At 65.5% G+C, this 55,549-nt stretch carries 52 protein-coding genes and 1 tRNA gene; 24 read left to right on the top strand and 29 right to left on the bottom strand.

Annotated features, from left to right (window positions below):
- Positions 1-100 precede the first annotated feature (100 nt).
- Positions 101-370: a hypothetical protein gene (locus ACQR1B_RS32965; RefSeq protein WP_434836997.1), complete on the bottom strand. Its 270-nt coding sequence runs from the start codon at positions 368-370 to the stop codon at positions 101-103.
- A gap of 214 nt (positions 371-584) precedes the next feature.
- On the opposite strand from ACQR1B_RS32965, the gene ACQR1B_RS32960 reads away from it, so the two are divergent.
- On the top strand, positions 585-1,028 hold the full coding sequence (locus tag ACQR1B_RS32960) for a hypothetical protein (protein WP_434836998.1): 444 nt from the start codon (positions 585-587) through the stop codon (positions 1,026-1,028).
- A gap of 198 nt (positions 1,029-1,226) precedes the next feature.
- Here the strand turns inward: ACQR1B_RS32960 and ACQR1B_RS32955 are convergent, their stop codons facing one another.
- Positions 1,227-1,523, bottom strand: coding sequence for a histone (locus ACQR1B_RS32955; RefSeq protein ID WP_434836999.1), 297 nt, complete (start codon positions 1,521-1,523; stop codon positions 1,227-1,229).
- Between the two features lie 70 nt (positions 1,524-1,593).
- Positions 1,594-3,039 (bottom strand): cryptochrome/photolyase family protein, encoded by a 1,446-nt coding sequence (locus ACQR1B_RS32950; protein WP_434837000.1) that lies wholly within the window; start codon positions 3,037-3,039, stop codon positions 1,594-1,596.
- A gap of 124 nt (positions 3,040-3,163) precedes the next feature.
- On the opposite strand from ACQR1B_RS32950, the gene ACQR1B_RS32945 reads away from it, so the two are divergent.
- Positions 3,164-4,867 (top strand): Cache 3/Cache 2 fusion domain-containing protein, encoded by a 1,704-nt coding sequence (locus tag ACQR1B_RS32945; protein WP_434837001.1) that lies wholly within the window; start codon positions 3,164-3,166, stop codon positions 4,865-4,867.
- 10 nt (positions 4,868-4,877) lie between these two features.
- Here the strand turns inward: ACQR1B_RS32945 and ACQR1B_RS32940 are convergent, their stop codons facing one another.
- From ACQR1B_RS32940 to ACQR1B_RS32900, 9 genes are all read right to left on the bottom strand, one after another.
- The gene (locus ACQR1B_RS32940; protein WP_434837002.1) at positions 4,878-6,182 is read right to left on the bottom strand and encodes a TRAP transporter large permease; all 1,305 of its coding nucleotides are present in this window, start codon (positions 6,180-6,182) and stop codon (positions 4,878-4,880) included.
- A 439-nt stretch (positions 6,183-6,621) separates the two neighbouring features.
- Positions 6,622-7,221, bottom strand: coding sequence for a TRAP transporter small permease subunit (locus ACQR1B_RS32935; RefSeq protein WP_434837050.1), 600 nt, complete (start codon positions 7,219-7,221; stop codon positions 6,622-6,624).
- 4 nt (positions 7,222-7,225) lie between these two features.
- On the bottom strand, positions 7,226-8,227 hold the full coding sequence (locus tag ACQR1B_RS32930) for a TRAP transporter substrate-binding protein (protein ID WP_434837003.1): 1,002 nt from the start codon (positions 8,225-8,227) through the stop codon (positions 7,226-7,228).
- A 296-nt stretch (positions 8,228-8,523) separates the two neighbouring features.
- Positions 8,524-10,182 (bottom strand): hydantoinase B/oxoprolinase family protein, encoded by a 1,659-nt coding sequence (locus ACQR1B_RS32925; RefSeq protein WP_434837004.1) that lies wholly within the window; start codon positions 10,180-10,182, stop codon positions 8,524-8,526.
- A 1-nt stretch (position 10,183) separates the two neighbouring features.
- Positions 10,184-12,268 (bottom strand): hydantoinase/oxoprolinase family protein, encoded by a 2,085-nt coding sequence (locus ACQR1B_RS32920; protein WP_434837005.1) that lies wholly within the window; start codon positions 12,266-12,268, stop codon positions 10,184-10,186.
- A gap of 661 nt (positions 12,269-12,929) precedes the next feature.
- Complete coding sequence (locus ACQR1B_RS32915) at positions 12,930-13,103, bottom strand: hypothetical protein (RefSeq protein WP_434837006.1); 174 nt, start codon at positions 13,101-13,103, stop codon at positions 12,930-12,932.
- Between the two features lie 132 nt (positions 13,104-13,235).
- Positions 13,236-13,688, bottom strand: a complete 453-nt coding sequence (locus tag ACQR1B_RS32910; RefSeq protein ID WP_434837007.1) for a hypothetical protein — start codon at positions 13,686-13,688, stop codon at positions 13,236-13,238.
- 13 nt (positions 13,689-13,701) lie between these two features.
- Positions 13,702-14,004: a hypothetical protein gene (locus ACQR1B_RS32905; RefSeq protein ID WP_434837008.1), complete on the bottom strand. Its 303-nt coding sequence runs from the start codon at positions 14,002-14,004 to the stop codon at positions 13,702-13,704.
- A gap of 95 nt (positions 14,005-14,099) precedes the next feature.
- Positions 14,100-14,456, bottom strand: a complete 357-nt coding sequence (locus ACQR1B_RS32900; RefSeq protein ID WP_434837009.1) for a DUF1428 domain-containing protein — start codon at positions 14,454-14,456, stop codon at positions 14,100-14,102.
- Positions 14,457-14,627: 171 nt separating this feature from the next.
- On the opposite strand from ACQR1B_RS32900, the gene ACQR1B_RS32895 reads away from it, so the two are divergent.
- The 4 genes from ACQR1B_RS32895 (at position 14,628) to ACQR1B_RS32880 (ending at position 17,771) form a co-directional block, all read left to right on the top strand.
- A complete protein-coding gene (locus ACQR1B_RS32895; RefSeq protein WP_434837010.1) occupies positions 14,628-16,586 on the top strand; it encodes a DEAD/DEAH box helicase in 1,959 nt (652 codons plus the stop codon).
- Between the two features lie 57 nt (positions 16,587-16,643).
- Positions 16,644-17,045: a DUF2177 family protein gene (locus ACQR1B_RS32890; protein WP_434837011.1), complete on the top strand. Its 402-nt coding sequence runs from the start codon at positions 16,644-16,646 to the stop codon at positions 17,043-17,045.
- A gap of 69 nt (positions 17,046-17,114) precedes the next feature.
- Positions 17,115-17,384: a type II toxin-antitoxin system ParD family antitoxin gene (locus tag ACQR1B_RS32885; RefSeq protein ID WP_434837012.1), complete on the top strand. Its 270-nt coding sequence runs from the start codon at positions 17,115-17,117 to the stop codon at positions 17,382-17,384.
- Positions 17,385-17,606: 222 nt separating this feature from the next.
- Positions 17,607-17,771 (top strand): hypothetical protein, encoded by a 165-nt coding sequence (locus ACQR1B_RS32880; RefSeq protein WP_434837013.1) that lies wholly within the window; start codon positions 17,607-17,609, stop codon positions 17,769-17,771.
- Positions 17,772-17,789: 18 nt separating this feature from the next.
- On the opposite strand, the gene ACQR1B_RS32875 is transcribed toward ACQR1B_RS32880, so the two are convergent.
- Positions 17,790-18,449, bottom strand: a complete 660-nt coding sequence (locus ACQR1B_RS32875; RefSeq protein ID WP_434837014.1) for a peroxiredoxin — start codon at positions 18,447-18,449, stop codon at positions 17,790-17,792.
- On the opposite strand from ACQR1B_RS32875, the gene ACQR1B_RS32870 reads away from it, so the two are divergent.
- The 3 genes from ACQR1B_RS32870 to ACQR1B_RS32860 all read left to right on the top strand — a co-directional run bounded on the left by ACQR1B_RS32870 (position 18,448) and on the right by ACQR1B_RS32860 (position 20,670).
- The gene (locus tag ACQR1B_RS32870) at positions 18,448-18,756 is read left to right on the top strand and encodes a hypothetical protein (RefSeq protein WP_434837015.1); all 309 of its coding nucleotides are present in this window, start codon (positions 18,448-18,450) and stop codon (positions 18,754-18,756) included. The two genes, ACQR1B_RS32875 and ACQR1B_RS32870, sit on opposite strands and share 2 nt — an antisense overlap.
- Positions 18,757-18,813: 57 nt before the next feature.
- A complete protein-coding gene (locus ACQR1B_RS32865) occupies positions 18,814-19,386 on the top strand; it encodes a hypothetical protein (protein WP_434837016.1) in 573 nt (190 codons plus the stop codon).
- Between the two features lie 159 nt (positions 19,387-19,545).
- A complete protein-coding gene (locus tag ACQR1B_RS32860) occupies positions 19,546-20,670 on the top strand; it encodes a S1C family serine protease (RefSeq protein ID WP_434837017.1) in 1,125 nt (374 codons plus the stop codon).
- Between the two features lie 306 nt (positions 20,671-20,976).
- Here ACQR1B_RS32860 and ACQR1B_RS32855 read toward each other — a convergent pair whose 3' ends face one another.
- Complete coding sequence (locus ACQR1B_RS32855; RefSeq protein ID WP_434837018.1) at positions 20,977-22,830, bottom strand: alkaline phosphatase family protein; 1,854 nt, start codon at positions 22,828-22,830, stop codon at positions 20,977-20,979.
- 202 nt (positions 22,831-23,032) lie between these two features.
- Here ACQR1B_RS32855 and ACQR1B_RS32850 point away from each other — a divergent pair, with 202 nt between their 5' ends.
- Positions 23,033-23,527, top strand: a complete 495-nt coding sequence (locus ACQR1B_RS32850; protein WP_434837019.1) for a ferritin-like domain-containing protein — start codon at positions 23,033-23,035, stop codon at positions 23,525-23,527.
- 15 nt (positions 23,528-23,542) lie between these two features.
- On the opposite strand, the gene ACQR1B_RS32845 is transcribed toward ACQR1B_RS32850, so the two are convergent.
- From ACQR1B_RS32845 to ACQR1B_RS32815, 7 genes are all read right to left on the bottom strand, one after another.
- The gene (locus ACQR1B_RS32845; RefSeq protein WP_434837020.1) at positions 23,543-24,796 is read right to left on the bottom strand and encodes an arsenic transporter; all 1,254 of its coding nucleotides are present in this window, start codon (positions 24,794-24,796) and stop codon (positions 23,543-23,545) included.
- Positions 24,797-24,818: 22 nt separating this feature from the next.
- Positions 24,819-26,093, bottom strand: a complete 1,275-nt coding sequence (locus ACQR1B_RS32840) for an MFS transporter (RefSeq protein WP_434837021.1) — start codon at positions 26,091-26,093, stop codon at positions 24,819-24,821.
- Between the two features lie 41 nt (positions 26,094-26,134).
- Positions 26,135-26,785, bottom strand: coding sequence for a hypothetical protein (locus ACQR1B_RS32835; RefSeq protein ID WP_434837022.1), 651 nt, complete (start codon positions 26,783-26,785; stop codon positions 26,135-26,137).
- A 40-nt stretch (positions 26,786-26,825) separates the two neighbouring features.
- The gene (locus ACQR1B_RS32830; protein ID WP_434837023.1) at positions 26,826-27,563 is read right to left on the bottom strand and encodes an OB-fold nucleic acid binding domain-containing protein; all 738 of its coding nucleotides are present in this window, start codon (positions 27,561-27,563) and stop codon (positions 26,826-26,828) included.
- Positions 27,564-27,677: 114 nt separating this feature from the next.
- A complete protein-coding gene (locus tag ACQR1B_RS32825) occupies positions 27,678-29,033 on the bottom strand; it encodes a sigma-54-dependent transcriptional regulator (RefSeq protein WP_434837024.1) in 1,356 nt (451 codons plus the stop codon).
- On the bottom strand, positions 29,018-30,466 hold the full coding sequence (locus ACQR1B_RS32820; RefSeq protein WP_434837025.1) for a sensor histidine kinase: 1,449 nt from the start codon (positions 30,464-30,466) through the stop codon (positions 29,018-29,020). Before ACQR1B_RS32820 ends, ACQR1B_RS32825 begins: the two co-directional genes overlap by 16 nt.
- A gap of 121 nt (positions 30,467-30,587) precedes the next feature.
- The gene (locus ACQR1B_RS32815) at positions 30,588-33,056 is read right to left on the bottom strand and encodes a PAS domain S-box protein (protein ID WP_434837026.1); all 2,469 of its coding nucleotides are present in this window, start codon (positions 33,054-33,056) and stop codon (positions 30,588-30,590) included.
- Between the two features lie 227 nt (positions 33,057-33,283).
- Between ACQR1B_RS32815 and ACQR1B_RS32810 the strand changes: the two genes are divergently transcribed.
- From ACQR1B_RS32810 to ACQR1B_RS32790, 5 genes are all read left to right on the top strand, one after another.
- A complete protein-coding gene (locus ACQR1B_RS32810) occupies positions 33,284-34,420 on the top strand; it encodes a zinc-binding metallopeptidase family protein (RefSeq protein ID WP_434837027.1) in 1,137 nt (378 codons plus the stop codon).
- Between the two features lie 71 nt (positions 34,421-34,491).
- Positions 34,492-34,707 (top strand): hypothetical protein, encoded by a 216-nt coding sequence (locus ACQR1B_RS32805; RefSeq protein WP_434837028.1) that lies wholly within the window; start codon positions 34,492-34,494, stop codon positions 34,705-34,707.
- A gap of 156 nt (positions 34,708-34,863) precedes the next feature.
- Positions 34,864-36,879, top strand: coding sequence for an acetyl-CoA carboxylase biotin carboxylase subunit (locus ACQR1B_RS32800; RefSeq protein ID WP_434837029.1), 2,016 nt, complete (start codon positions 34,864-34,866; stop codon positions 36,877-36,879).
- 109 nt (positions 36,880-36,988) lie between these two features.
- On the top strand, positions 36,989-37,855 hold the full coding sequence (locus tag ACQR1B_RS32795; protein WP_434837030.1) for an isocitrate lyase/PEP mutase family protein: 867 nt from the start codon (positions 36,989-36,991) through the stop codon (positions 37,853-37,855).
- Positions 37,852-38,154 (top strand): acylphosphatase, encoded by a 303-nt coding sequence (locus tag ACQR1B_RS32790; protein WP_434837031.1) that lies wholly within the window; start codon positions 37,852-37,854, stop codon positions 38,152-38,154. Before ACQR1B_RS32795 ends, ACQR1B_RS32790 begins: the two co-directional genes overlap by 4 nt.
- A gap of 21 nt (positions 38,155-38,175) precedes the next feature.
- On the opposite strand, the gene ACQR1B_RS32785 is transcribed toward ACQR1B_RS32790, so the two are convergent.
- Positions 38,176-38,985, bottom strand: coding sequence for a methyltransferase domain-containing protein (locus ACQR1B_RS32785; protein WP_434837032.1), 810 nt, complete (start codon positions 38,983-38,985; stop codon positions 38,176-38,178).
- 139 nt (positions 38,986-39,124) lie between these two features.
- On the opposite strand from ACQR1B_RS32785, the gene ACQR1B_RS32780 reads away from it, so the two are divergent.
- Genes ACQR1B_RS32780 through ACQR1B_RS32770 form a run of 3 tightly spaced genes read left to right on the top strand, consistent with a single transcriptional unit; the run spans position 39,125 to position 41,803 of the window.
- On the top strand, positions 39,125-39,694 hold the full coding sequence (locus ACQR1B_RS32780) for a GbsR/MarR family transcriptional regulator (RefSeq protein ID WP_434837033.1): 570 nt from the start codon (positions 39,125-39,127) through the stop codon (positions 39,692-39,694).
- Positions 39,695-39,710: 16 nt separating this feature from the next.
- The gene (locus tag ACQR1B_RS32775) at positions 39,711-40,370 is read left to right on the top strand and encodes a DUF4166 domain-containing protein (RefSeq protein WP_434837034.1); all 660 of its coding nucleotides are present in this window, start codon (positions 39,711-39,713) and stop codon (positions 40,368-40,370) included.
- Positions 40,367-41,803: a TIGR01777 family oxidoreductase gene (locus ACQR1B_RS32770; RefSeq protein WP_434837035.1), complete on the top strand. Its 1,437-nt coding sequence runs from the start codon at positions 40,367-40,369 to the stop codon at positions 41,801-41,803. Before ACQR1B_RS32775 ends, ACQR1B_RS32770 begins: the two co-directional genes overlap by 4 nt.
- Before the next feature lie 34 nt (positions 41,804-41,837).
- Here the strand turns inward: ACQR1B_RS32770 and ACQR1B_RS32765 are convergent, their stop codons facing one another.
- Positions 41,838-42,824 carry an AraC family transcriptional regulator gene (locus ACQR1B_RS32765; protein ID WP_434837036.1) on the bottom strand — a complete coding sequence of 329 codons (987 nt, stop codon included), beginning with the start codon at positions 42,822-42,824 and terminating at the stop codon, positions 41,838-41,840.
- Positions 42,825-42,943: 119 nt separating this feature from the next.
- Positions 42,944-43,801, bottom strand: a complete 858-nt coding sequence (locus tag ACQR1B_RS32760) for a LysR family transcriptional regulator (protein ID WP_434837037.1) — start codon at positions 43,799-43,801, stop codon at positions 42,944-42,946.
- A 112-nt stretch (positions 43,802-43,913) separates the two neighbouring features.
- Here ACQR1B_RS32760 and ACQR1B_RS32755 point away from each other — a divergent pair, with 112 nt between their 5' ends.
- On the top strand, positions 43,914-44,342 hold the full coding sequence (locus tag ACQR1B_RS32755) for a tautomerase family protein (protein ID WP_434837038.1): 429 nt from the start codon (positions 43,914-43,916) through the stop codon (positions 44,340-44,342).
- Between the two features lie 2 nt (positions 44,343-44,344).
- Here the strand turns inward: ACQR1B_RS32755 and lipB are convergent, their stop codons facing one another.
- Entirely contained in the window at positions 44,345-45,067 is a 723-nt protein-coding gene (gene lipB / locus ACQR1B_RS32750; RefSeq protein ID WP_434837039.1) for a lipoyl(octanoyl) transferase LipB, read from the bottom strand.
- Between the two features lie 20 nt (positions 45,068-45,087).
- On the opposite strand from lipB, the gene ACQR1B_RS32745 reads away from it, so the two are divergent.
- Positions 45,088-45,378 (top strand): FliM/FliN family flagellar motor switch protein, encoded by a 291-nt coding sequence (locus tag ACQR1B_RS32745; RefSeq protein ID WP_434837051.1) that lies wholly within the window; start codon positions 45,088-45,090, stop codon positions 45,376-45,378.
- 134 nt (positions 45,379-45,512) lie between these two features.
- Positions 45,513-45,597 (top strand) — tRNA-Leu (locus tag ACQR1B_RS32740).
- A 26-nt stretch (positions 45,598-45,623) separates the two neighbouring features.
- Here the strand turns inward: ACQR1B_RS32740 and ACQR1B_RS32735 are convergent.
- The 3 genes from ACQR1B_RS32735 to ACQR1B_RS32725 all read right to left on the bottom strand — a co-directional run bounded on the left by ACQR1B_RS32735 (position 45,624) and on the right by ACQR1B_RS32725 (position 49,685).
- On the bottom strand, positions 45,624-47,129 hold the full coding sequence (locus ACQR1B_RS32735; protein WP_434837040.1) for a tyrosine-type recombinase/integrase: 1,506 nt from the start codon (positions 47,127-47,129) through the stop codon (positions 45,624-45,626).
- Between the two features lie 71 nt (positions 47,130-47,200).
- Positions 47,201-47,422 (bottom strand): hypothetical protein, encoded by a 222-nt coding sequence (locus ACQR1B_RS32730; RefSeq protein ID WP_434837041.1) that lies wholly within the window; start codon positions 47,420-47,422, stop codon positions 47,201-47,203.
- 1,006 nt (positions 47,423-48,428) lie between these two features.
- The gene (locus tag ACQR1B_RS32725; RefSeq protein WP_434837042.1) at positions 48,429-49,685 is read right to left on the bottom strand and encodes an endonuclease/exonuclease/phosphatase family protein; all 1,257 of its coding nucleotides are present in this window, start codon (positions 49,683-49,685) and stop codon (positions 48,429-48,431) included.
- Positions 49,686-51,290: 1,605 nt separating this feature from the next.
- Between ACQR1B_RS32725 and ACQR1B_RS32720 the strand changes: the two genes are divergently transcribed.
- Positions 51,291-52,970 (top strand): recombinase family protein, encoded by a 1,680-nt coding sequence (locus tag ACQR1B_RS32720; RefSeq protein WP_434837043.1) that lies wholly within the window; start codon positions 51,291-51,293, stop codon positions 52,968-52,970.
- A gap of 632 nt (positions 52,971-53,602) precedes the next feature.
- Here the strand turns inward: ACQR1B_RS32720 and ACQR1B_RS32715 are convergent.
- On the bottom strand, positions 53,603-53,764 hold the full coding sequence (locus tag ACQR1B_RS32715) for a hypothetical protein (RefSeq protein ID WP_434837044.1): 162 nt from the start codon (positions 53,762-53,764) through the stop codon (positions 53,603-53,605).
- 165 nt (positions 53,765-53,929) lie between these two features.
- On the opposite strand from ACQR1B_RS32715, the gene ACQR1B_RS32710 reads away from it, so the two are divergent.
- Both ACQR1B_RS32710 and ACQR1B_RS32705 read left to right on the top strand, forming a co-directional pair.
- Positions 53,930-54,445: a hypothetical protein gene (locus tag ACQR1B_RS32710; protein ID WP_434837045.1), complete on the top strand. Its 516-nt coding sequence runs from the start codon at positions 53,930-53,932 to the stop codon at positions 54,443-54,445.
- Positions 54,446-54,758: 313 nt separating this feature from the next.
- Positions 54,759-55,549: thiamine pyrophosphate-binding protein (locus ACQR1B_RS32705; protein WP_434874966.1), on the top strand; the 791-nt coding region annotated here is incomplete at its 3' end.

The raw sequence follows: 55,549 nt of genomic DNA, 5'->3' as shown, positions 1-55,549 counted from the left end.
TCCGTACGAATCCGGATACCAGACTTGGACCGGCAAGGCCAGCCTCCGCAGGCGCGTCACCCGTCCACTCCATGCGAATCCCGGATGGACGGCGGCGGCGTCAGAAGCAGGGATGCCGGCGCCGGTCCTGGCCGATATAGGCGGCCGAGCTCTGGTAACAGTGGTTGGTCGCGGGGCCGTCATAGAACGCAAAGGTGCCGGGAAGCGGGCCGGGGCCGTAATTGTGCAGGAAGCTGATCGCGTACGGCAGGCCGTGGTGGTGGCGGTGATGCCGATGGTGGCTGCGCGCCTCCGACGCCGCCGGAACCAGGGCTGACGCGGCCACGATCAAGGCAGCAGCTGATGATGCGAGTGATGCGAGCTTGCTCATGTCATTTCTCCGGAAACCGCGCCAAGGCAGTCCATTGGGCCGACAATCTAACGCCGACGGGTCGCAAAGGGTGCGCGAAAGCGGCCGTCGCGTCAAAATTTTGGCCTTTTCCGCATGCTTAACGAATCCGTGACAAGGTTCCGGCACATGCCGCCGGGCTGAAGGGCCTTGCCGCGCCTCCGCCCAGATGAGATCGGGTTCCCCAGTCCGACCGATGAGCCGCCTGATCCCATGCGTCGTGCTCTCCCTGGTTGCCGCGGCGCCGGCGCGGGCGGATCTGCACATCACGCGCGATCATGGCGGCTACATCGAAGACTACAAGGCCAGGTACCGGCATATCCGGGATACGCGGCAGCGGGTGATCATCGACGGCATCTGCAACTCGGCCTGCACGCTGGTGTTCGGCATCGTGCCGATCAACAAGATCTGCGTCACTCCAAAGGCCAGCCTCGGCTTTCACCAGGCCTATTACGACAAGGCCTTCACCTTCGGCATCAAGGTCACCAGCTTCGAAGGCACATCCGAGCTGATGTCGTACTACCCGGACACGGTGAAGGATTGGATCCGGCGCAATGGCGGGCTCACCACCGAGATGAAGCGGATCAAGAACGGCATCGATCTCTGGAAGATCGTCGATCCCTGTCCCGATTCCTGGTGAGCGGAGCGTCGCGCTCGTCCCATCTTTCCCGCATGCGGCTCTCCCGCATTGCGGCGACAAGCCCCGGCCTTCGTCGCGGTTGCGAACGAGCAACGAAACAATCCAGCGCCAGATCGTCCCCACTACCGGGCACTGGATTGTTTCGCCGAGACCGTCAGCGACAGTGATTTTCTGCCTTGGGCCTCGAACCAGGCAGGTTCAGCGCTTGGCCTTCTTCGTCTTCTTGGCCGTTTTCTTTGCGGCCTTCTTCGCTGTCTTCTTGGCCGTCTTCTTCGCTGCCTTCTTCACGGTCTTCTTGGCCGACTTCTTGGTTGCAACCTTCTTGGCCTTGGCGGCAGCCCGCCGGGGCGGAGCCTTCTTGGCGGCGGCCTTCTTCGAGGTCTTCTTCGAAGCCCGCTTCGCCTTCGGCGCCGCGGCGGTCGTGGGATCGGTCGCGGCCTCGGGCGGCGTGCCCGGTGCGGCGATCGTCGGGTCGGTCAGTGTGGTGTCGTCCATATCGGTCCCCCGATGTGTTGGAAACACTGCAACGATAGCTGGATTCTCTCTGCTGTCAAAGCGAGCGCAACTAATCACTTGTGCGCAAGCTCGCATAGGCGGCCAGCGCGCGCTCGCGGCCGTGCTTGTGATCGACGATCGGCTCGGGATAGGAGCGGCCGAGCGTGACGCCGGCCTCGGCGAGTTCGAGCGGCTTGGCCGTCCAGGGCTGATGGATCAGCGCGGCCGGCAGCCGGGCAAGTTCGGGAACCCAGCGCCGCACATAGCTCCCGTCCGGATCGAACTTCTCGCCCTGCAGCACGGGATTGAAGACGCGGAAATAGGGGGCGGCATCGGCCCCAGAGCCTGCAACCCATTGCCAGCTCGCCGGATTGCTGCCGGCATCGGCATCGACCAGCGTGTCCCAGAACCATTGCTCACCCTGACGCCAGTCGATCAGGAGGTGCTTCACCAGCAGCGAGGCGGCCACCATGCGGACGCGGTTGTGCATGCTCCCGGTGTGCCACAGCTCGCGCATCCCGGCGTCGACGATCGGATAGCCGGTCCGTCCGCGCTGCCAGGCCGACAGCGCCGCATCGTCCTGCGTCCATGGGAACGCGTCGAAGGACGGCTGCAGGTTGCGGGTGGCGAGGTCGGGATTGTGATAAAGCAGGTGGCGGCAGAACTCGCGCCAGCCGAGTTCGCTCAGGAACTTGTCGATGCCCTTCGCCAGAGCGGGGCGTTCCTCGGCGGCGAAGCGTGCGGCGTGCCAGATCTGGCGCGGGCTGATTTCGCCGAATCGTAAATGCGGCGACAGCCGAGACGTGGCGTCGATGTCGGGGCGGTCGCGCTCGGCGGCGTAGCTCTGGACGGTGGTCGCGAGAAAGCGCTTCAGACGCTGCTGCGCGGTGCGCTCGCCGGCCTGCCAGGTCGCGCGCATGCCGCCCGCCCAATCGGGCCTGGTCGGTTCCAGCGCCAGCTCATCGATGGTGAGGCTTGCGATGCCGGCCACCGGCGGCAGCCTGACCGGCACGGGCAGTGGCTTCGGCGGATCCCCGAGGGCGAGCACGCGCTTCCAGAACGGGGTGAACACGCGCGGTCCGCGTCCATCCTTGCCACGCATGCCGGCGGGATCGATCAGCAGGTCGTCGGGGAACACGCGTGACGTCACGCCGATCTCGCCGAGCGCCGCCTCGACATCGGCCGCCACGGTGCGCGGTCCGGCCTGTGCGACATCGTTCCAGTACACCGCGCTGGCCCTGGTGTCGCGCGCCAGCTCGCCGAGCACCTTGGCCGCGGGGCCACGGCGGATCACGAGCTCGGCGCCGAGCTTATGTAGTTCGGCCTGGAGTGCACGCAACGATTGCGCGAGCCACCAGCGCGTTGCAGCGCCGAGCGAACGCAACGCAGGGCTTTCCTGATCGTAGACGTAACTACAAACAATCTGAGCGCCCGACGTTGCTGCTGTATACAACGCGGGGTGGTCCGATAGTCGCAGGCTCTCGCGGAACCATACTATGATAGGGGAAGACGACATTATTAGGTATCTTATTGCCGTTCTTGAAGAGACTTCCGGTATTCTACGCCCCGGAAAATAACGGGTTTGAAACAAACTACGGGCACCGTGAGATTCAGTTGCATCTCCTGGAAGGTTTAATGACGTGCCCATCAAATTGAAGCTCGGCACCAAGGCGCTGATCGGCGCCGTTGTCGTGATTGCCCTGAATACCGCCCTCGTTGTCGGCGCAGCGTATTGGTCGCTGTCCTCTGATGTCGGAGAGCGCGCCAAGCGCGACATCGAAGGGAACTTGCGCACCTTTGCGTTGACGTTCACCGAGACGTTCAAGGATGCCAAGGTCAGCACGCAGAATGGCGTCGTGACCCGCATCGACATTCCGGCGATTCCCGAGATCAAGGATCACGCCATCGTCGACCGCGCGGTCTCCTATGTCGGCGGCAGCGCCACGCTGTTCGTGGTCGACGACGGCGGCCAGTTCGTGCGCCGCTCGACCAATGTGAAGAAGGAGAACGGCGACCGCGCTGTCGGCACGCAGCTCGCCCCCGATCATCCCGCACAGGCGCTGCTGCGCCGTGGCGAGGCCTACAAGGGCCCGGCCGTGCTGTTCGGCAAGCCGTTCATGACCGCCTATTTTCCCGTCACCAATTCGGCGGGCAAGGTGATCGGCATTCTCTATGTCGGTGTGCCCATGGCTGAGCTCGATGCGATGCTCTCGCAGGCAATGCAGACCATGATCGTTGCCGCCGTGATTGCCGCGCTGCTCGTGCTCGGACTGACCATGCTGGCCGTGCGGCGCATCACCAAGCCCTTGAGCGCCGTGACGGACGCGCTGACGGCGACCGCCGAGGGCCGCGACAACGTCGAGATCGGGTCCGACGACCGCGGCGACGAGATCGGCGAGATTGCGCGCAGCCTCATCGTGTTCCGCAGCGCCGCCAGCGAGCGGCGCCGGATGCGCGAGGAGCAGGCGGCCGCGGCCGCAGCTGGAGTCGAGCAGCGCAAGGCCGAGCTGCAGCGCTTCGTCGATTCGTTCCAGGCCAGCATCGGCGGCATCATCGAGAACGTGCTGAACTCGTCGAGCGAATTCGAGCGCGAGGCGCGGCAGCTCACCCAGGCTGCGCGCACCACCGCGGATCTGTCCGGACAGTCGGCCGGCGCCTCCGAAACCGCGTCCGAGCACGTCCGCACCGCGGCCGCCGCCTCGGACGAACTCTCCGGTTCCATCGCCGAGATCATTCGCCGCGTGCAGGAATCGACGGCCATCGCGGCCGAGGCGGTCAGCCAGGCCACCGCGACCGACCAGCGCATCAAGGAGCTGTCGGATGCAGGCAACCGCATCGGCGATGTCGTCAAGCTGATCACCTCGATCGCCGAGCAGACCAACCTGCTGGCGCTGAACGCGACCATCGAGGCCGCCCGTGCCGGCGACGCCGGCCGCGGCTTCGCGGTGGTCGCCCAGGAGGTCAAGACCTTGGCCGGCCAGACCGCCAAGGCCACCGAGGAGATCTCCAGCCAGATCGCCAACATGCAGACCGTGACCCAGGAATCGGTCGACGCCATCAAGGCGATCGGCGCGACCATCGAGCGCATCAACGGCATCGCCGCGTCGATCTCGTCGGCGGTCGAGCAGCAGCGCGCCGCCACCCAGAACATCACTCAGAGCGTCCGCTCGGCGGCCAGCGGCACCGCGGAGGTCGTCAGCAACATCCGCAGCGCGGCGCGCGGCGCAGGCGAGACCGGCGAAAGCTCCAACCGGATGTTCGCCTCGGCCCAGGTGCTGTCCGGCGAGAGCCTGCGGTTGAAGGCGGAGGTCCAGAAGTTCCTGGACAACATGCAGGCCGCCTGACACGCGCCGCTCACCCGTAGAGCAGCCGCGGCAGAATGGTCACGATGCCCGGGACGAGGGTGAGCAGCAGCACGAAGGCAGCCATGATGATGAGATAGGGGGCGGTCACGCGGGCGATATAGCCGAGACCGTCCTCCGTCAGTCCCTGGATCACGAACAGGTTGAAGCCGACCGGCGGCGTGATCTGGGCCATCTCGACGGCGAGCACCAGGAAGACTCCGAACCAGACCTCGTCGAAGCCGGCGCCCTTCACGATCGGCAGCACGATCGGCAGGGTCATCACGATCATCGAGAAGCCGTCGAGGAAGCAGCCGAGGATCAGGTAGAACACGATCAGGGCCACGATCAGCATGACCGGCGACAGGCCGAGGCCTTTCACGAAGGCGGCCACAGCCTGGGGGATGCCGAGGAAGGCCGCGGCATTGCCGAGGATCGACGCGCCGAGCACGATCAGCGCGATCATCGAGCAGGTGATGACCGAACCGATCATGACGTCGCGCACCACCTGTTGCGACATCGACCCCTGGACATAGGCGACCACCGCCGCGCCCAACACGCCGACGGCGGCGGCTTCGGACGGGGTGGCGAGGCCGCCATACATCGAGCCGAGCACGCAGGCGATCAGGAACAGGGCTGGGGCCAGATCCTTGAGCGCCGCGAAGCGCTCCGCCCACGGCACCAGCGACAGCTGCGCTTCGGCCTTCGGCACCATGGCGGGCTTCAGCGTCGTGTGCAGCATCACCCAGCCCATGAAGGTGCCGGCCAGCAGCATGCCCGGCAGCACGCCGGCGGTGAACAGTTTCAGGATCGAGACATCGCCGAGCACGCCGTAGATGATCATGATGTTCGACGGCGGGATCAGGAAGCCGAGCGTGCCGGCGCCGGCGAGCGAGCCGATCGCGATGTCGCGCGAGTAGCCGCGGCGCAACAGCTCGTTCAGCGACATCCGGCCGATCACCTGCGTCGTCGCGGCCGACGAGCCGGAGATGGCCGCGAAGATGGTGCAGCCGATGACGTTGACGTGGAGCAGGCGGCCCGGCAGCAGGCCAGCCCACGGCGCCAGGCCCTGGAACAGCGAGCGTGACAGGCGGGTGCGGAACAACAGCTCGCCCATCAGGATGAACAGCGGCAACGCCAGCAGCTCCTGCGTGGTCAGGATGTTCCAGGCATATTGCGGAAGCAGCTTGTCGAGCGGGATCGAGCGGAACATCGCCAGCAGCAGGGTGGCGGTCAGCGCAAGCGTGAGCCCGATCCACAGGCCACCGGCCAGCAGCGCGAACAGGATGACGAACAGGGCGACGACTTCGATGGTCATGGGGTGGGGGAGTCCGCGGTGAAGGGGGCGGGCGGGAGGGCGGAAGAGGGGCCGGGGTCGTGGGCCCCTAGGTGCGAAGCGGGCACGACGTTTGACGATCGAAGTTTTGAGCTCGCCTGCTTCCAAGGCGTCATGGCCGGGCCTGTCCCGGCCATCCACGTCGTCCGGCATCCTGAGAACGACGTGGATGCCCGGGACAAGCCCGGGCATGACGGAGTAACTAATCGGCAGATTTGCTCGAGGGGGTAGAGGTCTGCCCGCGCACACTTCCCGTGCGGCTGCCCCTCACCCCAACCCTCTCCCCGTAAGGACGGGGAGAGGGGGTGCACCGCTTGCGATGCGAGGGTTCGGTTATAACTATCAGGTCTTGGGCACGAACGACGTGCCTCGGCGGGCGCTGCCCGCCGACAAATGATCGTCGCGATATGAGCCCGCCCTGTCATTCGACCGGCGACGCCTTCATCCGATGATCTTCCAGCGGCAACCCCAGCGCGGCCTGGATGGCGCGGGCCAGGAATTGAAGGGTCAGGAGCAGCATGCCGAAGGTGACGACGGCCTGCGGGAACCACAGCGGCGTGTCGCTCGAGGTCGAGACCTGGCCGCGGATGAACGAGCCGAAGGCGAATTTGGTCATCGCCCAGGTCAGGAAGGCCATGAAAGCGAAGCCGGCCGCCGCGGCCAGCACTTCGAGCCCGCGCTGCACCGGCGCCGGCACGTTCTTGAGCAGCAGGACGACACGGATGTGGCCGCCGACCCGCAGCGTCATGGCCGCGCCGAAGGTGAACGACGCCGCCATCAGATAGGACGAGTATTCCCAGGCGATCGAGATGCTCGGCGGAAAGAACGGCAGCACGTTCGACAGCGCCCGTGTGGCCACCTCGGCCAGCATCAGGCAGGTCAGCGTCAGCAGACAGCCGCCACCGATCCAGCCGTCGAGACGGCCGAGACGGTCGATGACGTCGAGCAGCAGCCGCAGCGGCGCGGGCGCCGCTGCGTTGAGGCTCGGTGACGGGGAGGGATCGGTGCTTGCGACGGCCATGCTCTCAGCCACGCTTCATCTCCGCGAGATAGGCCCTGACCGGCTGCTCGGACGCCGGCACCTTTTTCAAGAAGGCTTCCAGCTGCGGTGCGGTCTTGGCGCGGATCTCGGTCATCATGGCCTCCGACACCGGCACCACTTCCATGCCGCCTTCCTTGAGCCGGCTGAGGCTGTCGGCGTCGGCCTTCAGCGAGTTGGCCCAGAAAGTGGGCTCCATCTTCGCGGCGATGTCGGCGACGGTCTTCTGCTGCTCCGCGCTCAAGGTCTTCCAGGAGTCGAGGTTGACGGCGAGCATCTGCGACGACCAGACGTGATTGGTCGGATAGATGTATTTCAGGAATTCCCAGAACTTGCCGTCGACGCCCGACACTGCGGAAGTGGAGACGCCGGCCACGGCGCCGGAGGCCAGCGCCGGGATGGTCTCGCCCCAGGGGATCATGACCGCAGCCATGCCGATGGCGTTGAGCATGTCGACCGCGTTCTTGTCGGGCACGCGGATCTTGATGTTCTTCAGCCCGGCGACGTCGGCGACCTTGGCCTTGAGGTGCAGATACTGCGTCGGCCACGGCACGATATAGAGGATCTTCTGGTTGTTGCGCGCGGCGATCTTCTCATATTCAGGCCGGACATATTTGTGCAGCACCTTGAGCTCGTCCATCGACCCGGCGAGAAAGGGAATGCTCTCGACGCCCATGAACGGCTCGTCGCCGACCTGCTGGATGTTGAGCACGTCCGCGAGCGGCACCAGGCCATCGCGCACGGCGCGGAGATGTTCGGGGCCCTTGAAGCCGAGCTGACCGCCGGCCTTGACGGTGATATTGACCGCGCCGCCGGTCTGCTTCTTCACTTCCTCGGCGAAGGCAAACGCGTTCTGGGTGTGGAAATTGCCGTCGGGCCAGACCGTCGACATGTCCCAGTTGGCCGTGGCGGCGCGGGCGCGGGTCGAGACTTGTGTTGCGGCGAGCAGGGTGGCTGCACCTGCAGTGAATGCGCGTCGCGTGATCATGGGTGTCTCCGGTTGATGGTGATGCAAGGATGGAGATGTTGGCGCTTCATCGTGAGGCCGATCGTGGTGTTAGTTGAGCCCAAGCTGTCGCAGTGCGGCCGGTGCGCTCCCTCTCCCCGTCCTTACGGGGAGAGGGTTGGGGTGAGGGGCTCTCTCCAAGAGCTCGGTGCATGGAGAGTCCCCCTCACCCGGATTGCATCTGCGATGCAATCCGGCCTCTCCCCGCAAGCGGGGAGAGGCGGCGACCGCCGCGCAATCTGGGTCCAATCGAGCATCTGCAATGTAGAAGGGCATCGTCAGCGCGCCTGTCCGTAGACCGCCGCTGCATTGTCCGCTGACACTAGCCCCGCCTCGACGTCGCTCCGCACGAGCTCCGCCGCGCGCTCGCGGGGATCGCCGATGCCGGCGCCGCCGGGTGTCAGCACGACGAGCCGGTCGTCCGGCGGCACCGTCTGAAAGCCTTTGCCCCGCAGCTTCTTTCCCGACTTAAGTCCGACATAGCCGGCCTCGCCATTGTGGCCGCCGTCGCGACCGCGCGGCGGATGATCGATGCGGTCGAAGGCGGCGAGGATGTCGAACGGGGCGTCGACGCCGCTGCCGACCTCGATGATCTGGCCGAGGCCGCCGCGGCTGCGGCCGGCGCCGCCGGAATCCGGGCGCAGCTCCTTGCGCCAGAAGATCAAGGGCGTCTGCGTCTCGGCGATTTCGACTGGAGTGCCGCGCACGCCGGAGGGGTAGGCGGTCGCCGACAGGCCGTCCTTGTCGAAGCGGGCGCCGGTGCCGCCGTTCGAGGTTACCGCCATCGAGAACCCGTAATTGCCGCCGGTGCCGGAGCGGGTCTGGCCGCGGACGTTGAGATTCCACAGGCAGGACGTGCCTTCGGCCGGCACGCGCTCCGGAATGATCTGCCTGAGACAGCCGAACACGACGTCGGGCAGCATCTGGCCGATGACATGACGCGAGGCGACCGGCGCAGGCTTCGGCGCATTGAGGATCGCGCCCGATGGCGCCGACACCGTCAGCGGCGACAGCGAGCCGGCATTGTTCGGAATCTGCGAGGCGACCACGCAGCCGAGTCCGAACACGGTGTAGGCCGTGGTGTAGGACAGCGGCACGTTGATGCCGAACTTCGAGGCCTGCGAGGTGCCGTCGAAATCGACATGGATGCCGTCGTCGCTGATCGTCAGCGCCGCCTTGAGGGTCACCGGCGCATCATAGCCGTCGACCACCATCTCGTTGCGCCAGGTGCCCTTCGGCAGCTTGGCGATCTCGGCCAGCACGGCCTCGCGCGAGCGGTCGCAGACGTAGTCGCCGAGCTCGTCGAGCGAGGCGATGCCGAACTCCCGCATCATCTCGACCAGCCGCTGGCAGCCGACATCGTTGCAGGCGGCGAGCGAGTAGGTGTCGCCCTCGGTGTCGACCGGCAGCCGCGTGTTGGCGCGGATCATGGCCATCAGCGTCTCGTTGACGACGCCCTGGTCGATCAGCTTCAGCATCGGGATGTACAGCCCCTCCATGAATACGTCGGTGCCATCGGGGCCGAAGCCGATGCCGCCGATGTCCATCAGATGGCTGGTGCAGGAGAACAGCGCGACCGGCTCGCCGTCCTTGAAGCAGGGCGTGGTGACGACGAAGTCGTTGAGATGGCCGGTGCCCATCCAGGGATCGTTGGTGATGTAGGCGTCGCCCGGCTTCATCGTTTCAATCGGAAACTGCGCGATGAAGTGCTTGACCGACTCGGCCATCGAGTTGACGTGGCCCGGCGTGCCGGTGACGGCCTGCGCCAGCATGCGTCCCTTCAGGTCGAACACGCCGGCGGAGAGATCGCCGCATTCGCGCACGATCGGGCTGAAGGCGGTGCGCAGCAAGACCTGCGCCTGCTCCTCGACCACGGCGATCAGCCGGTGCCACATGATCTGCAGGTCGATCAGGCTGGTCCCATTCTTCTCACTCATCTCAGGCGGCCTTCCGTTCCATGACGATGCTGCCGGCACCATCGATATGCGCATCGAAACTGTTGGAGATGAAGGTCGAGGTCTCGTCCTCGGCGATCACGGCGGGGCCCGCGATGACCGCGCCCGGCGCCATCTGCTCGCGGCGATAGAGCGGGATCTCGACGAAGTGCCCGGCGCGGCCGTCGAAGAATTTCCGATGGCCGGCGGCTGGCCCTGCGGGTTTGCGCGTCACCTCGGCCACGCCTGCGGGATTGCGCGGCTCGGTCGTGACCAGCACCGACCAGCTCAGCACCTCGATCGCGGCGCCCGGGATGGCGCGCTCGAACAGCGCGGCGTAGCCGGCCTCGAAGGTCGCGCGCAGCGTGGTGAGATCGTCCACGGTCAGCGGACGGTTCGGCAGCTCGACCGTGATCTCGTGACCCTGGCCGACATAACGCATGAAGGCGACGCGGCGTTCGCGCAACGGCGCTCCGGATGCGCCGTGCTCGACCAGCGCGCGGGCCTCGTCGGCCATCTCCTGCAGCAGGCCGGAGACCAGCGCCGTATCGAAGCCGTCGAGCCGGACATGGCGGCTGCGCACCAGCTCATAGGCGATGGGCGCGGCGAGAAAGCCGACCGCCGAGCCGACGCCGGCATTGGACGGCACGACCACGCGCGACACGCCGATCTTTTCCGCGACGCGCGCGGCATGCAGCGGCGCCGCGCCGCCGAACGCGATCAGCGTGTGCTGGCCGATCACGGCGCCGCGCTCGACCGCATGGACGCGCGCCGCGCTCGCCATGTTCTCGCACACCACTTCGTGCACCGCGTAGGCGGCAGTTTCCGCATTCAAGCCGAGCGGTGCACCGACGTCGCGGAGCAAGGCCTGTTTCGACAGCTCGGGATCGAGCCTGATGGTGCCGCCGGCGAACGCGTCGGGATCGATCATGCCGAGCGCGACATCGGAATCCGTCACGGCGGGCCGCTGGCCGCCGCGGCCATAGCAGGCAGGTCCCGGCTCGGAGGAGGCGCTCTCGGGACCGACGGTGACGCGCTTCATCGCATCGATGCGTGCGATCGAGCCGCCGCCGGCGCCGATCTCGACCATCTCGATGACGGGAATGCGCACCGGCAGGCCCGAGCCTTTCAGGAAGCGCGCAGCGCGGTCGACCTCGAACACGCGCGAGCTCTCCGGCTCGAAATTCTCGATGAGACAGATCTTGGCGGTGGTGCCGCCCATGTCGAACGACAGCACCTTGCGCTCACCGAGTCGTGCTGCGATCTGGCCGGCGAAGATCGCGCCGCCGGCGGGACCGGACTCGACGAGGCGCACCGGAAAGCGACGTGCGGTCGCGATCGAGGTCACGCCGCCACCCGATGTGACGAGATAGATCGCGCCGCGGAACTGCTCGATCCTGAGCGCCTGCTCCATGCGCGCGAGATAGCTGTCCATCAGCGGCTGCACATAGGCGTTGGCGACCGCGGTCGAGGTGCGCTCGTATTCCCGGATTTCGGGACAGACGGCGGAAGACAGCGTGATCGAGACATCCGGCATCTCCTCGGCCAGGATCTCGCCGGTGCGACGCTCATGCGCGGGATTGGCATAGGCGTGTAGGAACGCGACGGCGACGCTGGCGACATCGAGAGCGCGCAGTTGCGGCACGAGTGCGCGCACCGCCGCTTCATCGAGCGGCAGCCTGACCTCTCCATGAGCATCGACGCGCTCGGGCACGGTGAAGCGAAGGCTGCGCGGCACCAGCGGCTTCGGCTTGTCGATCGCAAGATCGTACTGGTCGTAACGGCTCTCAGTTCCAATATCGAGAACGTCACGGAAGCCTTCAGTGGCGATCAGTGCCGTCTTCGCGCCGCGGCGCTCGATGATGGCGTTGGTGGCGAGCGTGGTGCCGTGGATGAAGACGTCGATATCGGAAATGCGCGCTCTCGCATCGGCGAGGATGAGCCGCGTGCCGTCGAGCACGGCCTGCTCCGGCTGCGTCGGCGTGGTCAGCAGCTTGCGCGTCCTGCGCTGTGTGCCGATGTCGAGAACGATATCGGTGAACGTGCCGCCGATATCGACGGCCAGCCGGACTTCGGCTCCTTCAAGCATTCCATGTCTCCGCAAGCAACGAGTTGGTGTGCGAGTTCAGCAAGTCCCATGCCATGCCGCCAGCGGCGATGTGGAGTGCTGCTCTGCGCTGTGCGCGGTGCAGATTTGAGATCGTGCCGTGCTGAGCGCTCAACCTTGCTGGTCGACATACGACTGTTTGCTCGTGCAACGCTGATGCAATGTCGCGTAAAGGGCTACGGCGCCGACCACATCTTCCGTCGTCATCCCGGCGAACGCCGGGATCCATAACCGCCGAATGATGTGGGTATGCGAGATGGCGGGGCTTGTGCAAGCCAACTGCTTCCTGTGGATACGGGTCCCGGGTCGGCGCCCCGCCGCCGCTTGCGCGGCGTGGTGGCTTGCCCGGGACGACAGTTGTGAGTGGGTCGAGAGCGGAGCGCTTCAAAGACACGGGGTCGCAGTCTCGCGGCTCGATAGGCCCGAGTTACGTTACTTCGTTCACCCTCCCCAAACGAGAGGGTGCAGGGAATGCCGGGTGAAGGCCTCACCCATGGCCCGCCTGCGAAAAAAATGCAGGCGGCAGGTACCACAGGCAAAGCCGATCATCCGGCATTCCCTGCGCGGCAGTCTCACGCTTATACGCAGTCTCCCTGGCGCGCCGGGCGTGTTGGCCACCATTGCCCATGCCGTGCGAAGCACGTCACGGGCGTGATACCAGCATCGGGGTATCAGGACGCTGCGACTTCACGTCCGCAATCCTGCCGGTCGTCTGCGCATCATGCGCGTCCGACAGGACCACGGCCACCGCATCCCGCACCCGACGTTCGTGACGACGCGTACGTCCCTCTGCATGGGGCAGGACGACGCGGATCATACATGATTTCCGAAAAAAAGAAAGCGATTTGTGAGGTCAGGAACCGCTGGCGGTGGGATACTTTCCAAAAAAAGCTGTCAGGTCTCTTCCGATGTGAGCGACACCGAGACAGGAAGGTTGAGGGCCGGCGTGCTAGTCGCGTGCTGCCTCCATATAGTGGGTAAAATTGGCCGTCTTGTATTCCGCGGCGAGGAGGGCGCGATGCAAAGGGCCGTCTGTCGTCAAAATGAATACATCATCTTTTGCGACCTCCATAAGCGCGCAGTCGGCAAGCTGAAGCCTCGCAAATTCCGGCCTCCGGGAGGCCTGAATGCTGGGTATGCAGATTTCCTTGAGGTTGGCGATGACGTGGCGCAACACGTCGAACAGCGGCTGCGTCGGTCCGTGGGTCTGACCGAGAAGGTTGCTCACCTCGGTGAGTACATTGGGCAGGGTGACAGCTTGCTGGAAGTCTTCAAGAAACAGCTTCAATATTTCGAAATCATTGACGGTTCGACCGCCAAGGCACTTGTGCTTCGCGATATAGGAAGGGCTGGCCAGACCCACAATGAGCAACAGCAGGACGTTCGTATCAAGTGCGATCATGTGCCTTGGCACGTCAGTCCCCATCAGACGAGCGCCGTTTCATCGAGATTACTTCTCCCGTCTTGCCGTCAAGCGTGAGGACCCTGTAAGCTCGCTTGGCAGCCTGGAGGCCAGTGATCGTTGTCAGCGCGTTAGACGTGCTGGTGTTCCAGGGGCGAGAGAAGCCCAGCGTAATTCTCCACTGCCCGGCTTGTGAGTCGAATTCTATCTCATCGAGACCGATATTAGTCGGATGCTCATCAGCCAGAACATCAGAGAGCCAATTCTTTGCTCGACCGACGACCTGCTTAATGTCGCTTTCTGTGAGGCTGGACATCATTTTCTCCGAAGCAATAGAGCAAAGATGCCTCTCGGTCGTGGATTGCGCAAGTGCTGGTGGCAGCGTATCGCTGTGCCTCCAGAGCAGCTAGCTCACTTTCGCCCCATGACGTGGATCGGTTTGAAGCAGCCGAGGATCAGGCGTTTCGGATCGAACGGAATGTCGTCCGGCATCGCGAAGCGCTCGTCGTCCCGCATGCGGGCTTCGGCTGCGTCCAGCGTCGCCTTGTCGGGCCAAACCTGCCAGGAGAACACGATCTTCTCGCCCTCCTTCGCGGCGACGGCGCGCCGAAAATCGGTGGTCGTGCCGTCGGGGACGTTGTCCTCCCAGGACTCCACGATTTCGAGGCAGCCATAGTCCTTGAACAGCGCCGCGCCGCGTTCGGCCCACCTGCGGTAGGCCTCCATATTCTGTTCCGCTACCGGGATCACGAATCCTGCGACGTACATGGCTCAGGGCTCCCTGGGATCGTCCCTGGGAGACTAGCACGGGCCGGATCGCGCCGCGCTTCGGCGTGAGAGAAGGGCGCCGAGCCATGCCGCAGATTTGCGATCGTTCCCCTCGTGTTCCGGCGCGGCATGGCGTAAAGCAGCCGGAATCGAAACGAGGTTTTCCGTCCATTGTCATTCCCTGCCACAAGTCCGCCGCTCGCCCGCGCTCTCGCTGAGCGTAATTACGAGCAGCCGACGCCCGTTCAGCTTGCCGTCCTCGCCGACGACGCCGTCGATCGTGACCTCCTGGTGTCGGCCCAGACCGGCTCCGGCAAGACCGTGGCCTATGGGCTGGCGCTGGCGAAGGACCTGCTCGGCGAGGCCGAGCGGTTCGAGCGGGCCACCGCGCCGCTGGCGCTGATCGTGGCGCCGACGCGCGAACTCGCGCTGCAGGTCCAGCGCGAACTCGGCTGGCTCTATCAGCACGCGGGCGGGCGCGTCGTCTCCTGCGTCGGCGGCATGGATCCGCGCCGCGAGCAGCGCGAACTGGAGTCGGGCGCGCACATCGTCGTCGGTACCCCCGGGCGGCTGTGCGATCATCTGCGGCGCGGGCGTCTCGACGTCTCCGAACTGAAGGCGGTCGTGCTCGACGAGGCCGACGAGATGCTCAATCTCGGCTTTCGCGAGGACATGGAGTTCATCCTCGAGACCACGCCGGAGACGCGGCGGACCTTGCTGTTCTCGGCGACCTTTCCGCGCGGCATCGTCGCGCTGGCCAGGGAGTATCAGAACGACGCGTTCCGGATCGAGGTCGCCGGCGACGAAGGCGGCCATGCCGACATCGAGTACCGTGCCATCCGGATCGCACCCGGCGATGCCGAGCACGCAGTGGTCAACGTGCTGCGCTTCTACGAGTCGCCGAGCGCGATCGTGTTCTGCAACACGCGCGAGGCCGTGCGGCATCTGCAGGCGGCGCTGCTGGAGCGCGGATTTTCCGTGGTCGCGCTGTCAGGCGAATTGACCCAGAACGAGCGCACCCAGGCGCTGCAGTCGCTGCGCGACGGCCGCTCGCGCGTCTGCGTGGCGACCGACGTCGCCGCACGCGGCATCGATCTCGCCAAGCTCGATCTCGTCATCCATGCCGAGCTGCCGAACGATCCCGAGGTGATGCAGCATCGCTCCGGCCGCACCGGTCGGGCAGGGCGCAAGGGCGTCAGCGTGCTGCTGGTGCCGCCGGCCCGGCGGCGGCGTGCGGAGATGCTGCTGAGCCTGGCCGGCATCGAGGCCGAATGGGGCGCGGCGCCGCAGGCGGACGAGATCCGCAAGCTCGATCAGGAGCGCATGCTGCACGATGCCGTCTTCGCCGAGGAGACGACGCCGGAGGATCTGGCGCTCGCCCAGGCCCTGCTCGCGGAGCGCTCGCCCGAGGACATCGCCACGGCGCTGGCGCGGCTCTATCGTGCCCGGCTGCCATCGCCCGAGGACATTCTCGATCCCGGCCAGCAGGATCGCGGCCGGCCGCGCGAGGATCGCGGCCGCGACAGCGTCCGGCCCGCGCGGAGCGAGGAGCGCGCCCCGGCCACGCCGCGCACCAAGACGGGAAAGCCGTCGGCACGTCACGGCATGGGCGAGCCCAGCGTCTGGTTCCGGGCGGCGATCGGGCGCAAGAAGAATGCGGAAGCGCGCTGGCTGCTGCCGATGATCTGCCGCCGCGGCGGCATCGACAAGCACGACATCGGCGCCATCAAGATCCAGGACACCACGACCGAGTTCGAGATCGCCGAGCGCGTCGCCGACGCCTTCGCCGCCAACATCCGCCGTCCCGACAAGGAGGACAACATCCGCATCGAGCCGCTGTCGGGCGCGCCGTCGGCGTCGTCGCGAGCCGACAAGCGGCCGCCGCGGCGCGAGGCGGAGAAAACCGACTACCATCCGCTGCGGCGCGACGAGCCGCGCGAGAGAGGGGACGCCAAACCGCGCAGCAAGCCGCATCGCGACGGCGCGCCGACATCCGGCCATGAACCGGATTACGCCAAGAAAAAAAAGCATCGCGACAAGTCCAGCCACGCCGGACCGGCGTTTCGAGACAAGACCCCACGGGCGAAAGCGCCGGACGGACGCAAGGCCAAGACCAAGCGCCGCGGTTGACCTGCGTCCGCCTGACCGACCGGGGTCGACCCGCGCACCACGCAGGAGCCGCAACGCATGAGCCGATACGCCGTTCTCTATTTCGCGACGCTGGCGGTGCTGCTCGGCTTCGACATCCCGTATCTCGGCATCGTCGCCAAGGGCTTCTTCCAGTCGCAGGTCGGCGAGATGCTCGGCGACGTCCGCCCGGTGCCGGCGGTGCTGTTCTATCTCCTCTATGTCGTCGGCGTGCTGATCTTCGTCAGCGCGGCGGCCGACGCGACCTGGCGCTCGACCCTGCTGTACGGCGCGCTGTTCGGCCTGTTCTGCTACGCGACCTTCGAGCTGACCGCGCTCGCGATGCTCAAGCAGTGGACCTGGGCCGTGGTGGTCATGGACATCGGCTGGGGCGTGTTCGTCACCGCGGTGTCGGCCACGGCGGGCCTTCTGATTGCAGACTGGGCGACGCCGCGGGGGTGAGGCTCGCTGTGGTGGCATGATTGAGTGATCAGTGACGCGGTGGATCCAGCCATGCCGACACGAAACGTGATGCTGACCGACGATCAGGACAAGATCATCGAAACGCTGGTCGAATCCGGCCGCTACCGGGACGTCAGCGAAGTGCTTCGCGATGGACTGCGGCTGATCGAGCAGCGTGAGTCCGAAGAGTTGGCCCGGCTGGATGGGCTGAGAGAGGCTGCCCACGCCGGTTTTGCCGCGTTGGACCGCGGCGAGTTCAAGAAGTTCGGCAGCATGGACGAGCTTCAGGCCTATCTGAACGGTCTCTCCGAGCAACTCATCGGGCGTGCCGAAGGTTGACTGGGGTGTTCGGCGCATGAGGTCGGAGTAGCCGACGATGGGCAAGATTTGGCGTATTCGCCTCAGCCCCGTCGCCGAGCTGGATTTCGCAAACATCTTGAAATGGACGGCGGACAATTTCGGCGCGCGTCAGGCCCGCGTGTATCGGGACACTTTGCTGCAAGCGATTGCCGAATTCGCCAACGGGCCTGAGCCACCCGGTTCCAGGGGCGGGATGATATCTTGCCTGGCGTGCGCACGCTCCATGTCGCGAGACTTGGTCGACCCGGACGGCAGCTGCTGCTTTACCGTGTCGGCGGCCCGCAGATCATCGAGATCGGTCGGATCCTGCACGACCGGATGGATTTGCGGCGGCATCCGCCCTTCTCGGAAGAAAAGGGCGGATGACGACGCAAATCTCATGCGTCACTTCGGCTGTGGCACCACGCGCAGATAAGGCTTCGGCGCCTTCCAGCCGCTCGGATAGATCGTCTTGGCCTCGTCGTCGGACACTGAGCCGGCGATGATGACGTCGTCGCCCTGCTTCCAGTCGGCGGGGGTGGCGACGCGGTGCTTGGCGGTCAGCTGCAGCGAGTCGACGACGCGGAGAATTTCCTGGAAGTTGCGGCCCGTGGTCATCGGATAGACCAGGATCAGCTTGATCTTCTTGTCGGGGCCGATGATGAACACGTTGCGGACGGTCAAATTGTCCGCGGCGGTGCGCTTGGACGGATCGCCGGAGATCGCCGCCGGCAGCATGTCGTAGAGCTTGGAGACGTTGTAGTCGGTGTCGCCGATCATCGGGTAGTTCGGCGCCGCGCCCTGGGTCTCCTTGATGTCCTCGGACCATTTGGCGTGGTTGTCCACTGCGTCGACGGACAGCCCCATCAGCTTGACGCCGCGTTTGTCGAACTCCGGCTTGAGATGCGCGAGCGCGCCGAGCTCGGTGGTGCAGACCGGAGTGAAATCCTTCGGGTGCGAGAACAGCAGCGCCCAGCTGTCGCCGATCCACTCGTGGAACTTGATCTTGCCTTCGGTGGTCTGTGCCTCGAAGTCAGGGGCGGTGGAGCCGATCTGGAGAGCCATGGACGTCCTCAATCTCATTGCAGGTTGGCGGATAAATTCTTCTATACACTATAGGAAATACCGCTTCCTGTGGGAACCGGTTGACGAAAAAGAGAAGAAAATTTCCCCAAAACTCACGCGCGCAACAACTTCTTTTGAGTTTCGCAGCTGCGGCGAAACATCCGCAGGACCACCGGCTGCCCAGATTTCGCCATCTGTTGGTCGCACCACGCCGCCCCTGCCGACGGCCGCTTTGAACCGTGATCGAGGTCACTGCGGCAAATCGGCAACCGATACAAAAACCCACAACGCCGTTCTGAACCATTAACCACTCGTTCAGACGCGGACCGACAAGGTGGGTCAACACAGCAATCGAGAAGAGAACATGTCTGCCTCTGCACCAAAAACCATCGGCTCGCTCGATGGCCTCGAACCGTCCTCTTGCGAAACCGCCGCCACCGCGCTCGCCATCGTGCGCGACGGCGTGATCACCGGAGAGGGCCCGACGACTGCGGGACGCGTCCATTTCTCCCGCGTGCTCGATGCCGAGGATGTGGCGTGGTGCGCGCGCATCCTGACCGCCGCCGCGGTGAACGATGCCCCGGTCAGCCGCGCCGAGGCCGAGGCTCTGTTCGCGATCGACCAGGCCGCGACCGAGCGCAATGACGAGGGCCGGTTCGAGGACCTGCTCGCCAAAGCGATTGCGCATCACACCGCCTCCGCATCCGGCCTGCCGGTGCCGCCGCGCAGCGTCGCGCTGGCCGCCGAGACCGACATCGCGAGCTGGGCGCCGGCCAATGCGCGCGGCGTCCGTACCGACGTGCTGGAATGGGTCGCCAAGCAGATGCGCGGCAAGCGGCAGAGCAACCGCGTCCTGAAAGCCATGGTCGCGACGCTGGTCGGCGTCAGCGTGCTGCCGCTGGCGCAGCTGCCGTCGATGATCGACATCGGCATGTGATCACCTCGCGCCAGGCCCGAACGTCAGATGTCCGAGAGCGCGATGACCTCATCGCGCTCTTTTCGTTTGGCCGTCCAGCCGGCGCATCCTTCCTCTTGATGACGCCGGCCGGCCGGTGAATCAATCGGCCGTGAGGGGACCGGACACGGAGATGTCGAGATGAGCCGATGGAGCTTTCCCGCGCGCCTGCTGGCGGTGGCGGCGACGGCGCTGCTGCTCATGATGGCCTGGCAGACCTTTCCGCTGATCCAGGCGGAACTGCTCGGCCTGCGCGCCAAGCCGCGGGAGATCACGCCGCGCGGCGATCTCGCCGCCGACGAGAAGAGCACGATCGCGCTGTTCGAGAGCCGCAGCGGCTCGGTGGTGTTCATCACGACGGTGCAGCAGCCGGTCAATCCGTGGACCGGCAACGCCCAGCAGCAACGCTCCGGCACCGGCTCCGGCTTCGTGTGGGACGAGCTCGGCCACGTCGTCACCAACTATCACGTCATCGAGGGCGCCACGGAAGCCCTGGTCAGCCTCACCGACGGGCGCTCGTTTCGTGCCGCTCTCGTCGGCGCCAGTCCGGAGAACGATCTCGCGGTGCTCGTGATCGGCGTCGGCGTCGACCGGCCCAAGCCGCTGCCGATCGGCACCAGCGCCGATCTCAAGGTCGGGCAGAAGGTGTTCGCGATCGGCAATCCGTTCGGCCTCAGCAGCACGCTGACCACCGGCATCGTCTCGGCGCTCAACCGCAACCTCCAGGTCACGCAGGACCAGATGCTGAGCGGCCTGATCCAGACCGATGCGGCGATCAATCCCGGCAATTCCGGCGGGCCGCTGCTCGACAGCGCGGGACGGCTGATCGGCGTCAACACCGCGATCTACAGCCCGTCGGGCGCCTCCGCGGGCATCGGCTTCGCGGTGCCGGTCGACAAGGTCAACCGCATCGTGCCGCGCCTGATCGCGGCGGGACGCTATGTCAGTCCGAGCCTCGGCGTCCGCACCGATCCCAAGGCCAACGAGGCGCTGTCGGCGCGGCTCGGCCTGTCAGGCGTGTTCGTGCTCGATGTCGAGCAGGATTCGGTCGCCGAGAAAGTGGGACTCAAGCCCGCGCGGCTGACCCGCGACGGCGGCTTCGCACTCGGTGACGTGGTGCTGGCGATCGACGGCGAGAGGGTGGATTCGCCTGATGATCTGACCCGCGCGCTGGAGAACAAGAATCCCGGCGACAGCGTTGTGCTGCGCGTGCTCCGCGGCGGCAAGACGATCGAGCTCAGGGTCACGCTCGACGTCGCGCGGTGACTGTGGTCGTGATGCAGCAGGATGAGTGAAGGCGCGGGGAGAGCGTCCGAGCGCATGTCGCTCAGCTCCTGCGCGTCGCTGGCGGCTCGCTTGGGAGCACGATGTTTCCACGCGTCATTGCGAGCGCAGCGAAGCATCCAGGGTGGTGGGCGGGACTCTGGATTGCTTCGCTGCGCTCGCAATGACGCGTGGAGAGAGCGGGGGCCCGCAGGAGCGAAACGATTTGCGGGACGAGGTCACCCGGGTGTCCCTGACGCTCACCCGGGTGGTCCGCGGTTGGCTACATTGATGACGTTGGCGATCTGATTACTTCGCCGCCGTCTTCTTCGGCGCCTCGTCGTCGAGCCCCACCGTGCGGCCGGGGAAGCCGGCGGCGTCGAAATAGCGCTGCTGGCCTACGCGCTGCAGCTTCAGCACGGTGCGCAGCCCGCCCGCGGCCGGGTCGGATTTGACGACCTGCGAGGTGGCCTTCGGCATCGCGCCGTTCGGCATCGCCTCGGTCATGACGCGGCCGATCAGCCGGCCCTTCGGTGCGACCTTGAGGTCGAGCAGCTTGGCGGCGGTAATGCCGACATCGGCATTGCTGACGGGCAGGGGATCGACGAAGCCCGCCTTGAAGTCGGGACCGATGGCGGCCATGAAGTTGTAGGTGTCGCCACGGCCGAACGAGCCGTGCATGCCCTGGCCCTGGCGCAGCACGGTGTCGGCGACCTCGACTTGGCAGTTGGACGGCTGGTCGCAGCCCGGCGCGACATAGGAGCGGAAATTGACGACGATCGCCGGATGCGGCGTCACCGCCTTGCCGTCGAGATTGACCACCGACAGCGGCAACGTGCCGGGGATGTCGCCGAGCTTGTCGTCGACGAAGAGGCCGGAGACGTAGTCCTGCGCCAGCAGCGCCTGGACGGTGCGGCGGGCGAGCTTCCTGTCGTTGTTCGGCAGGTAGATCAGGTCGGAGCCGCCATTGGTGGCGACGATGAGATCCGGCCTGGTCGGATCCTTGCCGAGCACGCCGTTGCCGGCCTTCGGGTGCTTGCCGGCGGGCACGGCCGCGTTCTTGTCGTTGGGGTCGAACAGCGGCAGGTCGAGCGCCTTGGCGAGGTCGAGCGCCAAAAAGCCCATCGGCAGGAAATCCCTGGGCGTGTCGTCATAGCTGGCTTTGGCCGACGGCGAGGTCTTGCTCTCCTTGGAGATGGTCGAGAAGCCGTGGTCGGCCTGGACCATGATGTTGGTGGACGCGGCCAGGCCGAGGTCGTCGAGCGCCTTGCGCAGGGCGGCAAGATTGTCGTCGGCGTTCTTGATGCCGGCCATCGAGGTCGGGCCGTTGATGCCGGGCGTGATGGTGTTGAGGCTGTCGCCGTGATTGTGCTGGCTGCCGTCGGGATCGCGTGACCAGAACACCAGCACGAACGGCTTGTTGCGCGCCTTGAACATCGGCAGCACCACCTTGGTGGCGACGTCGACCATATAGGCCTGCTGGCCGACGTTGGCGGACGTCGTTCCCGGCGTCTTGGCGTCGCCGGCCTTGCCGTTGTCGCCGCGCGGCGGCGTCGCGGTCGGCAGTCCGGCCTTGGTCAGCGCGTCCTTGATCTCGTCGGTGATCGGCACGCCGGCCTTGCCGCCGGTGGAATCGTCGATCACGATCGATGAGGTCGCGCCCGGCTTGCAGGGGCAGGCGGTGTGGTCGAACAGATAGGTCGGGCCGAGCTTGCCGATCGCGGCGGTCGAATAGCCGGCCGTGCGGGCGAGCTTCAGGATCGTGTCCTCGTTGAGGTAGTCGCCATTGAAATGCTCGTCGATGTCGCCGAGCACCGCGTCGTTCTCGATGAAGGGGACGACGGTATCGCCGGCGGGCACCGAGGTGTAGCCGGTGAAGATCGTGTTCGAGAACGTGCCGGTGTCGCCCAGATAATGGCCGGTCGCCATGGCCGAGCCATTGGCCATGGTGAAGGTCGGAAACAGCGAATGCGAGTTCTTGAAGTTGACGCCCTTGTCGCGAACATCAGCCATGGCCGGCGCCGTGTCCGGCGTCACCTTCAACGCGCGCAGGCCGTCGGGAATGAACAGGATCAGGTTATGGGGTGTGGCGTTCTGCGCAAATGCGGCACTCGACGACAGCAGGGTCAGTCCGGCGCACAGCAGCACGAGCGGGCGGCACATTGAAAACTCCTGAGAGCAAACGGCGGAATCGCGGCGTCTCGCCGCAGGGAAGAGCTTTAGTTTTGCCGGGTGACGGTTTTGTTACAAGAGGGGCGAGCCCGAATGTTGCGCAGCGGAATGAATATTGCTGTTGCGGCAGCTGGCGGCAGGAACAAGCACCTCGCTTCCCGGTTGTCGGCGCGTAACAACCAGGGAGCACACCATGCCTGCCGAAAAAGACCTCAACGAGCTCTTCCTCGACACCCTCAAGGACATCTACTACGCCGAGAAGCAGATCCTGAAGACACTGCCGAAGATGGCCAAGGCGGCACAGTCCGACAAGCTGCAGGCTGCCTTCCTCAAGCACCACGACGAGACCGAAGGCCAGATCGAGCGCCTCGAACAGATCTTCGAACTGATCGGCAAGCCCGCCCGCGGCAAGAAGTGCGACGCGATCGAGGGCATCATCGACGAGGGCAAGGAGATCATGGACGAGTACAAGGGCACCCAGGCGCTCGATGCCGGCCTGCTCGCTGCAGCGCAGGCCGTCGAGCACTACGAGATGTCGCGCTATGGCACCCTGAAGGCCTGGGCCCTCAAGCTCAATCTGCCGAAGGCGGCCAAGCTGCTCGACCAGACGCTGAATGAAGAGCGGAAGACCGACGAGACGCTGACCAAGATCGCGGAGACGGCGGTCAACTACGAAGCGGCAGCCTGATCATTCGTCTGAGCGCTACCACAACGCCGCCGCCAGCGCCGCAAGCAGCGCTGGCGGCGTTGCGATGAGTCCGACCTTGAGAAACTGCCAGGCGGACACCTCGATCTTCTCGCGTCGCAGCGCGGTCAGCCAGAGGATGGTGGCGAGCGAACCGGTCACCGAGATGTTGGGGCCGAGATCGACGCCGATCAGAATGGCACGGATGACCTCATGCGGCAGGTGATCGCTGGCCGCGACGGAGCCAGCGACGAGACCGACCGGCAGATTGTTGGCAATGTTGTCGGCGACCGCGGTGATCAGCCCGGCTGCCCCCGCCGCGCCCAGCGGGGCGCGGGCGACGCCGTCATGCAGCCAGGCGCTGAGCTGGCCGATGGCGCCGACGCGATTCAAGCCCTCCACCATCACGAACAGGCCGCCGACCAGCGGCAGCACGCTCCATGACACGCCCTTGATAACGGGCCATGGCGATTGCCGGCTGGCGAGCAGGATCGCAGTCGCCGTGATGGCGCCGCAGACGAAGGTCGGCAGCCCGAGTTGCACGTCGAGCGCGGAGGCGGTCAGCAGCACGGCCGCGACCGCCATGATCCCGACGGCGGCCAGCCGGCCCTCGCGGCTCAGATGCGGCTTCTCGGCATCGGTCCGCAGCGTTTCGCCCTGCAACGCACGGCGTTGCGTCAGCCACAGCGCCACATAAGTCAGGGCGATCGCGGCGATCGAGGGCAGGGTGAACTGGCGCAGCCATTCCGTCAGATGCGGCATGCGCTCGCCGAACACGACGAGATTGGCCGGATTGGAGATCGGCAGCACGAAGCTCGCGGCATTGGCGATGAAGGCGCAGACGTAGAGATAAGGCAGCGGCGAGGCGCCGGCCGCGCGCGTCGCGGCATAGACCGCCGGCGTCAGCACGATCGCGGTGGCGTCGTTGGACAGCAGCACGGTGACCAGCGTGCCGACCGCATAGACCAGCAGGAACAGGAGCTGCGGCGAGCCGCGCGCGTGCTCGACGGCGTAGGCCGCGAGATAGTCGAACAGGCCCTCGCGGCGGGCGAGCTCGGCGATCAGCATCATGCCGATCAGGAAGAGATAGACGTCGACGCCCTTGCGGATGCCGGCGAGCGCATCGGCCGCCGGCAGCAGGCCGAGCGCGACCAGCAGGACCGCGCCGGTCACCGCCCAGACGGCCTCGGGCAGCCGGAACGGGCGGATGATGACGCCTGCGGTGGCGGGGATGATGATGGCGTAGGCGAGCCAGGTGTCGTGCGGGATCATGATCGGGGATCGATAGAGCAAATCATTCGGCGGGGATAGCGGGCGCGGGGACCGCGGCCGGATGCGACGCTTCCGTGCCGCCGGTCTCCGGCAGCAGCAGCCAGCACACGATCACGGCCAATGCCGCGACGGCGCCGAGCACCAGGAATGCGGCGCTGTAGCCGCCATGCACCACGACGAGCCCGGCCAGCGCGGTGGAGAGCGCAGCGCCGATGCTCTGCGCGGTAATGATCGCGCCTTGCGCAACGTTGAAACGGCCGGTGCCACGCATCAGGTCGGCGACGATCACCGGCATGATCGCGCCGAAGATGCCGGCACCGACGCCGTCGAGCAGTTGCACGCCGACCAGCCAGGCCTTGTCGTCCGACAGCGTATAGAGCACGGCGCGCAGCGGCAGGATCAGCAGCGCGGCGAGGAAGAAGCGCTTGTGGCCCCAGCGGTCGGCGCGGGCGCCGACCAGCAGCGCCATCGGCACCATCACGAGCTGGGCCGCGGCGATGCAGGCCGACATCAGGCTGGTGCCGAGGTTCTTGTCCTGGAGCGCCAGCTTCTGACCGACTAGCGGCAGCATCGCCGCATTGGCGAGGTGAAACAGCGCAACGCAGACCGCGAAGATCAGGAGAGGTCGGCACGTGAGAAGAATGCCGAGGCCGGAGGGCTGCTCGTCTTGCGTCGCCTTACCACCGTCCGCCTGATGCTGAAGGCCGCGGGCGACATCATGGTCGATGGCGCGCTCGGGAATGGCGAGCACGCTGATGAGGCTGCCGGCCGATGTCACGGCCATCAGGTAGAACACGGCGGACGGTCCGAGCGCATAGGCGGCGGCGCCGGCGATGACGGCGCCGACCGCGTTGCCGGCATGGTTGAAGGTCTCGTTGCGGCCGATCCGCGCCGTGAACGCCTTGGCCCCGACGATGCCGAGCGACACCGCGGCGATCGCCGGCGCGAAGATGACGCCGGCGCCATTGGCGATGCTTTGCGAGATCGCGACCGGCCAGAAGCTATGCATGAGAGGCAGCAGCAGCGAGGAGGCAGTGACGATGATCGCGGCAACGATCATGACGAGCCGCTTTGCCCTGGTCGCATCCACCAGAGCGCCGGCCGGTGTCTGGGCGACGATGCCGGCGATCGTCGCCAGCGACATCACGAGGCCGATCGACGCTTCGTCCCATTTCTGCTCGGTGAGCAGATAGATGGCCAGATAGGGACCGAGGCCGTCGCGCACGTCGGCCAGGAAGAAGTTGGCGGCGTCGAGCGCACGGCCCGCGCGGCGCGTGGTGGTCTCGTCCTGTGACATGCTGCGGCCTCGGTCCTTCGTTCCGTCCTGGGCGCGTGCGATCACGCGTGATTGTGCTTGTGCTTGTGCTTGGGCTTCGGCTTGTGGCCGTGCTCGTGCTTCGGACCGTGCTCGTGTTTCAGCCCGGGCTTGCCATGCTTGAGCGGCGCGAGGGACTTCAGGCCCTTACCTGCCTCGCGCGCATGGATGACCCGGCCGAAGCGCGTCTCGATGCCGTCGCCGCGCACGGCCAGTCGCGCGCCCGGCGCCAGCAGGTCGGCGACATCGGCGGCTTCCTTCGGCCCGATCCGCACGACGGTGCCGTCGGTCAGGAGCGCACCGCGCAATTCGCCCTTGGGGCCGAACAGCGACAGCCGCACCGTGCCTTCGGTCGCTATTTCGTGGTGATCGTGCTTGGGATGCTCGCGGTCGTGATCCGGTCCGTGGTCGAGGATCCGCCGGCCGTTCGCCGGCGTCACCGCGACGGCGGCGAGCAGCGCGCTGCCGCGCGGCTTCACGCCGTGCACGCCGATCACATCGCCCGGCTTGATGTGGCGCGTCAGCTCCGCTTCCATGTGCGGCGGCGTATGAACGAGCACGTCCTCGTCGGCGGCTCGCATGACGAAGCCGTCGACCTCGCCGTGAGGGTTGAGCACGAAGCGTTCGTGCGCGCCTTTCACGACGGGCAGGCTCTCGGGATCGATCCAATGCATGATTGTCTCCTATGTGTTCTCGACAGTCGAAGCGAAGGCGTCAGCCGCGCGGCGGCGGCGGCGGATTCAGCCGGTCGGGACCTGCAGGCGGCGGCGGAGGCCCGAGACGGTCGGGACCGCCATCCGGCCCGCGCGGCGGTCGCGGACCGTCCACGGCGGTCAGCTGGTTGGGCGAGGCGCCGATCGCGTCGACTTCGACCAGCTTGCCGAGCGCCGTCTCGCGCAGGTTGCCGCGGACCGAGATCGTCTGTCCGGGACGCAGCCAGTCGGCCAGGCGTTCAGCCTCGGGCGGCGGCAGACGCAATTGCGTGCCGTCGTCGAGCACCGCGCCGTTGACTTCGCCGCGCTTGCCATGCAGCAGCGCGGTGATGCGGCCGCTGAAGGTCTGATCGGCGCCGGCGCGCCCTGGTCCGTCGGGCGGACCGTTGTCGACCGCGCCCTTGCCGGTGGCGATGTTGGTGATCGCGGTGGCATCGACCAGCGGGATGGCGCGTGCGCGCAGTCCGCGGACGGAGACGGCATCGCCGGGCCGGATCGCGAACACGACCTGGGCCGTCAGATGCGGCGGCAGTTTCACTTCGGTGCCGTCGTTGAGGATCAGTCCGTCGACGTCGCCGCGCGGCGTCAACGTGTACTGCTTGACGATCCCGCGCGTCTCCGGAAGCTGCGACGCATCCCACGTCGCATCAGGCGGAGACTGCGGCGCCTGGGCGTTCGCTGCTTGGGCGCCGAGACCGGCTGCGGCGGCGAGCAGCAGCGCGGTCATGATTGGTCTCATCTGTCGCGTCATCCTGGAACTCCTTTTGACAGGTGGTGACGCGATCTGTTTCGCAACGGACGTGCCAGTTGCCGGACGACACTGAATCAATGGGTTGCATGGGGGTGACGGACATCACGCGTCATCTTTCCCGACGGTGCGCGTCAGGTTTCCTGACGCCTCGTCGTCGAGCAGCCCGTAGCGCTGCATCTTGGTGTAGAGCAGCTGCCTGTTGATGTTCAGCTGTCGCGCCGCTTCGGTGCGGTTGCCATTGCAGGTTCCGAGCGCGCGGCGGATCATGCGTTCCTCCAGACGCGCCACCGCCGCCGGCAAATCGGTCGCGGGCGTCTCCGCGTCGAGCGACGCCTCGGTGATGTGGATGTCGTCGGCGTCGATCACGGAGCCGCGCGTCAGCACGCAGGCGCGCTCGATCACGTTGCGCAGCTCACGCACGTTGCCCGGCCACGGGCCGTGCTGCAGTCTGGCGGCGGCTGCCTCGCTCAGCCGTGGCCGCGGCCGGCCGTCCGAGGCGAGCGCCAGGAAATGGTTGGCGAGCGGCAGGATGTCCTCGGTGCGCTCGCGCAGCGGCGGCAGCTCGATCGGGATCACGTTCAGGCGGTAGTAGAGATCCTCGCGAAATTCGCCGCCGGCGACGAGCCTGGCGAGATCGCGATGCGTCGCGGCGACGACGCGAGCCGCCACCTTGACCGGCTTGCCGCCGACCGGCGTGATGATGCGCTCCTGCAGGGCACGCAGAATCTTGGCCTGCATGGCGAGCGGCATGTCGCCGATCTCGTCCAGGAAGAGCGTTCCCGGCCCGGCATCGCGGAACGCGCCCGCGCGGTCCGAGGTGGCCCCGGTGAACGAACCCTTCACATGGCCGAACAGCTCGCTTTCGAGCAGGTCCTGCGGAATCGCGGCGCAGTTCACGGCAATGAACGGGCTCGCGCTGCGCCGGCTGTGGACGTGAAGGGCTCTCGCGACCAGCTCCTTGCCGGTGCCGGTCTCGCCGCGGATCAGCACCGTCGTATCGGAATCGGCGGCGAGTCCGATCGTCTTCTGCACGCGGCGCATCGCTTCGCTGGTGCCGATCAGGCCGCTTGCAGCGGCGCTGCCGTCATCGTGCTGGCCGGACCGGCGTGGCGGCAGCCGCGCGAGCAGTTCGCGCAGCGCCTCGCGGCCGATCGGCTTGACCAGATGGTCGAACGCGCCGAGACGCATCGCCTCGATCGTGTTCTCCGGGCTCGCATAGGCGGTGAGGACGATCACGGGCGGGGCATCGTCGTCGGCGCGGATGCGGCGCAAGGTCTCGATGCCGTCGATCCCGGGCATGCGCAGGTCGAGCAGCACGGCGTCGGTGCGGGCCGACATCAAGCCGATGGCCTCGCGGCCGGAGGCTGCCGTCACGGCCTGATGACCGAGATCGGTCACGGTCTCCGCCAGACCGTCGCGCAGCGCCGCGTCATCGTCGACGATCAGGATGGTTGCCATGGCAGGGAGATCTCGAAGCTGGAGCCGGTGCGGGTGTGTGCGAGTTGCGCCTCGCCGCGATGGGCGCGCGCGATTTCACGCACGATGGCGAGGCCGAGGCCGGTGCCGTCGGTGCGGGCGCTGACGAACGGCTCGAACAGGCGGTCCCTGATGCCGGCGTCGACGCCCGGGCCGTTGTCGCTGACACGCAGCAGCAGATGTCCGTCGTGGATCTCGGCTGCGACGATGACTTCGCCGCCATCGGGCGTGCTCTGGATCGCATTCAGGATCAGATTGTCGAGGGCGCGCTGCATCTGCAGCGGATCGAACCAGGCGGCTTGCGCAGCTTCGGGGACGATCGCCCGGAGCTGGAGTCGGTGGCGCGCGGCGAGCTCGCGATGCACATCGATGGTCGATTGCAGGAAACTCGCGAGGTCGACGGAGCGAGCCTTGGGCTGGCTGGCCTGTGTCATGTCGAGCAGATCGCGCAGCAGCGCGTCGAGCCGCCCGACCTGCTGCAGGATTGCTTCGAGTGCGCTGCTCTTGCGCGCCGGGTCGGACGAGGCCAGTGCGTTCTCGGCCTTCAGGCGCATCGCCGCGATCGGATTGCGGATTTCGTGGGCGAGATTGGCAGACAGTCGCCCGACGGCCGCGAGACGTTCGGCCGCCGTGGCCCGCGCGCGTTCGGCCGACAGCCGGGTGCCGGCGTCGTTGACCGCGTCGACCAGACGGTCGAGTTCGCGTGCGCCGGTGTGCGGCAGCAGCGGCAGGTCGGCCTTGTCGTTCGGCGCGCCCAGCGCGGTTTCGATCATGGCGATGCGGCGCGACCACGACACCAGGATCGAAGCGAGCCAGACCGCCGAGCCGAGCAGCGTCAGCGTCAGGACGACCAATCCGACCAGCAGATGGGTGTAGGCCGGGCCTTGCGCCGTCGCGGCCCGCGTCATCGTCCACGCGGTCACGCCCTGGAGCGGCCCGCGCAGCGGGCACGCATGGACGATCAGCGTCTGGGAACGACCATCGTTCTTGACCGTCGCCGGCCGCCCGTCGCGCTGCGTCTCGGCATTGACCTGTTGAATGACGCTGAGCTCGGCGGCCGGAAGATCGGTCTTGGGGCCGGTGCCCTCATAGGTCGGGTAGCCATAGGCCAGCGATCCGCCCTCGGCCTGCCAGATGCCGCCCTCGACGCCGGGCGCGCCGGCCAGCGCAGACTGCACCAGCGGCACGAGGTCGTGCTTCAGCGTGTCGTCGACCGGAGCGCCGCGCCAGCCGGAGACGAAGAACTGATAGCGGTCGGCGATGTCCCGGCAGCCGCGCACGACGAGATCCTGCGCCCGCGTCACGCGGGCATCGGCCGATTGTTGAAAGGATTCGACGAGCAGATATCCGGTCGTGGCGCCCGAAGCGGCCAGCATCAGCCAGAGCGCCGACAGCCGCGAACGAAGGGAGCGCATCGCAGGGTCCGCAATGTGATCAGACGGGAGGACGCCTCGCGATGCGCGCAGCGCCGCGACCGTGCCCTTGGCTACGCGATGGAACGCAAGAGCCGCCGGGTTGGTTCCCGCGGCCCGCGTCTCAGCGCGGCAGCGGCGCCTTCTCCGCCATCGCCTTGCGCAGGATGCGCGACAGCGACTCGACCGAATAGGGCTTCTTGATCAGCTCGAAGCCGTGATGGGCGTTCTCCGCCAGCACGTGGCTGTAGCCGGAGGTGAGCACGACCGGCAGGCCGGGATAGCGCTCGCGGATGATGCCGGCGAGCTCGAGGCCGTTGATGCCGGGCATGATGACGTCGGAAAAGACGAGGTCGACCGCGAACTCGTCGTTGGCGAGGATCGCCAGCGCATCCGCGCCATTGGCGACGCGGCGCGTGATGTAGCCGAGGTCCTCGAGCAGTTCGGTCGAGAACTGACCGACCTCGTCATTGTCCTCGACCACCAGCACGCGATAGCCGCGGCCGATGGTGGCGGGCTCGACACGCGCGGAGATGGCATCCGCGCCCGATTGCGGGGCGGCCGCCTGCGGCAGATAGATCGTGAAGGTCGCGCCGTGGCCGAGCCGGCTGTCGACTGCGATGTCGCCTTCGGACTGCTTGGCGAAGCCGAACGCCTGGCTCAGGCCGAGACCGGTGCCTTTGCCGACCTCCTTGGTGGTGAAGAAGGGTTCGAAGATCGCGTTGAGATGCTGAGGCGCGATGCCGCCGCCGGTGTCGGTGACCGCGATCGCGATGAACGCGCCGGGGCGCGCGACCTGGCCGCGCAGCGCCGGGATCGCCTCGGTGCTGCGCACGCTGATCACCAGCCGTCCCTCGCCGTTCATCGCGTCGCGCGCGTTCACGGCGAGGTTGATCAGCGCGGTCTGGAATTGCGCGATGTCGGCCAGCGTGAACAGTCGGGACTCCGTCACCGCAAGCTCGATCTGGATGCGGCTGCCGACGAGAGGACGGATGAGTTGAACGACGCTCTCGACCTGCTCGCAGACATTGAAGACCTGCGGCATCAAGGGTTGCCGCCGCGCGAATGCGAGCAGTTGCGCCGTCAGCTTCGAGGCGCGCTCGACCGTCTCCGAGATCGCATCGACATAGCGCCGGCGGCGCTCTTCCGCTAGGTCGCGGCGGCGCAGGAAGTCGGTCGCCGAACGGATGATGGTGAGCAGATTGTTGAAATCATGCGCGACGCCGCCTGTGAGCTGTCCGATCGCCTCCATCTTCTGCGATTGGCGCAACAGCTCCTCGCCCTGGATGCGCTCGGTGATGTCGACGGCCTCGGCGACCGCGCCCATGATGGCGTCGTGCTGGTCGAGCAGGGGCCGCATCGAGAGCTCGAAATGCCGCTCGCCGCTGGCAAAATCCAGCCGCACCTCGCTGCGAAAGCCTTTGCCTTCGCGCACGCGCCCGAACGCGTCGCGGAGCAGCTCGCTTACGCCCGGCGTCTGCGTGAACCACGGCGCCTCCCACAGCAACTGCCCGATCACGTCGATCTCGCCCGCGCGCATGCCGGCGATCGCGATGCGGTTGGCGTGCGTGACGCGGCCCTCGATGTCCAGGATACCCTGATACTGATTGCTGGTGTCGAAGATGGCGCGCATGCGCGCCTCGTTGGCTTCGAGCTGCGCGGTGCGCTCCCGGATCCGCTCCTCCAGCGTCTCGTTGATTCGGCGCAATTCGATCTCGGCCTGCTTGGCGGCCGTGACGTCGTGGGCGACGCCGATGAAGCCGATATGGCGGCCGGTCGCATCCCAGCGCGGCTGCGATTCCGATCGAAGCCAGCGCCATTCTCCGTCGGAACGGCGGTACCGTGCCTCGAGGAAGAACGGCTTCAGCGAGCGTTCCCCGGACTGCTGCTGCGCGAGGATGCGCGGCAGGTCCTCGGGATGCAGCACCTTGCGCCAGTCGAAGGCGAGCGCCTCGTCGACGGGCAGGCCGAGAAAATCGAGATAGGCGCGGTTGACGAAGGAGCGGGTGCGGTCGAGCTTGGTGACCCAGATCGGTACCGGCGCGCTGTCGGCGATGAGCCGGAAGCGCTCCTCGCTCTCGCGCAGCTTCGCCTGCGCGAGCATCTGGTCTGTGACGTCGATATGCGCGCCGACCAGCCGGATCGCACGGCCGTTCCAGTCGCGCTCGATGCGGGCGATGACGCGGACCCAGCGGGTCTCGCCATCGTTGGGGCGGATGATCCGATATTCGGTGGTATAATCCTCTTGCGTGCTCTTGACCGCAGCGATGAAATCCTGCTCGGCCCTGGCGCGATCGTCGGGATGGACGCGATTGACCCAGTCTTGGTGTGTCTCGTGGACGGCCTCGGGCGGCAGGCCGTGGATGATCAGGTATTCCGGCGAGCGGCGGTTGCGATAGCCTTCACGCAGGTCGACCTCGACGCCGCCGACCCGCGCGATGCGCTGGATGCGCGCCAGCTCGGCCTCGCGTTCTTGCAGCGCCCGATAGGCCTGATCCCGGTCGCGCGCGATTTCCTCGATGTGCTGACGCAATTCGGCCGCGCCGGCGACCTCCGGGACAACGTCGTCTCTGGGCGCATCCGCGCTGTTCATGCTGACCTGCACTGGGTGGACGAGCGGTCGCCGAAGAATTTCACCGCGGGTGTTCGGAAGCGTGGCGATATTGAGGTCATGGAAAGCAAAATAGCCGGCGAATGTGGCAGGCAGACGCCTCCATGACGAGAACGCCGGGGCAGATAAAAAGTTCCGCGGCCTCGGAACGGACTGTTACTGTTGTGCGTCGTCAGGCGCCGAACATCCGCAACGCGTAGGTCCATACCGTGAAGCTCTTCGTCTGCCAGGCGTGCAAGAACATCCTGTATTTCGAAAATCGCAGCTGTGGCCGCTGTGGCCATCAGCTCGCCTTCATGCCGGAGCGTCAGATCCTGTCGGCGCTCGAGCTGGCGGATGAGGGGTTTCGGACGCTGGCCGATGGCCAGGCCGGTCGCTTCTTCTGCGCCAATGCCGAGCACGACGCCTGCAACTGGCTGCTCGAAGCCGGCGAGAGCACGGGCTTCTGTCGCGCCTGCCGTCATAACGGCACCATCCCAAACCTCTCGGACCCCGCGCAACTCGCCGGCTGGCGCGAGTTGGAGGTGGCCAAGCACCGGCTGTTCTACTCGCTGCTCCGCTGGAAGCTGCCGGTGAAGACGCGGACCGACGATCCGGAGCACGGGCTGATCTTCAACTTCCTGGCCGATGATCCTGCCTTGCAGCAGAAGGTCCTGACCGGTCACGACAACGGGCTCATCACCATCGCACTCGCCGAGGCCGACGACTTCGAGCGCGAGCGGCGCCGGCTCGAAATGGGGGAGCCGTACCGCACGTTGCTCGGTCATTTCCGGCATGAGGTCGGGCATTATTTTTGGGACGTGCTGGTGCGCGATGCCGGCAGGCTCGATGACTGCCGCGCGGTGTTCGGCGATGACACGCTGGACTATGGCGAGGCGCTGAAGCGCCACTACGATCAGGGCGCGCCGCCCGACTGGCAGCAGAATTTCGTCTCCGCCTACGCGACCACCCATCCCTGGGAGGACTTCGCCGAAACCTGGGCGCACTACCTCCACATCGTCGACACGCTGGAGATGGCGTCCGAGTTCGGCATCGAGGTCAATCCGCCCGCCGACCAGATCGGCGGCCTGACCACCCGCGTGACCTTCGATCCCTACGTCGCCGATGACTTCGATACCATCGTCAATGCCTGGCTGCCGTTCACCTTCGCCATGAACAGCGTTGCCCGGGCGATGGGCACGCGCGAGCTCTATCCCTTCATCCTGACCCCGCCGGTCATCGGCAAGCTCGGATTCATCCACAATCTCGTGCGCCAAGGCGCGTCGGAGGCGTCGGCGCTGGTCCCGGAGCAGCAGGAGATGCAGCCGCAGGACGAGCAGCAGCAAGAAGAGGTCGGGGCGGCCTGATCTCTGCCTTGACTTGACGGAACATAGAGTGAACATGGCGGCTTGACCGGAGCGAGGGGCCGCATCACGCCATGCCGTCTGAACTGCATGCCACAGCCGGGGAGCCGGTAGACAAGGGGTTGGACGCTGCGGTGGATCAGGCCATCGCGGCCTGCGGCGGCGACCTCAGGGCGGCCATCCGCGCGCTGATTGTTGCCAACGATTATCTGGAGACCGAGGTCACCGAGCTGATGAAGGCGGTCTCGCATGCCTATGCGCGGGGTCGTTTCCACAGCTATTCCGGGTGACGGACCGCCGGCTGCTGGCATGCCTCGGACATGGGCGGGATCGCGCCGACAGACGGGTTGCGTACGGGCGATTTTGCTATAGACGAACCGTCAAGCTCGCGGTGGTCGTGCCTGTGCCGTGAGCGGGGAGCCCGCCCAAAGGTATCAAGAAAAAACATGTTCAAGACCATTCTGATCGCGAACCGCGGCGAGATCGCCTGCCGGGTCATCAAGACCGCCCGCCGCATGGGAATCAGGACCGTTGCGGTCTATTCGGAAGCCGATCGTGATGCGCTGCATGTCGAAATGGCCGACGACGCCGTGCTGATCGGGCCGCCCGCCGCCGCCGAGAGCTACCTCCTGATCGACCGCATCGTCGAGGCCTGCCGCAAGACCGGCGCCGAGGCCGTGCATCCCGGCTATGGCTTCTTATCGGAGCGCGAGGCGTTTCCGCGGGCGCTGGCCGAGGCCGGCATCGTCTTCATCGGCCCCAACCCTGGCGCCATCGCCGCGATGGGCGACAAGATCGAATCGAAGAAGGCCGCGGCCAAGGCCAAGGTCTCGACCGTGCCCGGCTTTCTCGGCGTCATCGAGGACGACAAGCACGCCGTGCGCATCGCCGACGAGATCGGCTATCCCGTGATGATCAAGGCCTCCGCCGGCGGCGGCGGCAAGGGCATGCGCATCGCGCATTCGACCAGCGAGGTGGCCGAGGGCTTCAATCTCGCCAAGGCCGAAGCCAAGGCCTCGTTCGGCGACGATCGCGTCTTCATCGAGAAATTCATCACCGATCCACGCCACATCGAGATCCAGGTGCTCGGCGACAAGCATGGCAACGTGATCTATCTCGGCGAGCGCGAATGCTCGATCCAGCGCCGCAACCAGAAGGTCATCGAGGAGGCGCCGTCGCCGCTGCTCGATGAAGAGACTCGGCGCAAGATGGGCGAGCAGGCGGTCGCGCTCGCCAAGGCCGTGAACTACGACTCCGCCGGCACGGTGGAGTTCGTCGCCGGCCAGGACAAGAGCTTCTACTTCCTGGAGATGAACACCCGCCTGCAGGTCGAGCATCCCGTGACCGAGCTCGTCACCGGCGTCGACCTCGTCGAGCAGATGATCCGGGTCGCGGCCGGCGAGAAGCTTTCGCTTGCGCAGAAGGACGTCGCGCTGACCGGCTGGGCAGTGGAATCGCGCGTCTATGCCGAGGATCCGTTCCGCAGCTTCCTGCCCTCGATCGGGCGCCTTGTGAAGTATCGCCCGCCGGCCGAGAGCAAGGCGGACGGCATCACCGTGCGCAACGACACCGGCGTGCAGGAGGGCGGCGAGATCTCGATCTACTACGATCCGATGATCGCCAAGCTGGTCACCCATGCGCCATCGCGGGCGGCTGCGATCGAGGCGCAGTCGACCGCGCTCGACGCGTTCTATGTCGACGGCATCCGCCACAACATTCCGTTCCTGTCGGCGCTGATGAACCATCCGCGCTGGCGCGAGGGCCGGCTGTCGACCGGCTTCATCGCCGAGGAATTTCCCAAGGGCTTTTCAGCCCGTACGCCGGAAGGCGAGATCGCGCGTCGGCTCGCCGCCGTGGGCGCCGCGATTGATCACGTGCTCGGCGAACGCAAGCGGCAGATCTCGCAGCAGATGATCGGCCGCCCGGTGAAGCGGCAGGGCCGCCGCGCGGTGTGGCTCGGCCGCGACGAGATCCTGCTCGACATCATCAGGGAGAACGGCGCGATCACGGTCCGCTTCGTCGGCGCCGACGGCAAGGTCGGCCCGGCGCATCAGCTGGTGTCGGAGTGGAAGCCGGGAGATGCGGTGTGGCACGGCACCATCGACGGGGCTCCGCTCGCGGTGCAGACGCGTGCGATCCCGAACGGCGTGCGGCTGGCGCATCAGGGCGTCGAAGCGCCGGTCTACGTCTACACGGAATCCGAGGCGGCGGCGGCGCGGCTGATGCCGGTCGTCACCGCCGGTGACAGCGGCAAGAAGCTGTTGTGCCCGATGCCGGGCCTCGTGGTCTCGATCGCCGTTACCGAAGGGCAGGAGGTCAAGGCCGGCGAGACGCTGGCCGTGGTCGAGGCCATGAAGATGCAGAACGTGCTGCGCGCCGAGCAGGACGGTATCGTGAAGAAGGTCCATGCCTCGGCCGGCGCCACGCTGGCGGTCGACGCGTTGATCCTGGAGTTTGCGTAGGGCTAACCGCCATCATTGCGAGCGAAGCGACGCAATCCAGGGCTCAGAAACAGACTCTGGATTGCTTCGTCGCTACGCTCCTCGCAATGACGAAGGAAAGGAGGCGAGGATGACCTTCCGTGCACGCAGAGAAGCGCTTCGCGCGATCCTCGCCAGTGACCGCTGCATCCACCCGGGCTCGGTCTACGACGCGATTTCGATCCGCGTCGCCGAGGATCTCGGCTTCGAACTCGGCATGTTCGGCGGCTCGGCCGCGTCGCTCGCCGTGCTCGGCGACCCCGACATAGCTCTCATCACGCTGACCGAGCTCGCCGAGCAGATGCGGCGGATGTCGCGCGCCGCCGCGCTGCCGGTGCTGGTCGATGCCGATCATGGCTACGGCAATGCGATGAACGTGCGCCGCACCGTGCAGGAGCTGGAGGCCGCCGGCGCGGCCGGCCTGACCATCGAGGACACGCTGCTGCCGCAGGCGTTTGGCGAAACCAAGCCGCAGTTGATCCCGCTCACCGAGGGCGTCGGCAAGGTGAAGGCCGCGTTGGACGGCCGCGGCGATCCCGCGCTGGCGATCCTCGGTCGTACCGGCGCTGCCTCGATCACCTCGCTCGACGATGCGATCATGCGGGCCAAGGCCTATGAGGCCTGCGGTGTCGATGGACTGTTCTTCACCGGCATCACCTCGCGTGACCAGCTTGATGCGATCGCCGCCGCGACGACATTGCCGATCGTGCTCGGCGGCGCGCCGGAGGAGATGTCCGATCCCGGCTATCTCGCCGCGCGCCGCGTCCGCGTCGCGCTGCAGGGCCATGCGCCGATCGCCGCCGCGACGCAAGCCGTCTACGAGACGCTGAAAGCGCTGCGTGATGGCGTCTCGCCGAAGCAACTGAAGGGGCTGCCGTCGTCCGAACTGACCGCGCGCGTGACGCGCGAGGCCGACGTCAAGCAGCGCCTGCGCGATTATCTGAGGCCCGGATCATGAGTGATCGCACCATGGTTCACGTGATGATCCACGGCCGCGTCCAGGGCGTCGGCTATCGCGCCTGGGTCGAGGATCAGGCCATCCTGAACGGCCTCGAAGGCTGGGTGCGCAACCGGACCGACGGCAGCGTCGAGGCGGTGTTTGCCGGCCCCGCGGATGACGTTGCGGCGATGGTTGGCGCCTGCCGCAAGGGACCGCCGGCCGCGCGCGTCGATCGGGTCGTAGACGAGCCGGCGACGGCCGACCAACTCGTCTTGCGCCGCCCGAGCGAGCCATTCTCGGTGATACAAACGGCGTAGCGCACGGCCGGTGCCAGGCGCTCACGTAGCTGAGATCACCAGCGCCTGAATGCGGCCCTCGATCGGTCCGGTCCCGAACCGTCGTCCGAGCGCATCTGCAACCGCCTGCGTCACTGCGGCAAGGCCCGGCGTGCCGCGCGCCTCGATCTCGCCACGCATCGGCGTGCCCTGGCAGAACGCCATCGCCGGCTCATGCGGCGAGGCCGCGTGGCTGCGATGCGTGACCGTCTCGATGACGATATCGGTGAAGCCCGCGTCGGTCAGGTCCGTCTTGATCCGTTCGGTGTCGTAGTAGCCGTGCGGGGTCCGCGTGAAGAACTGCGGCGGATCGTCGGGGAAGAGTTGCTGCAGCGTCTCGTGCACCACGAGAGGAAACGCGTTGTCCTCGATCCGGTCCCAGACATTGAAGATGAAGCGTCCGCCGGGCTTCAGCACGCGACGCGCCTCGGCGTACCCCTTGATTCGATCCGGAAAGAACATCACGCCGAACTGACACGCGACGGCATCGAAACTCGCATCGGCAAAGGGCACGGCGAGCGCATCGGCCTGCTGCCACCGGATGCGAGCCGCGTCGGCAAGATGCGTCTTCGCCTGCATCAGCATCGGCGCGTTGAGGTCGGTCGCGGTGATCCCAACGTCCGGCGGGAGGTGCGCATGCAGCGCCCTTGTGACGACGCCGGTGCCCGCAGCCGTCTCCAGCACGTCGCGCGGCTGCCGGGCTGTGATGCGTTGCGCGAGATCCTGCGCATAGGGTTCGAAGATCAAGGGAACCATGAACTGATCGTAGATCTGCGGGATCGATCCGGTGAAAGCCTTGTCGGATGCGGTCATGACTTGCTCCTGTTCCGAAGCGGGCAGGGACGATCGCGCCTGCGGCAAATGTGCGCCTGCATGTCCGTCTCGCCGACCACCCTTACGGTTCATCCTGGCGGCTCTTGACATTCACTCTCGTCAGTCAGATATTTCTGTCATGACAGAATTAACCGGCAAGAAAAAACTCCCGCCCGCCGTCGAGCGCTTCATTCTGAATTGGGGCGACATGGGCGACCAGTGGGGCGTGAACCGTTCGGTGAGTCAGATCCACGGCCTGCTGTATCTGGCGGAGAGGCCGATGACCGCGGAAGACATCGCCGACACGCTCGGCATGGCGCGTTCCAACGTCTCCAACTCGCTGAAGGAGCTGCTCGCCTGGGACCTGATCCGGCGCGTGCCGATCCTCGGCGACCGTCGCGATCATTTCGAGGCCGAGACCGACATCTGGGAGGTGGCGCAGCGCATCGCCGCCGGCCGCAAGGAGCGCGAGATCGATCCCGCGATCGCGGCGCTGCGGGCCTGCGTGGCGGAGGCGACCGGTGATCCCGGCATCAGCGCGATCGCGAGCAAGCGGCTGAAGGACATGCTGGCGTTCACCGAACTGGTCGACCGCTGGTACGTGCAGATGCTGAAGGTGCCGCGGCCGCGTCTCGTGGCGCTGATCAAGCTCGGCGAGAAGATTGCACATCTGCTGCCGTCGGGACGATCGAGGTCCGGCAGCGAGTAGGTGAGGGGAGGGCATCATGGTGAGCCTGCGACATCTCGGATCAGCAACGTCCTCCAACATCAGACTCCACGACGATCACCGGTTTCGTGCGCTGCTGTCGCCGGAGGATTGGGGACGGCTGCCGGTGTCGATCTGGCGCCGCTTCTCCAAGCGTCTCGCCGACGGCGCGACGGTGGTCTATGTCGGCGAGGTCGACCAGGCCGAGATGAGCCGCGCCGGCTTCTGGTTCGCACAGGCCGCGCGGCTGATCGGTGGGCCGTTGCCGACCACGGCAAACACCGGCGTGCCGATGATCGTCGCGGTGACCGAGGATGCCGCCAGCGGCGGCCAGATCTGGACCCGCATCTGCGGCCGCCCGCACGGCTTCCCACAGGTGATCCATTCGGCGAAGCGCTTCGCCGGTCCGACCGGGCTCGAGGAGTATCTCGGCTGGGGGCTGAGCATGAGCCTGCGCGTCTGCGTGGCCGACGGCGCGCTCGCATTCCACAGCGCCGGCTACACCTTCGCCTTCGCCGGGCGGCGCTGGCCGCTGCCATCATGGCTCACGCCCGGCGATCTCACCGTCACCCATTCCGACCTCGGCGCTGGCGCCTTCCGGTTCTCGCTCGAGATCGTCCATCCGCGCTTCGGGCGTATCGTCCGCCAGAGCGCAACGTTCCGGGAGTCCGCGCCATGACGCCGCTGCTCTGGTCCCTGATCGCCATCCAGATCGTGATGGGTGTGTTCGACACCTTCTATCATCACGAATTCACTGAACGCCTGGCATGGCGGCCGTCGCAGCGAGGCGAGCTCAAGTTGCACGGCGTCCGCAATCTGCTCTACGCGCTGCTGTTCGCCGTTCTCGGCTGGTGTGAGCCGCGCGGGCTGTTTGCTGTTGTGGTGCTCGCCGTGCTCGTCGCCGAGATTGCGATCACCTTGACCGATTTCGTCGAGGAGGATCTGACGCGCAAGCTGCCGCCGAGCGAGCGCATCAATCACACGCTGCTCGCGATCAACTACGGCGCCATCCTGATGCTCCTGGTCCCCGTGCTGATCGGCTGGGCGATGCGACCTTCCGCGATCGTGCCGGCGGATGCCGGCGTGCTGAGCTGGATCGCGGCCGCGGCCGCGATCGGCGCGGGTCTGTGCGGCCTGCGCGACTTCACGGCAGCCGCGCGGCTGGCGCGCATGTCGCAGCCGGACGCGAGCGGGTTGGTCGCGGTGCTGCCGCCGGCGCAGACCATCCTCATCACCGGCGCCACTGGCTTCATTGGCGCGCGCCTGGTGGCGAGCCTGACGACGGCCGGCCATCATGTCATCGCCCTGGTGCGCGATCCGGGCAGGGCGGCCGCTCTGCCGCCGCCGCTGACGCTCATCACCCATCTCGACCAGATCGCCCCCGACACCCGCATCGATGCCATCGTCAACCTCGCCGGCGAGCCGATCGGCAATGCGCCTTGGACCGCAGCCAGGCGGGCAGCGATCCTGCAGTCGCGGCTTGCGACGACGGAAGCCGTGGTGGCCCTGATCGCACGGCTCGAGCGCAAGCCGAAGGTGCTGGTCAACGGCTCGGCGATCGGATGGTACGGCCTGTGGCAGGATCAGCCGCTGACCGAATCCGCCAAGTCGCACGCCTGCTTCAGCCATGATCTCTGCGAGGCCTGGGAGCAGGCGGCCGGTCGTGCCGAGGCGCATGGCGTGCGCGTCGCGCTGCTGCGCATCGGGCTCGTGGTCGGCCGCGATGGTGGCTTCCTGTCGCGGATGCTGACGCCGTTCGAGTTCGGCCTCGGCGGCCCGCTCGGCTCCGGCGCGCAATGGATGTCGTGGATCGAGCGCGACGATCTGATCCGGCTGATCGCGCATGTGATCGCGACCGACAGCATCAATGGTCCCATCAACGCCACGGCGCCGCTGCCGGTGCGCAATCTCACCTTCACCGCCGAACTGGCGCGCCGCCTGCGGCGTCCGGCGCTGCTCCGGGTCCCCGCTGGCCTGCTGCGCCGGATCGGCGGCGACTTCGCCGACGAATTGCTGCTCGGTGGCCAGCGCGTGGTGCCCAACAAGGCGTTGTCCAGCGGCTTCGTATTCCGTCACCAGAGCCTGCGCAGCGCGCTGGAGGCGATTCTATGAACCATCGAGCCTGGGAGCGGCGCTGCGGCCGGGCTCACGACCGTCCGGCGCGGGCCGCCGTCGTCGACGGCAACTCGCCGAACGTGGCGCGGTAATAGCGCGCGAAGTGTCCGGCATTGGTGAAATTGCAGGCGGCGGCCGCCGCTGCCACCGTCATCGAAGGATCGCCCGAGCGCAGCATCGCGTGCGCCCGGCGCAGGCGGACCGCCTTGGCGAATGCCATCGGCGAGTAGCCGCGTACGCGTTCGAACACGCGGAAGATCGAACGTGCACTGACGCCAGCTTCGTGCGCGAGGCGTTCGACCGTGATCGGCTCGCGCCAATTGGCCTCGATGTAGTCTTCGAGCCGCTTGACGAGGCCGAAATCCGGCATCGGCGCGGGATCGATCAGCATGTCGCGGAAGCGATGACGGCTGGCGCAGAGGAAGGCGACCTGGACCGCGTCTTCCAGCTCGCGGTAGACGGCGGCGGGAAAGGCGGCGTCCTGCTCGCTCAGTTGGGTGGTGAGGAAATCGAGCAGCCGGAGCAGGCTGCCGGCCTGCGGATCGGCCGCCGGAATGGCGCTCTCGATCCCGTAGTCGGTGCGCGGCTGCACCCCGACCAGCGCCGTGAGCCGCTGTCGCAGCGCGGTCGGATCGAGCCGCAAAGTGAGGCGCCGATGACCGCCCTGGCAGGCCATCTGCCAGGGCATGCCCGCCGGCGCGACCGCGAATTGGTGCTCGGTGACGTCGGTAGCCTCGCCGCGGGCGCAACTGATGGCGCGCCCCTTCGTGGCGATCTGCACCCGCATGAAGGCGGCCGGCCGGTGATCGGAGACCATGTCGCAGGTCGTCGTGCCGAAGGCGAGACCGATGGTCTCGAGCTCGATCAAATTGACGACCGCCTCGAAGCGTTCCGCGTGTCTGAGGTCGACGCGCTCGGCACCGAGCTTGCGGCCCGCCAGGTCGCGCAGCACTTCGGCGTTGGAGGTCCGGATCAGGGCGTGGCGATGCAACGGTTCCAGGCCGACTGTGCCCGTCATGGCCGGGCTCGGCTTCGGCGAACCGCTGACGAGGTCAGCTGCGGTCAAGAGACGGTTCAAGCCGCTGCTCCTGAGCTCCGGACACTAACGTATGCTACATTACGATCCGTCGGCGTCAATTACTTCGACATTGATGCGCTTCGGAATGCCGCGGCGAGCGTACGCAACGCCGCGCGCTTGGCAGCCTCGCTGACCTTGGCATGAAGGATGACCTTTGACCGCCCGAGTCGCGGCAGGCTGGCGTTCGGCCCGATATCGACCAGTCCGACTGGTGCGAACCGGCGGGCCAGCGGCGCAATCGCAAGTCCGGCCTGGGCAGCGGCGGCGACGGCCGCGACACCGCCGCCGACGAAGGCTTCGATAAACGGCATTTTCGCCTTGTCGAGGGCGCGGATGGCAAGCGCGCGCACACCGCACGGTGAAGCCAGTGTCGCCAGCGGTACCGGGCCGCCTGCAGGCGCGCGAAACCGCGGGATCGCGAACCAGCCGAACTCGTCGATGGCCAGGGTCTCGCCGCCGCGACGGGATGCTTCCTGTCGCACGATGACCGCATCCAGTGCGCCGGCGTCATAGCGGTCGAGCAGGTCGCGCGAGAGGCCGATGCTGACAGACAGCACCAGCTCGGTCGCGATGGCCTGGAATTGTTGCAGCATCGGCACCAGCTCGGGGCCGGCGGCATGATCGCTGATGCCGAGCGACAGTCGGGGCCGGCTGCGAGGCGTTCCGGTCAGCGCGAGGTCGTGAGCGGCCACCAGTGCGCGGGCGTTCTCCAGGAAGGCCGCCCCCTCCGCGGTCAGCCGCACGGCACGCGGCGATCGGTCCAGGAGGCGCTTTCCGAGCGCGGCTTCCAGCCGCTGCAGCTTCAGGCTGACCGCGGCCTGCGTCGTGCCCAGCGCTTCGGCCGATCGCGTGAAGCTCTCCAGCTCGGCGACGAGGAGAAAGGCGCGGACCGCGGCGACGTCGAGAGTCGGCTTCATTACATATGCTTATCATTGATATCAGAAGCGATAGCATACAGAAATGATGGGAGAAGCGATAGAGTCTGGATCGCAGGCGGCTTTCCACCGCCGTTCCGGAGAAGAGCCCATCATGCCCCTGATCAACATCGTCTACGCAAGCCAGCGCCGCTCGCCGTCGCTGAAGAAGGACATTGCCGACGCCGTTACTGCGCTGACGGCGCGCATCCTGCGCAAGGATCCGAAGGTGACCGCCGTCATCGTCTCCGAAGCCGATGCGGCGGACTGGTTCGCGGGCGGCGCCTCGCTCGCCGAGCAGGGACTGGCGAGCTATTGGATCGACGTTCACGTCAGCGAAGGCACCAACACCAAGGACGAGAAGGCCGCCTATCTCGCCGCCGTGTTCGCGCGCATGGCTGAGCTGATCGGCCCGCTGCATCACGAGACCTATCTGCATGTCGACGAGGTGAGGGGAGATGCCTATGGCTTCGGCGGGCTGACGCAGGAGCGTCGCTATGTCGCCGCCCGGCTCGACGTGCCGCCGGAGCGGGGCGCGGTCTGAATTCAGACTGTCTCCGGCAATGCCGCGTGGGTTGCGCCGAACACGCTCTCGAAGGCCTGCCGGAGCGCCACGTCGACATCGGCGAGCGTGACCGGCAATCCAAGATCGACCAGGCTGGTGACGCCGTAGCGCGGGTCGGTGACGCCGCAGGGGACGATGGCCTGGAAATGCGACAGGTCCGGCTCGACGTTGATGGCGATGCCGTGGAAGGTCACCCAGCGCTTCAACCGCACGCCGATGGCGGCGATCTTGTCCTCGTGGCCGTCGCCCTTGTCCGGCCGCCGAACCCAGACGCCGACGCGATCCTCACGCCGCTCGCCGCGCACGTTGAAGGCGTCGAGGGTGCGGATGATGGTCTCCTCCAGCGCCGCGACATAGGCCCGCACGTCCGGCCGGCGGCGCTTGAGGTCGAGCATGACATAGCCGACGCGCTGGCCGGGGCCATGATAGGTGACCTGGCCGCCGCGCCCGGTCGGCACGAACGGAAAGCGTGGGTCGCGCAGGTCCTCCGGCTTGCCGGAGGTGCCGGAGGTGTAGATGGGCGGGTGCTCGAGCAGCCAGACCAGCTCCTCGGCCTCATGGGCGGCGATGGCCGCCGCCCGCGCCTCCATGAAGGCGGTCGCCGCGGCATAGTCGACCGGCGAATCGGAAATGCGCCACGCCACGGCGTTGCCGGCGGGGCCGGCAAAGGTGGTCAGGTCGAGCGTTTCGCGGCTGTTAACCATTGGCTAACCACAACATGGTGATGTCTCGGGTAACGGAATCCAGTGACTTCGGTGGTCTCGCAGTGTCAACCCTCGATAAAGTGACAGTCGACCTGATGGTCGTTCTCGGCACATGCTCCATGCCCATCCACCAGGTCTTGCGCCTGTCCCGCGGCGCCATCATCGAGCTGGATGCCACCGAGGCCGACGACGTCAAGGTGCTGGCCAACAATCTGCCCATCGCCGACGGGGTGGTGCTGGTCGACCGCAACCGCATCGCGGTCGAGGTCAAGCACATGCTGTCGCGCTCGCCGACGCCGACCACGCGATAGCGGCACGGGCACCACGAAAACCATCCACAATCCGGTATTTTAGGGCCCGGCGGGCCTTGTCCCTGCGAGATCGATTTGATACACGGGCGCGACTGATCCGGTACCTCCCTTCTCCTGGTTCCGGCTTCTCCTTAGCGCTCGTGGCGGAATTGGTAGACGCGCTGCCTTGAGGTGGCAGTGGGTAACACCGTGGGGGTTCGAGTCCCTCCGAGCGCACCACCCCCACGCGTAAGCATCTGTAAATGCTACGCTTTTTTTCCAAAATTACTACGGAAAGTTACTACTCTGTTCCTGGTTGATGTTCCTGCGCCGTTCCCATGGGGTATTGCAAGGAAGTCATCAAGCGACTGGCTCTGATCGAACGCCACGACCTTGTCCATGCCGCTCATGCCGAGCTTTTCCCGATTTGCCTTTGCGATGTAGTGCGCCGGCATCTTGGGGTCGGTCCACCCGAACATCGCCATCATCTGGCTCTCGGTACAGTCCGCATAAGCCGCCACTTCGGCCCGCGCCTTGCGGACCCCGTGGCAGCTCTTCTTCGGCTCGTTGACGCCGGCAAGGACGGCGTATTTCTTGAACTTCATCGCCCATGCCTTCTTGTTCATCGGCAGTATGCGCCCCTTGACCATTTTGCCGGTGAAGACTTCCGCGCCGATGATCCCATGGGTTCGAGCCGCCCGAAGGCTTTCGGCGAATTCCGGGTGTACGGGCACAGTGACGGTCGTGTTGCCCCGGCTTTTTTCAGTGGCGATCTGTATCGCCATCTTGCGGACGATCTGGCGCAGGTGAGGCGGCCCGAAGCGGTGGGCGTCTCCCAGCCGTAAGAAGGTGTAATGGAGGATGTCGAACATCAGCCGCGCCTCGGTGCCGAGCGGCCACTTCGCGCGATAGAGCGCCATATCCTCCTCGGTCCAGGGGATCAGCCCACCCGTCTCGCGGCTGGCTCTTGCCTTGCCAGACCTCACCCCGATCGTCGGGTCGTCGTCCTCATCGAGATGCCCTTCGTCGATCATCCAGCGGATCATGCCACGCAGCGCGGATAGCAGGTTGCCTGCCTGAGATGGGGTGCGTGCTTTCATCTCCGCCTTGATGACTTTGCGGCTCAGAACGGCGAAGGGCTTCTCGCCGTTCTCGACGAGCAGGCTTTCGACCAATCCGGTGCGCTGCAGCCGCGTGGCGTCCGACAGGCCCTCGAGACCGACGCGGAGGTCGCCGAGCCAATGATCGCTCTGCTTGTAGAGCGTCCAGTACCATCGCAAGGTCTGAGGGGTAGGGGGGCCAGTCAGGGCTTGATCGCGTGTTTCGTTGCGTTGTTTTTGCGCGTTGACGTAGTCCGTGGCGTCGCCATAGAGCGCTATCTGCGAAACAATGGCGGCGTCACACTCGAGGTCGAACTCCTTCGTGCCGATCGCGGCGTTTATTCTGATCCTCGGCAGTCGATTGCGAAGCTGGACATAATAGCGCGTCTGTCCACGCTGTGAGCGATCGGCATGCACGTAGCGGCGTTCCGGCTGGACGAGCGGATCGGGTTCGATACGTCGTTTACGCATCACTCCTCCAAGAGCCGCGACCGCGGCTTCATAGGCCGCGTCGAAGGCAGCCGTGCCGTATTCCTCGCGGATCCCGACCCGACGACCCTTGCGGCTGACCTTGACGTACCAGCGCAAGGCACCCAGGACCGAATAGTCGAAATAGAGGTACATGCGCCGATCGCCGGAGGCGCGGGGGTCGCGTCGATCGCCATCAAGCATTGGGCTGCTCCGTGAGCCAATGCCTGGAGTCTACGAATCGGCGGATTCGGCATCAATGCGAAAGGTGCGCTTCAGCCGCTTTCGGAGCGATTCAGATGGCGCTGAAGCGCTTCCGAAGGCGCCCAGGTTTCGACGCAATCATTCGCCGGCTTCATCGGTGCGGTGCCCGAAGTGAGTGAGATCCGGATGGTGCCGTCGGCGGATATGTTGACCTCATTGGCGCCGGCCTCCTTCGCGGCCCGTATCGCGCGGGCGATATCGGCTTGAGTGACCTTGGCAGGACGGCGGGGCATGGAACTTTCTCCTGACGGCAATTCAGCAGCAGTTGAGAGAACCGCATTGAGAACGTGCGCTTCGCAATCGCACCATTCATCTCGTCGGCACAGCGATCGGGATGAAAGACTGAACTCCCTCCCAGCATAAGGGTCGACCACACCGCAGAGGGCTTTTGGCCAGTCTGGCGCGGAAATCGGATGGCCTGCGATTGTCTCGGTCGAGACGTGAGGCTCGCTGAGAGTGCCGCACGCAAACTGGAGAACCTCGTCGAGGATGCTCTCGACGTCTCTGTGCAGGCCGCAGTTGAGGCCGCGATCTCAGGCGCACCGCAGCCCGACAGCGCCCAACGAGTCACCGCCGAGGGACTCGGGAAAGAACGGGATACCAAACTGGGTAACGGTGGTTGCAGCTCTCTGCCCAGACGGGTGTCTCGTTCCTATCGTCGGACAGTGCGGCGTTCCGAGCACGGAAGAGATCGTCTACCGTATGATGTCATGGCCTGTTTTGTTGTTCCGGGGCTCGTCAGTCGGATTTCGGAACGCAGGGCGAGGCCCCGTCGTCTGAGCACCTGACGGTCATGTCCTTGGTGCCGGTACCTCCCGATGATTGGGGGGACACCACTCTGCGACGAAGTTGGCCGGCATCAGCGAAGGCGAGCTAGGACGCGCCAGCTGGCCGGCGATCAGGACGTGGCTTGCCCCTTGGCTGCGGATCATCCACCTGAGAATAACGGCCAAATGTCCGGTCTGGCGAAGCTCTCCAATCACTGTAGGTTGTTCCATGGGGAGGAGCTACTCATGAGGAAGATCGTCCTTGTGGCCATCAGCCTGACCGCTATCACCGGGGCAGCAGAAGACGCTGGCTGCCTTACCAGGTTTTAAAGTCGTATCTAGCTGCGGCGAGATTGGTGCGCCTCGACGAGCTCCTGGCTCACGGTTTTGCTCGCGTTCACGCAGCGTCTTCCGCGACCGCCATCGGTCCCTCCGATTTGTGAGACACGACGGTACAAGACCGCCATTGCATCTAGAAGCGAACCGTTGCCTTGAGCGGACAGTGATCCGAGATGGCCAGGAGCGGATCGGGATGGTCTTGATTGGCTGGCCGTGTTCCGCCGAAACGACCGATGGCCAGCTTGGTCGCGGGAGCTATGGCCGTCAGACTCTTGCTGACGAACATCTGGTCCAGCCCGATTGGATTGCGGCAGCCGAGACTATCGGCGCGCGTCAACGGCTTGAGAGCCTCTTGACTGAAGAATTCACGCTTTGAGCGCTCGCAGATTTCCTTCGCGACGGCATTTACCGGGCATTGGGGGTCGAGATGCGTCAGGGCACTGTCCTCTGGGGCGCCATCGTTGACCTCGCCCGACAGGCTGCGAACGAGAACGCCTGCAGGCAAGGGGGAAGCGGGATCGCTGCCGTTCGCACGCACTTTGGACGGGCCAATCGAATTTTCTTCATGGGAGACGTTGCGATTGAAGTCGCCCATGAGCACGGCGGGCGCTCCTGCCGACCGCGCTTCGAGCCAGGCTTCCAATGGACGGACCTGTTGTTGCAGGATCGGGCACGCATCGCCGCTGCCGTCGAGCTTGCCGCGATCTTCGAGAGGGCTGACGCAAGAGGATTTCAGGTGAACCGTCAGGATCCTCAGTGGCTTTCCGTCGATCTGCAACGTGACCGACAAGCCCGGCCGCACCTGATCCGTCGGGTCGAGATGCGGCAGGGAGAGCGGCTTTTCGACGACGCAATCCGTCGATGAGCCGAGCGATCTCTTCCAGGCGATGGCGAGCCTCTGAACCTTGAAAGCGTCGAATGAGCACACTTCATAGTCCGCGCCGCTGTTGGGCAGCACCTCTCGAACGGCTGTCTCGCCGCTGACCTCCTGGAAGGCGATGATGTCAGCGTCGACATTTGAGCGGATGAACTCGCTGATTTGCTGCGCCCGCTTCTGGTAAGCGGACTCGGTCACCGGAACGATCTTGAAATTGGACTGGAACACATCGCAGGGCGGCTTCTGTGCGATGTCCCATTTGATCTTCGCATTGCGGCCCCAGCGTAGCTCCCAGCCAGGCTTCGCCTGTCCTGTCATGGAGGGTTCAAAAAGGCCGGTCGCCTGGTTGAGCGCGAACGGCTGCCCGCACTCTTTGATCCACGTTTTGGCCTCGGCTTGGCTCAGGTGCCATCCGAGATTCCACGTTGCCAGGGTCAGATCGCGAGCATCCGCGGATTTCGAGTTGGTCATAGCCACGGAAACGAGCAGTGCCAGGATGAAATGGAGTTTCATGGGGCGCCCTCAAAAAAACTGCGGCTTCAAAATCGGAAAATGTGCTGATGACTGATCTGCGCCCACCGCTGAACGCGGGTCATGAGCCGGCGCAATTCCACCGCAAGTGCCCGCAGATTCAGGTCATCATGCATGGATGAGTTGCTGGCGCAAGGCGCGCATCGTGACACGTTTCCCGCAAAGCGGATCAGCGCTCTGTTTGGTCGAATTTGCTCGTAGGTGGGAGAACGCGCTCTGTCATTTGCCAACCGACGCGCTTCGGCACAGCCTGCAGGGCCACGGAATCGCGAGAGGCTCGGCCGCGATTTTGGCCGCGAGGACGATGGAGGCCAGCATGCATCCAAAGGCGCTCTGCGGGCCGTCCCGATCGGCATTGTCGAAGATGCCGAAGAATCCGCTCTGACGGCGCTCGCCGAAATGTTTGGAGAGTTCAAGCTTCTGATGATCATAAGAAGCGACCTTTTCGATGTTGCTCCAATCCTTAGCAGCGCCCTGCGATCAAGCGAAGGGTCGGCACGGGCCGGACTGGGCGGTTCTGGTGTCGCTCGCCGGAGGCGCTCGCGTTGAGGGCTGCCGCTTCGCGGCACCGCTATCACTGCCCCAAACGCGGGTGCCTTATTAACCGGTCTCGCGACTGCACTCGGTCCCGGGTCTGGCAGCCAACGCCGCGACCACTCTCCTGACCCTCCTGCGGGTGCCTTCTCCGCCTTCGCTCCGCTCTGGCCCATTCGTTCGCGGCTTGCGCATGCGCTTGGTGATCATTCCATTCGATCACTTGGCGGTTCAGTATCGCGTCTGGCGCGACCGGCACCAGCCTCATCGAGCCGGTCAGCGTAAGGACGGGCGCCGAGTGCCGCGCGAATGTTGCAACCTGCCATGAGTTCGGGGGCGAGATCGAGCGTCATTTTCGGTCGCCAGTCGGGAGCATTGAGCTTCAATTCTTCAGCACGACGCCCGGCACGCCTTCATCGCTCCAGTCCCGGGTCAGACAGTTGCGTCGGTGATGCCCCCCAGGCACGCCAGCGCCTTGCGACGTCAGGTCCCGCGCCGCGGGCGCGATAGCGTCTCGCGGGGAGGTCATCGCGGGGCGCGCGTCTGGCCCCGTCTCGTCGGTCCGCTTGATCACCTTCCCCAACCGTTGAGGTCTTCGCCCTCGACAAAGCATCGTCCGAGGGACCGTCCATATCGATTGGGCCCGACGATCTCGCAGTCGCAGGAGCGTTCCTCCGAAAACCGGATGAACGTCTCGCGCCGCAATAAGGCAGGCCCGTTTGTGCCCGGAGGAATCGATGCGGAGCAGGTCCGATGCCGGAGCGTCGATTCCGACAAGGCTGAGTGTCGTCGTGCGGTCTCAACCGTATCGCCATCGGCTATGCGAGGTTCACCCGAACGAACCGCATGGCGAACGGGGCGGGACGACGCCTCCAAATTTCTGGATTTTGGTGCCCAAACCGCCATCGGCCCTGTCCGGGCGCCGCCGCTCGAGAAATAGATCCCGCTGGGCTTGGTATGCGGGCTTGGACGCACGGCGAAAAATTTGAGTGTTGTAAGTCGCTTCTGACAGGCGTTTGATCGCGTCGGCATGGATTTGGTCGAGATCCAGCGATGACGAACGCGCTCGTGGTTCGTGAAAATTACCTGCCGGACGTTCAAAGCGGGCGTGCAGCGCAATACGTCCGCATGTCGACCGACTACCAGCGCTACTCGATCCAGAATCAGGCGGCGGTCATCGCGGCCTATGCTCATGCTCACGGTCTTGCGATCGTCAAGACCTACGCGGATCATGGCGAGAGCGGTCTCAAGATCAAGAACAGGCCGGGACTTGTCAAACTGATCGAGGACGTCAGCAGCGGACGCGCCGAGTTTGGCCATATCCTCGTCTATGACATCAGCCGGTGGGGACGGTTCCAGGACGTCGACGAAGCTGCGCATTACGAGTTCATCTGCAAGCAGGCCGGCATCAAGGTGAACTATTGTGCCGAGCAGTTCGACAATGACGGCAGCATGCTGTCCAATATCGTCAAAAACCTGAAAAGGGTTATGGCGGCCGAATATAGCCGCGAATTGTCGGTCAAGGTTCATACTGGTATTTGCCGGTTCGTCGGACTTGGCTTTCTGCCCGGCGGCCCCATTGGCTACGGACTCGAGCGCGTTTTGGTCAACGAGCGCCTTGAGCCGAAGAAAGTCATGGAGAGGGGGGAGCGGAAGTATCTTCAGACGGATCATATTCGTCTGCGGCCTGGCGATGCACATGAAGTCGCCATTGTGAAACGGATCTTTGCACGCTTCGTTCAGGTGAAATCGGAGAAGGCTATCGCAAGAGAACTAAATCGCGAAGGCTCGTGGTGCCGAGGGAAGGCCTGGAGAGCCCCCACCATCAGCCGTATGCTGCGAAACGAAAACTACATTGGTAACCTGGTCTACAATCGACAATCAAAGAAACTCGGCGGCGAGCGAATTAACAATCCCTCGAACCTATGGGTCCGTGCCGAACGGTGCTTTGAACCCGTCGTCGCAAGGGAGATCTTCGTCACTGTCCAGAAAATCATGAAAGAGAGGCGCGTCGACCTCAGCGAGGAGGAGATGCTGCTCCGTCTGAAGAAAACATTGAAGAAGGAGGGACGTCTCACTCCCACGATCATCAACGCAACGGCGGAGCTCCCGTCCGCCCGAACCTATGTCGACCACTTCGGGACCCTGCGAAATGCCTACAGGTTGATTGGATATCAGTCGCAGCGACGCTGCGAGTACATGGACAGTCGTCGGCTGTGGGTCGAGCCACTCTCATCTCTCGCAGGACGTATCTGCCAAAGGATGCAAAAGGAAGGATGCGACGCAGCCATCCACAGCGTCAAGAGCCGTTGGATCAACGTCGGTGTTCCCGAGCAGCATCTGATCGTTGACAACCGATGGCAGATTTTTTTCCGGATAGCGTATTGGACGGCTGGAGATCGCCCGGGCTTTTCTCCCTTTTGGAGCGTCTCGTGTCGACGGCTACCGACCGGTTGGATCGTGGCAATCCGGCTGAGTGAGCACAATGAGGCCGTGCTCGACTACGTCTTGATGCCAACGGCTCCAAACGACAGCAACATGATCAGATTCCGTGAGAATGGGCGTGCCGAGCACGGTGTCACCTACTTCGACACGGACGTCGAGCTTGTCCGGGCATTGGTTCGCCTGGTCACCAAAGAGAGCCGTGTCGCGCGATCACCGCAGCGACGACGGACCCGATCAGTGAAAAGATCCCGATCCAACGAAAAGGGCGCTGACGCACGGCACCGATAGAACGCAGGTAGAGATACGCTCCCAGGAGAGACCCGTAATTCCGTCGAAAGTCGCCATTCAATCTGGAAATATGAACCAGGTCGGATGTTGGACGTGATTGTTCGGCCATCGCTGTCTCCTGAGTTGAGTCAGCACCCCATAAACCACTGATTTGCCCGACGGTGCAAGTGAAATTCGGTTTATGCGAAGTTTATTGGGCGGTCATGGAACTAGCAATCCTGTGTTGTGCGGACGCGATATCGGCGTTGCCGATCGCCAAGGTGGTAATGCGGCTGCTGGCGCTCTCTTCACTGCGGCCCGGCATCAATCACAACGCCGTGGGCAGAGTTGTAATGAGGCTCGAGTGGGCAGCCGGGTGGCGCCGCTATGCTTGCTGTACAACTGCGTGCGTGAATTGGTTCAACGCTAGTCTTGCGCACGCTCTACCAACTACGCCAACATCAGGTTAAGGGATACTTAGTGTAATGCCGCTGCGAGGTGTTCGTCATCCAATAGGACGGCGCCGAACCGGCCGTTGCCAAAAATGACTGGTGCTTTTGCGCCGTTCCGGGATGATGCCGGCATAGAGGCGACAAACGGGCCCGCGCGCAGCGCAAGGCCCCAGATCGGACGACACGAAGAACAGTCCGGCATCAAAACCATGCCCACCGCACCGCCAGCCCACCGGACAATGGCAGCGGCCAGTCGCGATAGCGCGCATGGTCTTCGTTGTGGAAGAAAGTACGCAGGCCATTGCCGCGCTGAGTGAAATGGCTTGGATGATTTAGAACGACGATCTGGGTGAGGCGTGCCATGCGACACGATCGTCCGCAGGACATCCGCAGTTCTACCTTTTCGCCATTGCGCGGCATTGCAACCAAGGATAATTGTCAGGAGTGGGCACTTAGTAAAGAGCGTGAGTTCCCCCGTCTTTTTTACGTGGCGGGAGCGAGTTTGGCTTCGATGCCGGGGAGGGGCATTTGGACCTCGATTTGACGAAGTTGGATACCATGCACCCCCTTTTGGCTCCGTCGACCGTAGCAGACTACCTGCTCAAGGTTGCTATCGGGCTCGGGCGGCAAGGTCACGAACCGGGGGCGCTTCTCATCGTCTCACTTGACGACGAACTGACCGACGCCAAACTGAATTGGGTGCAGTCGGATCCCGGGACGGCCAATCGTCTGGATTGGCACAGAATCACGGAAGATGCGGCGGAAGCGATTACTTTGGCTTTGGTATATGAAGCGAACGGCTGGGTTGTTCGAAGAAGAATGCAAAGAGGCGAGTTTGCGGATTGGCTGCTCATTGACAAAAATCGGGGATTGGTGGCGCTCGAGGTGAGCGGCGTTGATAAGCGGGACGACAAGGGGCGGCGATTGCGGGAAAAGCTTGAGCAATTAAGTCGGTGTGAATTGGGTCGGAGGGCGGCTTGTGTGGTCGAGCTCAGTCCACCTAGGTCGTGCCTAGCAAATGCTATTGAACACAACGGTGATTGAAGCACTGTATCCGCGTGTGACGGAAGCTATTCGGCGGGCCGAAAGCTTAGACGGTCTCGACGCCGCGGCAGCGATCGGTGCCTATTTGGAAGTTTCGCTGCTTGAAGAGCAGATTGCTTTGCTCTTACCCCCGGGGGATGTCGAGGGAGCAATTGCTAGACGCGGCGCCGTTCGTGCTGCAATTTCAGCCCGCGATTTCGCCCGGGCGACAGAGCTGGTGTCAAAATTCAGCCAGGAGCCTGGCGTAGGCGGCGCACTATCGTTTGAACTTCGCGCGCTTCTACAGAGCATCTCCAGCCATGATCCGAACCAGATGACCGGCGCCGCGATGATCGTGCGCGCGCTCATCGACCACGGCGTGCAGCACCTCTTCGGCTATCCCGGCGGCGCGGTGCTTCCGATCTATGACCAGATCTTCCAGCAGAGCGACGTCCAGCACATCCTGGTCCGCCACGAACAGGGCGCCGGCCATGCCGCCGAAGGCTATGCGCGCTCGACCGGCAAGCCCGGCGTCGTGCTGGTGACCTCGGGCCCTGGCGCCACCAACATGGTGACGCCGCTGGCGGACGCGCTGATGGATTCGATCCCGCTGGTCTGCATCACCGGCCAGGTGCCGACGCATCTGATCGGCAACGATGCCTTCCAGGAGTGCGACACCGTCGGCATCACCCGGCCTTGCACCAAGCACAATTGGCTGGTCCGCAACATCAACGATCTGGCCAAGGTGCTGCACGAGGCGTTCTATGTCGCGACCACGGGCCGTCCGGGCCCGGTCGTCGTCGACGTGCCGAAGGACGTGCAGTTCGCGGTCGGCACCTATCATCCGCCGCGCAAGTCCGACGCGCACATCTCCTACGCGCCGCGCGTCAAGGGCGACGCGATGCAGATCCGCAAAGCGGTGGCCCTGCTGGCCTCTGCCAAGCGGCCGGTGATCTATTCCGGCGGCGGCGTCATCAATGCGGGGCCGGGGGCCTCGAAGCTGCTGCGCGAGCTGGTCGAGGTCACGGGCTTTCCGATCACCTCGACCTTGATGGGGCTGGGCGCCTATCCGGCGTCGGGCACCAACTGGCTCGGCATGCTCGGCATGCACGGCACCTACGAGGC

It is taken from the genome of Bradyrhizobium oligotrophicum (assembly GCF_051168495.1).
Lineage (GTDB): Bacteria > Pseudomonadota > Alphaproteobacteria > Rhizobiales > Xanthobacteraceae > Bradyrhizobium > Bradyrhizobium oligotrophicum_A.
This window is presented reverse-complemented; position numbering and strand designations above follow the sequence as displayed.

What these genes read in the sequence shown, in the direction of transcription:
- ACQR1B_RS32965 (WP_434836997.1), bottom strand. Translation starts at nt 370, where the DNA reads ATGAGCAAGCTCGCATCACTCGCATCATCAGCTGCTGCCTTGATCGTG.
- ACQR1B_RS32960 (WP_434836998.1), top strand. Translation starts at nt 585, where the DNA reads ATGAGCCGCCTGATCCCATGCGTCGTGCTCTCCCTGGTTGCCGCGGCG.
- ACQR1B_RS32955 (WP_434836999.1), bottom strand. Translation starts at nt 1,523, where the DNA reads ATGGACGACACCACACTGACCGACCCGACGATCGCCGCACCGGGCACG.
- ACQR1B_RS32950 (WP_434837000.1), bottom strand. Translation starts at nt 3,039, where the DNA reads ATGTCGTCTTCCCCTATCATAGTATGGTTCCGCGAGAGCCTGCGACTA.
- ACQR1B_RS32940 (WP_434837002.1), bottom strand. Translation starts at nt 6,182, where the DNA reads ATGACCATCGAAGTCGTCGCCCTGTTCGTCATCCTGTTCGCGCTGCTG.
- ACQR1B_RS32935 (WP_434837050.1), bottom strand. Translation starts at nt 7,221, where the DNA reads ATGGCCGTCGCAAGCACCGATCCCTCCCCGTCACCGAGCCTCAACGCA.
- ACQR1B_RS32930 (WP_434837003.1), bottom strand. Translation starts at nt 8,227, where the DNA reads ATGATCACGCGACGCGCATTCACTGCAGGTGCAGCCACCCTGCTCGCC.
- ACQR1B_RS32925 (WP_434837004.1), bottom strand. Translation starts at nt 10,182, where the DNA reads ATGAGTGAGAAGAATGGGACCAGCCTGATCGACCTGCAGATCATGTGG.
- ACQR1B_RS32920 (WP_434837005.1), bottom strand. Translation starts at nt 12,268, where the DNA reads ATGCTTGAAGGAGCCGAAGTCCGGCTGGCCGTCGATATCGGCGGCACG.
- ACQR1B_RS32915 (WP_434837006.1), bottom strand. Translation starts at nt 13,103, where the DNA reads ATGATCCGCGTCGTCCTGCCCCATGCAGAGGGACGTACGCGTCGTCAC.
- ACQR1B_RS32910 (WP_434837007.1), bottom strand. Translation starts at nt 13,688, where the DNA reads ATGATCGCACTTGATACGAACGTCCTGCTGTTGCTCATTGTGGGTCTG.
- ACQR1B_RS32905 (WP_434837008.1), bottom strand. Translation starts at nt 14,004, where the DNA reads ATGTCCAGCCTCACAGAAAGCGACATTAAGCAGGTCGTCGGTCGAGCA.
- ACQR1B_RS32900 (WP_434837009.1), bottom strand. Translation starts at nt 14,456, where the DNA reads ATGTACGTCGCAGGATTCGTGATCCCGGTAGCGGAACAGAATATGGAG.
- ACQR1B_RS32890 (WP_434837011.1), top strand. Translation starts at nt 16,644, where the DNA reads ATGAGCCGATACGCCGTTCTCTATTTCGCGACGCTGGCGGTGCTGCTC.
- ACQR1B_RS32885 (WP_434837012.1), top strand. Translation starts at nt 17,115, where the DNA reads ATGCTGACCGACGATCAGGACAAGATCATCGAAACGCTGGTCGAATCC.
- ACQR1B_RS32870 (WP_434837015.1), top strand. Translation starts at nt 18,448, where the DNA reads ATGGACGTCCTCAATCTCATTGCAGGTTGGCGGATAAATTCTTCTATA.
- ACQR1B_RS32875 (WP_434837014.1), bottom strand. Translation starts at nt 18,449, where the DNA reads ATGGCTCTCCAGATCGGCTCCACCGCCCCTGACTTCGAGGCACAGACC.
- ACQR1B_RS32865 (WP_434837016.1), top strand. Translation starts at nt 18,814, where the DNA reads ATGTCTGCCTCTGCACCAAAAACCATCGGCTCGCTCGATGGCCTCGAA.
- ACQR1B_RS32860 (WP_434837017.1), top strand. Translation starts at nt 19,546, where the DNA reads ATGAGCCGATGGAGCTTTCCCGCGCGCCTGCTGGCGGTGGCGGCGACG.
- ACQR1B_RS32855 (WP_434837018.1), bottom strand. Translation starts at nt 22,830, where the DNA reads ATGTGCCGCCCGCTCGTGCTGCTGTGCGCCGGACTGACCCTGCTGTCG.
- ACQR1B_RS32850 (WP_434837019.1), top strand. Translation starts at nt 23,033, where the DNA reads ATGCCTGCCGAAAAAGACCTCAACGAGCTCTTCCTCGACACCCTCAAG.
- ACQR1B_RS32845 (WP_434837020.1), bottom strand. Translation starts at nt 24,796, where the DNA reads ATGATCCCGCACGACACCTGGCTCGCCTACGCCATCATCATCCCCGCC.
- ACQR1B_RS32840 (WP_434837021.1), bottom strand. Translation starts at nt 26,093, where the DNA reads ATGTCACAGGACGAGACCACCACGCGCCGCGCGGGCCGTGCGCTCGAC.
- ACQR1B_RS32835 (WP_434837022.1), bottom strand. Translation starts at nt 26,785, where the DNA reads ATGCATTGGATCGATCCCGAGAGCCTGCCCGTCGTGAAAGGCGCGCAC.
- ACQR1B_RS32830 (WP_434837023.1), bottom strand. Translation starts at nt 27,563, where the DNA reads ATGAGACCAATCATGACCGCGCTGCTGCTCGCCGCCGCAGCCGGTCTC.
- ACQR1B_RS32825 (WP_434837024.1), bottom strand. Translation starts at nt 29,033, where the DNA reads ATGGCAACCATCCTGATCGTCGACGATGACGCGGCGCTGCGCGACGGT.
- ACQR1B_RS32820 (WP_434837025.1), bottom strand. Translation starts at nt 30,466, where the DNA reads ATGCGCTCCCTTCGTTCGCGGCTGTCGGCGCTCTGGCTGATGCTGGCC.
- ACQR1B_RS32815 (WP_434837026.1), bottom strand. Translation starts at nt 33,056, where the DNA reads ATGAACAGCGCGGATGCGCCCAGAGACGACGTTGTCCCGGAGGTCGCC.
- ACQR1B_RS32805 (WP_434837028.1), top strand. Translation starts at nt 34,492, where the DNA reads ATGCCGTCTGAACTGCATGCCACAGCCGGGGAGCCGGTAGACAAGGGG.
- ACQR1B_RS32800 (WP_434837029.1), top strand. Translation starts at nt 34,864, where the DNA reads ATGTTCAAGACCATTCTGATCGCGAACCGCGGCGAGATCGCCTGCCGG.
- ACQR1B_RS32795 (WP_434837030.1), top strand. Translation starts at nt 36,989, where the DNA reads ATGACCTTCCGTGCACGCAGAGAAGCGCTTCGCGCGATCCTCGCCAGT.
- ACQR1B_RS32790 (WP_434837031.1), top strand. Translation starts at nt 37,852, where the DNA reads ATGAGTGATCGCACCATGGTTCACGTGATGATCCACGGCCGCGTCCAG.
- ACQR1B_RS32785 (WP_434837032.1), bottom strand. Translation starts at nt 38,985, where the DNA reads ATGACCGCATCCGACAAGGCTTTCACCGGATCGATCCCGCAGATCTAC.
- ACQR1B_RS32780 (WP_434837033.1), top strand. Translation starts at nt 39,125, where the DNA reads ATGACAGAATTAACCGGCAAGAAAAAACTCCCGCCCGCCGTCGAGCGC.
- ACQR1B_RS32775 (WP_434837034.1), top strand. Translation starts at nt 39,711, where the DNA reads ATGGTGAGCCTGCGACATCTCGGATCAGCAACGTCCTCCAACATCAGA.
- ACQR1B_RS32770 (WP_434837035.1), top strand. Translation starts at nt 40,367, where the DNA reads ATGACGCCGCTGCTCTGGTCCCTGATCGCCATCCAGATCGTGATGGGT.
- ACQR1B_RS32765 (WP_434837036.1), bottom strand. Translation starts at nt 42,824, where the DNA reads ATGACGGGCACAGTCGGCCTGGAACCGTTGCATCGCCACGCCCTGATC.
- ACQR1B_RS32760 (WP_434837037.1), bottom strand. Translation starts at nt 43,801, where the DNA reads ATGAAGCCGACTCTCGACGTCGCCGCGGTCCGCGCCTTTCTCCTCGTC.
- ACQR1B_RS32755 (WP_434837038.1), top strand. Translation starts at nt 43,914, where the DNA reads ATGCCCCTGATCAACATCGTCTACGCAAGCCAGCGCCGCTCGCCGTCG.
- lipB (WP_434837039.1), bottom strand. Translation starts at nt 45,067, where the DNA reads ATGGTTAACAGCCGCGAAACGCTCGACCTGACCACCTTTGCCGGCCCC.
- ACQR1B_RS32745 (WP_434837051.1), top strand. Translation starts at nt 45,088, where the DNA reads ATGTCTCGGGTAACGGAATCCAGTGACTTCGGTGGTCTCGCAGTGTCA.
- ACQR1B_RS32735 (WP_434837040.1), bottom strand. Translation starts at nt 47,129, where the DNA reads ATGCTTGATGGCGATCGACGCGACCCCCGCGCCTCCGGCGATCGGCGC.
- ACQR1B_RS32730 (WP_434837041.1), bottom strand. Translation starts at nt 47,422, where the DNA reads ATGCCCCGCCGTCCTGCCAAGGTCACTCAAGCCGATATCGCCCGCGCG.
- ACQR1B_RS32725 (WP_434837042.1), bottom strand. Translation starts at nt 49,685, where the DNA reads ATGAAACTCCATTTCATCCTGGCACTGCTCGTTTCCGTGGCTATGACC.
- ACQR1B_RS32720 (WP_434837043.1), top strand. Translation starts at nt 51,291, where the DNA reads ATGACGAACGCGCTCGTGGTTCGTGAAAATTACCTGCCGGACGTTCAA.
- ACQR1B_RS32715 (WP_434837044.1), bottom strand. Translation starts at nt 53,764, where the DNA reads ATGGCACGCCTCACCCAGATCGTCGTTCTAAATCATCCAAGCCATTTC.